At 52.0% G+C, this 54,315-nt stretch carries 64 protein-coding genes, 1 other RNA gene and 1 pseudogene (2 of these 66 cut by a window edge); 41 read left to right on the top strand and 25 right to left on the bottom strand.

The features are described 5' to 3' along the window. The 5 genes from H0S68_RS19100 to smpB all read right to left on the bottom strand — a co-directional run. A protein-coding gene (locus tag H0S68_RS19100; protein WP_410528961.1) for a retron St85 family RNA-directed DNA polymerase crosses the window boundary here: on the bottom strand, positions 1-282 show its 5' end (the start). The gene continues 663 nt to the left of window position 1, outside the view; the window shows 282 of its 945 coding nt (coding positions 1-282); its start codon is at positions 280-282; its stop codon lies beyond the left edge, outside the window. Then, positions 279-1,256: a retron St85 family effector protein gene (locus H0S68_RS19095; protein ID WP_410528960.1), complete on the bottom strand. Its 978-nt coding sequence runs from the start codon at positions 1,254-1,256 to the stop codon at positions 279-281. The genes H0S68_RS19100 and H0S68_RS19095 overlap by 4 nt, the downstream gene beginning before the upstream one ends. Positions 1,257-1,500: 244 nt before the next feature. Then, positions 1,501-2,691, bottom strand: coding sequence for an integrase domain-containing protein (locus H0S68_RS19090; protein ID WP_410528959.1), 1,191 nt, complete (start codon positions 2,689-2,691; stop codon positions 1,501-1,503). A gap of 192 nt (positions 2,692-2,883) precedes the next feature. Next, positions 2,884-3,247: a transfer-messenger RNA gene (gene ssrA, locus H0S68_RS19085) on the bottom strand. A gap of 49 nt (positions 3,248-3,296) precedes the next feature. Next, on the bottom strand, positions 3,297-3,779 hold the full coding sequence (smpB, locus tag H0S68_RS19080) for an SsrA-binding protein SmpB (RefSeq protein WP_020828274.1): 483 nt from the start codon (positions 3,777-3,779) through the stop codon (positions 3,297-3,299). Positions 3,780-3,940: 161 nt separating this feature from the next. Here smpB and H0S68_RS19075 point away from each other — a divergent pair, with 161 nt between their 5' ends. Together H0S68_RS19075 and H0S68_RS19070 are read left to right on the top strand one after the other, a co-directional pair. Further along, entirely contained in the window at positions 3,941-4,375 is a 435-nt protein-coding gene (locus tag H0S68_RS19075; protein WP_020828273.1) for a type II toxin-antitoxin system RatA family toxin, read from the top strand. Then, the gene (locus tag H0S68_RS19070; RefSeq protein WP_020828272.1) at positions 4,368-4,652 is read left to right on the top strand and encodes an RnfH family protein; all 285 of its coding nucleotides are present in this window, start codon (positions 4,368-4,370) and stop codon (positions 4,650-4,652) included. The genes H0S68_RS19075 and H0S68_RS19070 overlap by 8 nt, the downstream gene beginning before the upstream one ends. A gap of 114 nt (positions 4,653-4,766) precedes the next feature. Here the strand turns inward: H0S68_RS19070 and bamE are convergent, their stop codons facing one another. The 3 genes from bamE to nadK all read right to left on the bottom strand — a co-directional run bounded on the left by bamE (position 4,767) and on the right by nadK (position 7,845). Continuing rightward, the gene (bamE, locus tag H0S68_RS19065) at positions 4,767-5,105 is read right to left on the bottom strand and encodes an outer membrane protein assembly factor BamE (RefSeq protein WP_012146393.1); all 339 of its coding nucleotides are present in this window, start codon (positions 5,103-5,105) and stop codon (positions 4,767-4,769) included. Between the two features lie 113 nt (positions 5,106-5,218). Beyond that, positions 5,219-6,880, bottom strand: coding sequence for a DNA repair protein RecN (recN, locus tag H0S68_RS19060; protein WP_410528958.1), 1,662 nt, complete (start codon positions 6,878-6,880; stop codon positions 5,219-5,221). 86 nt (positions 6,881-6,966) lie between these two features. After that, entirely contained in the window at positions 6,967-7,845 is an 879-nt protein-coding gene (nadK, locus tag H0S68_RS19055; protein ID WP_020828270.1) for an NAD(+) kinase, read from the bottom strand. A gap of 124 nt (positions 7,846-7,969) precedes the next feature. Here nadK and grpE point away from each other — a divergent pair, with 124 nt between their 5' ends. Next, entirely contained in the window at positions 7,970-8,542 is a 573-nt protein-coding gene (gene grpE, locus H0S68_RS19050; RefSeq protein WP_020828269.1) for a nucleotide exchange factor GrpE, read from the top strand. A 51-nt stretch (positions 8,543-8,593) separates the two neighbouring features. Here the strand turns inward: grpE and ung are convergent, their stop codons facing one another. After that, positions 8,594-9,277 (bottom strand): uracil-DNA glycosylase, encoded by a 684-nt coding sequence (ung, locus tag H0S68_RS19045; RefSeq protein ID WP_410528957.1) that lies wholly within the window; start codon positions 9,275-9,277, stop codon positions 8,594-8,596. A gap of 346 nt (positions 9,278-9,623) precedes the next feature. On the opposite strand from ung, the gene grcA reads away from it, so the two are divergent. The 3 genes from grcA to H0S68_RS19030 all read left to right on the top strand — a co-directional run bounded on the left by grcA (position 9,624) and on the right by H0S68_RS19030 (position 11,904). Further along, positions 9,624-10,007, top strand: coding sequence for an autonomous glycyl radical cofactor GrcA (gene grcA, locus H0S68_RS19040; RefSeq protein WP_020828267.1), 384 nt, complete (start codon positions 9,624-9,626; stop codon positions 10,005-10,007). Between the two features lie 186 nt (positions 10,008-10,193). Continuing rightward, the gene (locus H0S68_RS19035; protein ID WP_410528956.1) at positions 10,194-11,156 is read left to right on the top strand and encodes a phospholipase; all 963 of its coding nucleotides are present in this window, start codon (positions 10,194-10,196) and stop codon (positions 11,154-11,156) included. Next, positions 11,149-11,904, top strand: coding sequence for an ankyrin repeat domain-containing protein (locus H0S68_RS19030; protein WP_410528955.1), 756 nt, complete (start codon positions 11,149-11,151; stop codon positions 11,902-11,904). The genes H0S68_RS19035 and H0S68_RS19030 overlap by 8 nt, the downstream gene beginning before the upstream one ends. A 58-nt stretch (positions 11,905-11,962) precedes the next feature. On the opposite strand, the gene srmB is transcribed toward H0S68_RS19030, so the two are convergent. Further along, positions 11,963-13,288: an ATP-dependent RNA helicase SrmB gene (gene srmB / locus H0S68_RS19025; protein ID WP_020828264.1), complete on the bottom strand. Its 1,326-nt coding sequence runs from the start codon at positions 13,286-13,288 to the stop codon at positions 11,963-11,965. 99 nt (positions 13,289-13,387) lie between these two features. Here srmB and trmN point away from each other — a divergent pair, with 99 nt between their 5' ends. Then, positions 13,388-14,170 carry a tRNA(1)(Val) (adenine(37)-N(6))-methyltransferase TrmN gene (trmN, locus tag H0S68_RS19020; protein WP_128865106.1) on the top strand — a complete coding sequence of 261 codons (783 nt, stop codon included), beginning with the start codon at positions 13,388-13,390 and terminating at the stop codon, positions 14,168-14,170. A gap of 42 nt (positions 14,171-14,212) precedes the next feature. Here the strand turns inward: trmN and nadB are convergent, their stop codons facing one another. Further along, complete coding sequence (gene nadB / locus H0S68_RS19015; protein ID WP_410528954.1) at positions 14,213-15,814, bottom strand: L-aspartate oxidase; 1,602 nt, start codon at positions 15,812-15,814, stop codon at positions 14,213-14,215. 213 nt (positions 15,815-16,027) lie between these two features. Here nadB and rpoE point away from each other — a divergent pair, with 213 nt between their 5' ends. Genes rpoE through rseC form a run of 4 tightly spaced genes read left to right on the top strand, consistent with a single transcriptional unit; the run spans position 16,028 to position 18,719 of the window. Next, positions 16,028-16,603 carry an RNA polymerase sigma factor RpoE gene (rpoE, locus tag H0S68_RS19010; RefSeq protein WP_012146382.1) on the top strand — a complete coding sequence of 192 codons (576 nt, stop codon included), beginning with the start codon at positions 16,028-16,030 and terminating at the stop codon, positions 16,601-16,603. A gap of 30 nt (positions 16,604-16,633) precedes the next feature. After that, the gene (rseA, locus tag H0S68_RS19005; RefSeq protein ID WP_128865105.1) at positions 16,634-17,287 is read left to right on the top strand and encodes an anti-sigma-E factor RseA; all 654 of its coding nucleotides are present in this window, start codon (positions 16,634-16,636) and stop codon (positions 17,285-17,287) included. Continuing rightward, positions 17,287-18,246 (top strand): sigma-E factor regulatory protein RseB, encoded by a 960-nt coding sequence (gene rseB, locus H0S68_RS19000; protein ID WP_020828260.1) that lies wholly within the window; start codon positions 17,287-17,289, stop codon positions 18,244-18,246. The genes rseA and rseB overlap by 1 nt, the downstream gene beginning before the upstream one ends. Beyond that, positions 18,243-18,719 (top strand): SoxR-reducing system protein RseC, encoded by a 477-nt coding sequence (gene rseC, locus H0S68_RS18995; protein ID WP_046372820.1) that lies wholly within the window; start codon positions 18,243-18,245, stop codon positions 18,717-18,719. Before rseB ends, rseC begins: the two co-directional genes overlap by 4 nt. Here rseC and H0S68_RS18990 read toward each other — a convergent pair. After that, positions 18,716-19,554: pseudogene (locus tag H0S68_RS18990) on the bottom strand (hypothetical protein). The gene rseC and the pseudogene H0S68_RS18990 overlap by 4 nt on opposite strands. A gap of 542 nt (positions 19,555-20,096) precedes the next feature. Between H0S68_RS18990 and lepA the strand changes: the two are divergent. The 7 genes from lepA to acpS all read left to right on the top strand — a co-directional run bounded on the left by lepA (position 20,097) and on the right by acpS (position 26,599). Continuing rightward, positions 20,097-21,896 (top strand): translation elongation factor 4, encoded by a 1,800-nt coding sequence (lepA, locus tag H0S68_RS18985; protein ID WP_020828257.1) that lies wholly within the window; start codon positions 20,097-20,099, stop codon positions 21,894-21,896. 32 nt (positions 21,897-21,928) lie between these two features. Next, entirely contained in the window at positions 21,929-22,906 is a 978-nt protein-coding gene (gene lepB / locus H0S68_RS18980; RefSeq protein WP_128865102.1) for a signal peptidase I, read from the top strand. Between the two features lie 182 nt (positions 22,907-23,088). Then, complete coding sequence (gene rnc / locus H0S68_RS18975) at positions 23,089-23,769, top strand: ribonuclease III (RefSeq protein ID WP_041414862.1); 681 nt, start codon at positions 23,089-23,091, stop codon at positions 23,767-23,769. Beyond that, positions 23,766-24,674, top strand: coding sequence for a GTPase Era (gene era / locus H0S68_RS18970; protein ID WP_020828254.1), 909 nt, complete (start codon positions 23,766-23,768; stop codon positions 24,672-24,674). Before rnc ends, era begins: the two co-directional genes overlap by 4 nt. 8 nt (positions 24,675-24,682) lie before the next feature. Then, the gene (recO, locus tag H0S68_RS18965) at positions 24,683-25,414 is read left to right on the top strand and encodes a DNA repair protein RecO (RefSeq protein ID WP_410528953.1); all 732 of its coding nucleotides are present in this window, start codon (positions 24,683-24,685) and stop codon (positions 25,412-25,414) included. Between the two features lie 73 nt (positions 25,415-25,487). Next, positions 25,488-26,219: a pyridoxine 5'-phosphate synthase gene (pdxJ, locus tag H0S68_RS18960; RefSeq protein WP_046372886.1), complete on the top strand. Its 732-nt coding sequence runs from the start codon at positions 25,488-25,490 to the stop codon at positions 26,217-26,219. Further along, positions 26,219-26,599 (top strand): holo-ACP synthase, encoded by a 381-nt coding sequence (gene acpS, locus H0S68_RS18955; protein WP_020828251.1) that lies wholly within the window; start codon positions 26,219-26,221, stop codon positions 26,597-26,599. The genes pdxJ and acpS overlap by 1 nt, the downstream gene beginning before the upstream one ends. 63 nt (positions 26,600-26,662) lie before the next feature. Here the strand turns inward: acpS and H0S68_RS18950 are convergent, their stop codons facing one another. Continuing rightward, positions 26,663-26,923, bottom strand: a complete 261-nt coding sequence (locus H0S68_RS18950; RefSeq protein ID WP_041414859.1) for a YfhL family 4Fe-4S dicluster ferredoxin — start codon at positions 26,921-26,923, stop codon at positions 26,663-26,665. A gap of 215 nt (positions 26,924-27,138) precedes the next feature. Here H0S68_RS18950 and H0S68_RS18945 point away from each other — a divergent pair, with 215 nt between their 5' ends. Continuing rightward, entirely contained in the window at positions 27,139-28,536 is a 1,398-nt protein-coding gene (locus H0S68_RS18945) for a tyrosine-type recombinase/integrase (RefSeq protein ID WP_410528952.1), read from the top strand. Here the strand turns inward: H0S68_RS18945 and H0S68_RS18940 are convergent. From H0S68_RS18940 to H0S68_RS18885, 12 genes are all read right to left on the bottom strand, one after another. Then, positions 28,533-28,748, bottom strand: a complete 216-nt coding sequence (locus H0S68_RS18940) for a helix-turn-helix domain-containing protein (RefSeq protein ID WP_182825044.1) — start codon at positions 28,746-28,748, stop codon at positions 28,533-28,535. The genes H0S68_RS18945 and H0S68_RS18940 overlap by 4 nt on opposite strands. A 14-nt stretch (positions 28,749-28,762) precedes the next feature. Beyond that, positions 28,763-29,332, bottom strand: coding sequence for a 3'-5' exonuclease (locus H0S68_RS18935; RefSeq protein ID WP_410528951.1), 570 nt, complete (start codon positions 29,330-29,332; stop codon positions 28,763-28,765). Between the two features lie 75 nt (positions 29,333-29,407). Next, entirely contained in the window at positions 29,408-29,941 is a 534-nt protein-coding gene (locus tag H0S68_RS18930; protein WP_182825048.1) for a hypothetical protein, read from the bottom strand. Between the two features lie 170 nt (positions 29,942-30,111). Beyond that, complete coding sequence (locus H0S68_RS18925; protein WP_410528950.1) at positions 30,112-31,008, bottom strand: DNA cytosine methyltransferase; 897 nt, start codon at positions 31,006-31,008, stop codon at positions 30,112-30,114. Positions 31,009-31,031: 23 nt separating this feature from the next. Further along, positions 31,032-31,250: a hypothetical protein gene (locus H0S68_RS18920; RefSeq protein WP_410528949.1), complete on the bottom strand. Its 219-nt coding sequence runs from the start codon at positions 31,248-31,250 to the stop codon at positions 31,032-31,034. After that, positions 31,247-32,065 carry a ParB/RepB/Spo0J family partition protein gene (locus H0S68_RS18915; RefSeq protein WP_182825051.1) on the bottom strand — a complete coding sequence of 273 codons (819 nt, stop codon included), beginning with the start codon at positions 32,063-32,065 and terminating at the stop codon, positions 31,247-31,249. Before H0S68_RS18915 ends, H0S68_RS18920 begins: the two co-directional genes overlap by 4 nt. 93 nt (positions 32,066-32,158) lie before the next feature. After that, positions 32,159-32,968, bottom strand: a complete 810-nt coding sequence (locus H0S68_RS18910; RefSeq protein ID WP_129941331.1) for a DUF2303 family protein — start codon at positions 32,966-32,968, stop codon at positions 32,159-32,161. A gap of 39 nt (positions 32,969-33,007) precedes the next feature. Next, on the bottom strand, positions 33,008-33,370 hold the full coding sequence (locus H0S68_RS18905) for a hypothetical protein (RefSeq protein ID WP_410528948.1): 363 nt from the start codon (positions 33,368-33,370) through the stop codon (positions 33,008-33,010). A 176-nt stretch (positions 33,371-33,546) separates the two neighbouring features. Then, the gene (locus H0S68_RS18900) at positions 33,547-33,675 is read right to left on the bottom strand and encodes a hypothetical protein (protein ID WP_410528947.1); all 129 of its coding nucleotides are present in this window, start codon (positions 33,673-33,675) and stop codon (positions 33,547-33,549) included. Positions 33,676-33,741: 66 nt separating this feature from the next. Beyond that, on the bottom strand, positions 33,742-33,879 hold the full coding sequence (locus H0S68_RS18895) for a hypothetical protein (RefSeq protein WP_410528946.1): 138 nt from the start codon (positions 33,877-33,879) through the stop codon (positions 33,742-33,744). Continuing rightward, positions 33,876-34,187, bottom strand: coding sequence for a hypothetical protein (locus H0S68_RS18890; RefSeq protein ID WP_410528945.1), 312 nt, complete (start codon positions 34,185-34,187; stop codon positions 33,876-33,878). The genes H0S68_RS18895 and H0S68_RS18890 overlap by 4 nt, the downstream gene beginning before the upstream one ends. A gap of 397 nt (positions 34,188-34,584) precedes the next feature. Further along, positions 34,585-35,400, bottom strand: a complete 816-nt coding sequence (locus H0S68_RS18885) for a helix-turn-helix transcriptional regulator (RefSeq protein ID WP_410528944.1) — start codon at positions 35,398-35,400, stop codon at positions 34,585-34,587. A gap of 55 nt (positions 35,401-35,455) precedes the next feature. On the opposite strand from H0S68_RS18885, the gene H0S68_RS18880 reads away from it, so the two are divergent. From H0S68_RS18880 to H0S68_RS18775, 22 genes are all read left to right on the top strand, one after another. After that, positions 35,456-35,689 carry a transcriptional regulator gene (locus tag H0S68_RS18880; RefSeq protein WP_410528943.1) on the top strand — a complete coding sequence of 78 codons (234 nt, stop codon included), beginning with the start codon at positions 35,456-35,458 and terminating at the stop codon, positions 35,687-35,689. A 66-nt stretch (positions 35,690-35,755) separates the two neighbouring features. Beyond that, complete coding sequence (locus tag H0S68_RS18875) at positions 35,756-36,265, top strand: YmfL family putative regulatory protein (protein ID WP_261157317.1); 510 nt, start codon at positions 35,756-35,758, stop codon at positions 36,263-36,265. 496 nt (positions 36,266-36,761) lie between these two features. Next, on the top strand, positions 36,762-38,285 hold the full coding sequence (locus H0S68_RS18870) for a DEAD/DEAH box helicase family protein (protein WP_410529472.1): 1,524 nt from the start codon (positions 36,762-36,764) through the stop codon (positions 38,283-38,285). After that, the gene (locus H0S68_RS18865; RefSeq protein WP_129941338.1) at positions 38,282-39,268 is read left to right on the top strand and encodes a toprim domain-containing protein; all 987 of its coding nucleotides are present in this window, start codon (positions 38,282-38,284) and stop codon (positions 39,266-39,268) included. Before H0S68_RS18870 ends, H0S68_RS18865 begins: the two co-directional genes overlap by 4 nt. Beyond that, positions 39,252-39,830, top strand: coding sequence for a recombination protein NinG (locus H0S68_RS18860; protein WP_410528942.1), 579 nt, complete (start codon positions 39,252-39,254; stop codon positions 39,828-39,830). The genes H0S68_RS18865 and H0S68_RS18860 overlap by 17 nt, the downstream gene beginning before the upstream one ends. After that, positions 39,827-40,495: a hypothetical protein gene (locus H0S68_RS18855; RefSeq protein WP_410528941.1), complete on the top strand. Its 669-nt coding sequence runs from the start codon at positions 39,827-39,829 to the stop codon at positions 40,493-40,495. The genes H0S68_RS18860 and H0S68_RS18855 overlap by 4 nt, the downstream gene beginning before the upstream one ends. A 349-nt stretch (positions 40,496-40,844) precedes the next feature. Beyond that, positions 40,845-41,417: a Panacea domain-containing protein gene (locus H0S68_RS18850; RefSeq protein WP_410528940.1), complete on the top strand. Its 573-nt coding sequence runs from the start codon at positions 40,845-40,847 to the stop codon at positions 41,415-41,417. Positions 41,418-42,081: 664 nt separating this feature from the next. Beyond that, positions 42,082-43,110: a DNA-methyltransferase gene (locus H0S68_RS18845; RefSeq protein ID WP_410528939.1), complete on the top strand. Its 1,029-nt coding sequence runs from the start codon at positions 42,082-42,084 to the stop codon at positions 43,108-43,110. A gap of 74 nt (positions 43,111-43,184) precedes the next feature. Next, the gene (locus H0S68_RS18840) at positions 43,185-43,535 is read left to right on the top strand and encodes a phage holin, lambda family (RefSeq protein ID WP_261157322.1); all 351 of its coding nucleotides are present in this window, start codon (positions 43,185-43,187) and stop codon (positions 43,533-43,535) included. A 3-nt stretch (positions 43,536-43,538) separates the two neighbouring features. Further along, on the top strand, positions 43,539-44,165 hold the full coding sequence (locus H0S68_RS18835; protein WP_261157323.1) for a glycoside hydrolase family 19 protein: 627 nt from the start codon (positions 43,539-43,541) through the stop codon (positions 44,163-44,165). After that, positions 44,162-44,581, top strand: a complete 420-nt coding sequence (locus tag H0S68_RS18830; protein ID WP_261157324.1) for a hypothetical protein — start codon at positions 44,162-44,164, stop codon at positions 44,579-44,581. Before H0S68_RS18835 ends, H0S68_RS18830 begins: the two co-directional genes overlap by 4 nt. Before the next feature lie 488 nt (positions 44,582-45,069). Next, entirely contained in the window at positions 45,070-45,438 is a 369-nt protein-coding gene (locus H0S68_RS18825) for a DUF6694 family lipoprotein (protein WP_410528938.1), read from the top strand. Positions 45,439-45,704: 266 nt separating this feature from the next. Continuing rightward, positions 45,705-46,199, top strand: coding sequence for a DUF1441 family protein (locus tag H0S68_RS18820; RefSeq protein ID WP_410528937.1), 495 nt, complete (start codon positions 45,705-45,707; stop codon positions 46,197-46,199). Next, positions 46,199-48,316: a phage terminase large subunit family protein gene (locus tag H0S68_RS18815; RefSeq protein WP_410528936.1), complete on the top strand. Its 2,118-nt coding sequence runs from the start codon at positions 46,199-46,201 to the stop codon at positions 48,314-48,316. The genes H0S68_RS18820 and H0S68_RS18815 overlap by 1 nt, the downstream gene beginning before the upstream one ends. Then, on the top strand, positions 48,313-48,528 hold the full coding sequence (locus H0S68_RS18810) for a hypothetical protein (RefSeq protein ID WP_410528935.1): 216 nt from the start codon (positions 48,313-48,315) through the stop codon (positions 48,526-48,528). The genes H0S68_RS18815 and H0S68_RS18810 overlap by 4 nt, the downstream gene beginning before the upstream one ends. Before the next feature lie 7 nt (positions 48,529-48,535). Further along, the gene (locus H0S68_RS18805; protein WP_410528934.1) at positions 48,536-50,074 is read left to right on the top strand and encodes a phage portal protein; all 1,539 of its coding nucleotides are present in this window, start codon (positions 48,536-48,538) and stop codon (positions 50,072-50,074) included. Then, positions 50,001-52,067, top strand: a complete 2,067-nt coding sequence (locus H0S68_RS18800; RefSeq protein WP_410528933.1) for a ClpP-like prohead protease/major capsid protein fusion protein — start codon at positions 50,001-50,003, stop codon at positions 52,065-52,067. Before H0S68_RS18805 ends, H0S68_RS18800 begins: the two co-directional genes overlap by 74 nt. A 76-nt stretch (positions 52,068-52,143) precedes the next feature. Next, positions 52,144-52,494: a DUF2190 family protein gene (locus H0S68_RS18795; RefSeq protein WP_410528932.1), complete on the top strand. Its 351-nt coding sequence runs from the start codon at positions 52,144-52,146 to the stop codon at positions 52,492-52,494. A gap of 41 nt (positions 52,495-52,535) precedes the next feature. Then, entirely contained in the window at positions 52,536-52,853 is a 318-nt protein-coding gene (locus H0S68_RS18790) for a head-tail joining protein (protein WP_410528931.1), read from the top strand. 1 nt (position 52,854) lies between these two features. Next, the gene (locus tag H0S68_RS18785; protein ID WP_410528930.1) at positions 52,855-53,520 is read left to right on the top strand and encodes a hypothetical protein; all 666 of its coding nucleotides are present in this window, start codon (positions 52,855-52,857) and stop codon (positions 53,518-53,520) included. A gap of 7 nt (positions 53,521-53,527) precedes the next feature. Next, on the top strand, positions 53,528-54,091 hold the full coding sequence (locus tag H0S68_RS18780; RefSeq protein ID WP_410528929.1) for a hypothetical protein: 564 nt from the start codon (positions 53,528-53,530) through the stop codon (positions 54,089-54,091). Then, positions 54,072-54,315, top strand: partial view of a phage baseplate assembly protein V gene (locus tag H0S68_RS18775; RefSeq protein WP_410528928.1) — the 5' portion only. Its footprint extends 371 nt past the window's final position; only the first 244 of its 615 coding nucleotides appear in the window; its start codon is at positions 54,072-54,074; the stop codon falls past the right edge of the window. The genes H0S68_RS18780 and H0S68_RS18775 overlap by 20 nt, the downstream gene beginning before the upstream one ends.

The following is a 54,315-nucleotide window of genomic DNA, read 5'->3' as shown; positions in this document are numbered from 1 at the left end:
GTATGTGTTTCTCTGATGAGCTGCGGCATTTGTTTTTATACTCTTCCCTGAAACATATGCGTGCGCTGCATGATGTACTTTTAAGTAATCAGAAAGTAGATTGATAGTGTATTTTTGTAGTGATTTTATTTGTTTTGATGGTTGTGCGATAATACGATTACCGTCACCATTTCTTTTTGGTATAGGATACTTTTTATATCGACGAGGGGCTGTATATATGAAGCTTCTCAGGGAGGTTCCATCCATAAAGAAAACCTCTGATAAATGACTGAGTATATTCATTTAATTTTCTCCTCACTGATCATTTTCGTTATTGCTGTTAGAGCTAACTTTCTCTTTCGAGATGACTCATCATCAGAAAGAACAAAGGACTGCACGGCACGAAGCCTCATTGCTTTATATTCTTTTACCCTACCACTCTTGTCTTTACCAAAGAATATTCTTTTCTTGTTTTCTTGAGGGTAATAGAAAGTAATGTTGCTATATTTCTTTTTGCCGATCATAGACATTGATTGCAAAAGATACAATAGTCTTTTAAGCGTTCCCTCATCTAACTCAATATCCAGAGACATTAAAACAAGTTCAATTTCATAGTCTTTAATTGGATAAAAAATATGGATAATGTCATAAATTAGTATGGCTATGTGTGCATGGTTACTATCTATGAAGTTTGTGGTTTTGCTGGCTGTTTTTACTCTATTTTTTATACATTCAATAACCAAAGGTAAATCTGCATATTCCGATACATCGTCTTTCGGCCAAGGGAATATATGAACGGACTCTTTATCCTTTTTCTTTAGGTATGAAAGTGGCCCTAAGAATATGAAGGAATCTTCTGCTTGTACGTGTTCGTCTGGAGCGAATATTAATATTTTTTTTGGATCACTAATGTTAGAAAACATACCAAGCTCAACTAAAGACCCTGGACTTTCTAAACATATAATAATTAGCGTGGAAAGCCTTGCGATATCATCTTCAAAACAGAAAAGATCAGTATATATATTCTCTCTGAAATAATCCTTGAAACTTTCGGCCATCACAAAAGATTTGGAAAGTTCCTCGTCATCGTTAACTTCAAAATATTCTATTATTCGGTCTCTCAAACTTTTCGGGATCAATGACCCGCTGTTAGTCTCACCGCCACAAATAAATATTTTATAAGGAGTTAATGATACTGTGAAGTTGGTCGCAGACAAGGCAATAAACTCATCGATGATCACATTTTCGAAGTTTTCATGACCTTTTATTACGCTCAATTCCAAATCTCCATAAAAAAACAAAGCGAAATCGCTTTGTTTTTATCTTTACCTGAAGGATGCGCAAAAGACTTCTCTAACGCTCCTGATTAAGGATCGTTAGAGAAGTGCTTTTGCGCAACCCTAAGTGTCCTCAATACTGTATGTCTGGCTAATCGCCCGACAAGGTTTACTAACTTATAAACCTACGCGTAAAGATGGGAATTAGACTAGCTTAAGTAAGCTGATATGGCAATGGGCTGTTTTACATAGATTTGACCAGTCCTCCCCACCAAGTCATTAAGTCGATTCGTTGTTCAAGGTAAGTTGAACGATTGTAGGCTCGTCTAACTTCATTTTTTTCACTGTGAGCAAGTGCTGCCTCGATCACATCTGGGTTAAACTCTGCTTCATTCATAGCTGTACTCGCTATGGAGCGTAAACCATGTGCGACTAATTTCCCGCCATAACCTATACGTTTTAACGCAGCGTTCGCTGTCTGGCTGTTCATGGCCTTACGCGGGTCGTTACGGCTTGGGAATACATGTTCACGCCCACCACTTATAGGGTGCATGATTTCGAGTATCTCTAGTGCTTGCTCTGACAGTGGAACGATATGTTCACGCTTAGCCTTCATCCGTTCCGCTGGGATATGCCACTCACGTTTCTCAATATCGATCTCTGCCCATGCGGTTGCGGAGGCTTCAGCAGGGCGTATCAGCGTCAACAACTGCCACTCAAGCAAGCAGCGGGTAGGTATCGATAGATTGCTCATCGAGATTGTACGCATCAGTTTAGGTAGTTCTTCGGGCCGTATGGTCGGCATATGCTGCTTCTTAGGCCGTTCGAATGCGTTACCGATACCAGAAGCTGGATTTGCATCAATCAAGCCAGTGTTGACGGCGTAGATCATGATTTCGTTGATGCGTTGCACTAATCGGCGAACGGTCTCTAATGCACCACGGGCCTTGATAGGTTCCAGCACTTGGATCAGCAAACGCGCTTTGATGTCCTGAACTGGGACATTTTCGATAGATGGCAGTATGTCTTTTTCAAGAGAACGCCAGATGTCTTCAGCATGCTTAACGCTAACACTGGCCTGCTTCAACGCGAACCATTGCTTTGCCACGTTCAGGAAAATGCTTTCTTGGGCTACCTGCTTCTGTTCTGCTTCTACCGCCTCTTTAGTCTGTGGGTCAATGCCTCTCGCCAGTATCGCGAGCTTTTCGGTACGTATTTGCCGGGCATCGGCAAGTGACAGGGCAGGGTAGGCACCGAGGCTAACCATTGTTCGTGAACTGGTGCCGGGGCGGAGGTAGCGGAAACGCCACAATTTCTTGCCGGTGGTTTTGACTAACAGAAACAGTCCGTCACCGTCATGCAGGGTGAGGTCTTTCTCGAGGGCTTTGGCTTTCTGTACTTCGGTATGTGTGAGGGGGCGTGTAGTCCGCGCCATGTAAGGATTCTTCCATAATTGGTATACGTTTATGGCATACATTTTAACGTATACCTAAACGTATACCAATAAATCCCGGATTTAGCTGGATGTTCTCGGACTACTACAGACACAAAAAAGCCCGCAAACCTAGGTGGGATGCGGGCTTTCCGTACTTCTCCGGACTTATCTGGTAATACCCGGATCATCATTTGGTGGAGCTGGGGGGATTTGAACCCCCGTCCGAAATTACTACACCGTCGGCACTACATGCTTAGTCCAATCTTTACATTCGCCGGTCAGCTGCGGATGGACACGCCACTAACAAACTAGCCTGATTGGATTTAACGCTTCAGCCCCAGGCAGGACATCCACGCGATCTCTTTTGGGTTTGACCTCTCTTGATCCCCGTCCTAAGAGCGGAGGCTAGGGAGAGAGGGCTCTTAGCAGGGTATTAAGCTGCTAGGGCGTAGTTTTCGTCGTTTGCGACTATTTTTTTGCGGCTTTTTACGAGGCCAACCGCCCCTCGGCATGCTCCTAGGGCTTCGCAAATCCCGTCGAATCCAGAATCAGCCCCAAGTAACTTTGTGCAGTATACCAGAAGTTTAACCCGTTAAGCCAGAGGCTTATCGGTTGGCGTGCTTCATGATACGGGCTTTCGCCGTCTGCCACTCACGATCTTTGATATCATCGCGCTTATCGTGTTCTTTCTTGCCTTTGGCTACGCCGATTTTGACCTTGACCCAGGCATTTTTCCAATACATGGACAGGGCAACAACGGTATAGCCTTCGCGGTTAACGCGGCCGAACAGCGAGTCCAGCTCGCGCTTGTTCAACAGCAGTTTGCGGGTACGTGTCGGGTCGCAGACCACATGCGATGAAGCCACGCTGAGCGGCGTGATGGTGGCGCCAAAAAGATAGGCTTCACCGTCACGGAAGGTCACGTAGCTATCGCTGAGGTTGGCTTTGCCGGCACGCAACGATTTGACTTCCCACCCTTGCAGGGACAGGCCCGCCTCGATTTCTTCTTCAATGAAGTATTCGAAACGTGCTCGCTTGTTTTGCGCAATGGTGGCTGAACCAGGTTTGTGAGCTTTTTTCTTTGTCATAGTGCGTTCATTATACTGGATGCGTCAGCGAAAGAAATCCTTTACCGCTCAGCACCTGCGCAATTTTTCGCATTTTTGGCTCCTGTCTTGCATAGCAGATTTTTTGTTTGCCGATAGATAAATGGTATGATTTGTATGTTTTGTGTCTCACAGGAAATGATATGCCCCAGATCAGTCGGTCTGCGTTAGTGCCGTTCAGCGCCGAGCAGATGTATCAGTTGGTTAACGATGTTCATTCTTATCCCGATTTTCTGCCAGGTTGTACCGGTAGCCGGGTGATTAACGCGTCCAACAATGAAATGACCGCCGCGGTGGACGTTGCCAAAGCCGGTATCAGCAAAACTTTTACCACGCGCAATACGCTGCTGGATAACCAGAGCATCAATATGCAACTGGTTGACGGCCCGTTCCGCAAGTTGATGGGGGGCTGGCATTTTACGCCGCTCAGCCCGGAAGCCTGTAAGGTTGAGCTGCACCTGGACTTCGAATTTACCAACAAACTGATCGAGTTGGCGTTCGGCAAGGTATTTAAAGAGTTGGCCGGCAATATGGTGCAGGCATTCACCCAGCGGGCGAAAGAGGTTTACAGTGTCTGAGATACGGGTTGAGGTGGTTTATGCCTTGCCGGAGCGTCAGTATCTGCGCAACGTGAAACTGGCAGAGGGCAGCAATGTTGAGCAGGCGATTGTGGCCTCCGGATTGCTGGAACTGCGCAGTGACATTGATTTGCAAAGTAACAAGGTGGGCATTTATAGCCGACCGGCCAAGTTGGGCGATGTGCTCAATGATGGCGACCGGGTGGAAATCTATCGCCCATTGATTGCCGATCCCAAAGAGCTGCGCCGTCAACGGGCAGAGAAGGCAAAAAAATAAGGCGCTGAGTGCGCCTTATTTTTTATCAGAATTTTATCTTCCGAGTTGCAGCCTGTGACTGTCATGAAGAACTTGATTCGTCCCTCACGGGCCGGACGACAGTTCCTGTACTGATTATTTGGTCAGCGCAGGCTTGTTCTGAATATCCGTCAATACGCCCGCGCTGTTAAAGGTCAGCGTCAGAGTTTGCTGGGTGATATTTTCATGACCCGGCTGCTGGCGGAACACATAGAACCACGTCTGAGTACCGAACGGATCCTGCAGCATTGGGGTTCCCAATGTATAAGCGACCTGTTGCTGGGTCATACCTTTTTGGATTTTAGCTACGTCGGTTGACGTCAGGTAGTTCCCTTGGTTGATGTCAGGCCGGTAAACCACCTTCTCAAAAGTAGAACAGCCTGCAGTCAGCATCACAAGAACCACAGCGGCGGCAGTCAGCGTTTTACAGCGCATAGTAATCACATTCCTTTAGGGCATAGGATGCCGATGATAATAGACCTTGCAGCAGTTGGAAACCTTTACAGGGCCCCAATATGACCTCAGGAAAGTAAAAAAGTTGAGCTTTTCTATGCAGCAAGCAGTTCTTTTGCGTTCGCCAGGGTGTTTCGGGTGACTTCACTGCCGCCAAGAAGGCGCGCCAATTCTTGCAAACGAGCACGTTTATCCAACGGTGACATCTGCGTTTCGGTTTCCGTGCCGTCAGTCTGCTTGCTGACAAACAGGTGCTGATGCCCACAACCGGCCACCTGTGGAAGGTGGGTGACGCACATGACTTGGGTAGATTCTCCAAGTTGACGCAACAGGCGCCCAACAATGGCGGCCGTCGGGCCGCTGATGCCGACGTCCACTTCGTCGAAAATCAGCGCCGGGGTTTCCATCTTGCGAGCGGTAATCACCTGGATAGCCAGCGCAATGCGGGACAGTTCGCCACCGGATGCCACTTTCGCCAGCGCTTGCAGCGGTTGACCTGGGTTGGTGGACACACAGAATTCGGTGCGGCTGGCCCCTTCAGCACTCAAATGCTGCGGCTCGAAGCGGACGTCGATATTGAATTTGCCGTGCGGCATGGAGAGGGCCTGCATGCTGTCGGTAATCAACGTGGTCAGCTCTGCAGCATAGTGCTGGCGCTTCTGGTGCAATTGCTCCGCTAACAGCAGCGCTTGCTGATGATGCAGAGTGACAGCCTCGTTAAGGTGTTCATGGTCGTTCTCTTGCTGCGACAGCAACTGCTGCTCATCCAGCATCTGTTGGTGCAGCTGTGGCAGTTCCTCTGGCGCAACGTGATGTTTCCGCGCCAGGTTAATTTGGCGCGACAGACGCTGTTCAAGTTCTTGCAGGCGGTTGGGGTCCAGATCCATGCGATCGGCATAGTGACGCAGTTCGTCGCTGGCCTCACTGATTTGGATCGACGCCTCTTCCAGCATGTCCAGCAGCCCGCTGAGTTTCTCATCCATGCCGGCCAGCTCAACCAGCAGATGTTTGGCGGTGTAAAGCTGGCTTAGCATGTTGTTTTCTTCATCGTCAGCCAGCAATTGCAGGGTCTGCTGGCTGATGGTCAGCAATTGGCCGCTGTTGGCCAGGCGTTTGAACTCCGAATCTATCTGTTCGAACTCACCGGCCACGGGCGCAAACTCGTTCAGCTCTTTCAATTGGTATTGCAGCAGCTGTTGGCGTGCGTCGCGTTCGATGGACTGTTGCTGATGATGGGCCAGTTCGCGACAGCTTTGGTGCCAACGCTGATAAGCCTGTTGCATCTGCGCTAACAGGGCAGGTTCGTCGGCATAGGCGTCGAGCAGTTGCTTCTGGTGATCGGGCTTGAGCAGCAACTGGTGGGCATGCTGACCGTGGATTTGAATCAACAACTGACCGAGTTCGCGCAGTTGCGAAAGCGGCACGGAAGTGCCGTTGATAAAGCCGCGTGAGCGGCCGTCTGCGTTGATGACCCGGCGCAGCAGGCACTCATCGCTGTCGTCCAGGTGGTTCTGTTCGAGCCATTGGCGTGCAGAAGGGGTATCTGCCAGTGAAAAACGGGCGCAGATATCGGCACGGGCGGCCCCCAGCCGGACGACGTTACCGTCGGCGCGGTTGCCGAGGCACAGCCCCAGCGCGTCGATGGCGATAGATTTACCGGCGCCGGTTTCACCGGTAATCGCCGTCATACCCGGTTGAAAATCAATTTCCAACTCACGAACGATAGCAAAATTGCTGATGGTCAATTGCGCCAGCATGGGAACCTTCCTGTGTATAAACACATAACTGTAGTTTCATACAGTATAAACTGGTTTTATATACAGTAAAGGGGCTGGCGATATTTTTAGAACAATTTTTTAGACCAGCCCAGTTTGGTGCTTAACGTGTTGAAATAGCTGTAGTCCTTTGGATGAATAAGATTCAAATGGAAATCACTGCGGCGTATCAATACTTCCTCGCCTTCCTGGATAGGCAGCGCGATCTGGCTGTCGCAGCTGATTTCCAGATCGCTGCCGATCTGCGAAAACTTCAGGCGAATGGTGCTGTTGCCGTTGATCACCAACGGGCGGGCCGAGAGGGTGTGCGGGAACATCGGCACCAGCGCGATGGCTTCCAGCGATGGCGTCAGGATCGGGCCGCCGGCAGAAAGCGAATAGGCAGTCGAACCGGTCGGGGTAGCGATAATCAGACCGTCAGAGCGTTGCGAGAAGGCGAAGCGATCGTCGATATACACTTCGAACTCGATCATGTGCGCCACTTTACCCGGATGCAGTACCACTTCGTTGATAGCAGTACTGATGCGGCACTGCTGGTTCTCTTTGTGCACGATGGTTTCCAGCAGGAAGCGCTGTTCATCGATGTATTCGCCCTCCAGCACGTCGGCCAGTTGTTGCAGTGCGTTGTCGGGGTCAAGATCGGTCAGGAAGCCGAGATTGCCGCGGTTAACGCCGATCACCTTGATGTCGTAGCGGGCCAGAACGCGGGCTGCGCCGAGCATATTGCCGTCGCCGCCGACCACTACCGCCAGGTCGGCCTTTTGGCCAATATCCGCCAGGCTGCCGGTAACCGCATCTTTTAACCCCAAATCCTGAGCGATTTGGCGTTCAATCATCACTGAATAGCCTCGGGCGACTAACCAGTGAAACAACATCTCATGCGTTGCCAGCGCCGAAGGGTGACGCGGGTGGCCAACAATGCCAATACAGGCGAATTTTTTATTCATTGTTGTGATTTTCCTCACCGGGACCAGTTTATGCCCCACATTGTGACCGGTTGACTTGAAACCCCGGTTTTGATCCCCATAATAAGCCAAGTTGCGAGATTAATGCTAAAACGCGGAGATATTCATGAGTAGTAAAGAACAGAAGACGCCAAACGAGCAAGTCTCGGAAGAAATGGAACAGCAGGAAGTCTTGCCGGAAGCGGCTGAGGGCGTCGATCTGCGGGATGAGCGCATTGCTGAGCTGGAAGCTCAACTGGCCGAAGCCCAGCAGCATGAACGCGACAGCCTGCTGCGTGCCAAAGCGGAAATGGAAAACGTCCGCCGCCGCACCGAGCTGGATATCGAAAAAGCACACAAATTTGCGCTGGAGAAGTTCTCCGGTGATCTGCTGCCGGTGCTGGATAACCTGGAGCGCGCGCTGGAACTGGCGGATAAAAACAATCCGGAACTGACGGCGATGATTGAAGGTATCGAGCTGACGCTGAAGTCCCTGCAGGACGTTGTGCGTAAGTACGGGATTGAAATCGTTGGTGATATTAACGTGCCGTTCAACCCGGATGTGCACCAGGCAATGAGCCTGATGGAATCTGCCGATCACCAGCCGAACCACGTCATGATGGTGATGCAGAAAGGCTATACGCTGAATGGTCGCCTGCTGCGCCCGGCGATGGTGGCGGTTTCCAAAGCCAAGGCTTAAGCCGAATTCAATAAGGAAAAGGCACCTGCGGGTGCCTTTTTTGCGTCTGGGTTATGCCTGCGGCAGTCGCGGTAGCCAGTCGATAGGCGCCAGCCTCTGCTGTTCCAACAGTTGGTTGGTTTGCGAGAAGTGGCGACAGCCCAAGAACCCTCGGTGGGCGGAAAGCGGCGATGGATGTGGCGCTTTCAACACGTGGTGGCGGTTGCGATCGATAAAGTTGCCTTTTTTCTGCGCATGCGATCCCCAGAGCAGGAACACGATGCCTTCGCGGTTTTCATTCAGCGCGGCGATCACTCTGTCGGTAAAGGTTTCCCAGCCCAGTTTGGCGTGGGAGTGCGCCTGGCCGCCTTCAACGGTCAATACCGTGTTTAACAACAGCACACCCTGTTCCGCCCAGCTTTGCAGGTAGCCATGGCTGGGGCGCTCAAAGCCCGGGATATCCGTCGCCAGCTCTTTGTACATGTTTACCAGCGAAGGGGGAGCGGGTACGCCAGGGAGCACTGAAAAGGACAGCCCGTGGGCCTGATTCGGGCCGTGATAGGGATCCTGACCGAGGATTACCACCTTCACGTCCGCTAGCTCGGTATAACGAAAGGCGTTGAACACGTCTTTTTGCGGTGGGTAAATGGTCTTACCGGCCTGGCGTTCAGCGGCAACAAAGGCAAGCGTTTCATGAAAATAGGGCTGCTCTTTCTCCTTGCCGATAACATCATGCCAGGTGAGGGAGGTGGACATAAACGCTCTCCTTTGTTTTCGTTAACAATTCACTGGGCATAGCTTACCGTTTAGTGCCACGCAGCGAAACCTGCTTTTCTTTTTCCGCCGCGCTCTTGCATATAAATATTTTTTAAAATTTACAAAAATAATTGCGATGTGCTCTACAGGGAAAATTGACATAAAACATAAACTTGCCCATTCTCGCTCTGTGGGTACCCCGTGAAAATTGACTTTAATCAAAGAATTGCCCCGGCCAGACTGGTATACAGAACAACAAGACAACAATGGTTTTACCAAATGGCCGAAACCAACATTGGGTTTTCTTTCGAAGTAGAATTTTTCGCCCTTGTACGGAGGCAACAAAATGATTACTGGTATTCAAATCACTAAAGCGAACGACCAGGCGCTGGTGAACTCTTTCTGGCTGCTGGACGACGAAACATCAGAAGCCCGCTGCGTTTGCGCTAAAGCCAACTATGCGGAAGATCAGGTGGTACCGGTCAGCGAACTGGGCCAGATCGAGTACCGTGAAGTGCCATTGGAAATGCAATCGACCGTTCGCGTAGAAGGTGGTCAGCACCTGAATGTGAACGTGTTGCGTCGCGAAACTCTGGAAGACGCGGTTAAGCATCCGGAAAAATACCCGCAGCTGACCATCCGCGTGTCCGGCTATGCAGTGCGTTTCAACTCGCTGACGCCAGAACAGCAGCGTGACGTGATTACACGTACTTTTACAGAAAGTCTGTAATTTTACGCACGCTTAATAAGGGAGCTTCGGCTCCCTTTTTTCTTGCTGCAACGGCCAGAAAGTGAATCCGGATCACATTCCTCGCAAAGATAATTCTTCTCATTACAGAACTGCTCCGACCTGCCGATAGCTACATCAGCACCCAATGAGGTGCGGCATTGATAAGTCTATCGACAAGGAGTCGGCATGAGTATGTCTTTGAGTTTTACCTCTGCGGTCAGCCCTGCGGCGATTCAGCCCCCGGCAACGCGTACGCTGCCAGAGCGTTTGGATCCTTCCCAGCCTACTGAACCCTCGGCATCAAAGGCCCCAGCGGCCACGCTTTCCCAGAATAGCCTGAATGCCCAGAACCTGCTGAACACGCTGGTTAGCGATTTGTCGGCAGCAGCGCCGGCGGCGGCGAATCAGGGCGTGACACGCGGTCAGCAGCCACAGAAGGGGGACTATACGCTGGCGTTACTGGCTAAAGACGTTTACAGCACCGGCAGTCAGGGCGTAGAGGGATTCAATCGGTTGAGTGCCGATGCTTTGCTGGGGGTCGGCATTGATCCTGCCAGTCTGCAGGATGCGGCGTCGGGTTTTCAGGCCGGGATCTACAGTGATAATCAGCAGTATGTGTTGGCCTTCGCCGGCACCAATGATATGCGCGACTGGTTGAGCAACGTGCGCCAGGCGACCGGCTATGACGATGTGCAGTACAATCAGGCGGTATCCCTTGCGAAAAGCGCCAAGGCAGCCTTTGGTGATGCGCTGGTGATCGCCGGTCATTCGCTGGGCGGCGGTCTGGCGGCTACGGCAGCGCTGGCAACGGGCACGGTGGCGGTGACTTTTAACGCTGCCGGGGTTTCCGATTATACGCTGAATCGTATGGGGATCGATCCGGCAGCGGCGAAGCAGGATGCACAAGCCGGTGGTATCCGCCGTTACAGCGAGCAATACGACATGCTGACCGGCACGCAGGAATCCACTTCGCTGATCCCGGATGCCATTGGGCATAAAATCATGCTGGCCAATAACGACACCCTGAGCGGCATTGACGACTGGCGCCCGAGCAAGCACCTGGATCGCAGCCTGACTGCTCATGGGATTGATAAGGTGATCGGCTCGATGGCGGAGCAAAAGCCATGGGAGACGAAGGCCAATGCCTGAACGGCGGCGCCTATGGCAGACGTTAATGGTCGCCACGCTGGCGGTAATCGCGATCGCCGGTTTGCTGATGATGGCTAAGGAACAACAGATGAATCAGGAAATTTCTCCGTTTAACGGGCGCAGCAATCTGGCACTGGCTCAGGCAGTGGCGCGTGGTGACACCAACGGGATTGCCGAACAGGCAACTGAGGCGCGCCTGCATGAACAGGGGGACCGTCAGGTCACTTTGCTGCAATGGGCCATACTGTCGCTGCAAACGCAAAGCCTAAGCTCGCTGCTGGCGTTGGGGGCCGATGCGACCACTCCGGGCCTGGATGGCAATAGCGCGCTGCATACCGCCGCTGCGGTGCAGGACCCGCAGTATCTGCGATTGCTGTTGGCACATGGAGTGCCGCTGAACCCGCGCAATGCGGTGACCGGTGCTACGCCGCTGGCAGCGGCAGTCTTGGCGGGGCGGGAGGAGCAAGTACGGCTGCTGTTGGTGTCCGGTGCCGATGTCACCCTTAGCGATCGGCTGGGGGATACGCCTTTGCACCTGGCGGCAAAAATCAATGCGCCGCAGTTGGCGCTGATGCTGTTGCAGGCGGGGGCGGACGCCAAAGCGCGCAATCAGCAAGGCGTGGCCTTCCAGTTCTACTTATCGCAGACGCCGACGGCATTGCAGAATGAAGAAATGCGCGATCGCTATCGTCAACTGAACGCCTGGTTGAAAGCCCATCAACAGGTGGCGCAATACGGACAGCAGTAACGGGGCATAAAAAAACCGCCTGCAGAAAAGGAGGCGGTTTTTATTCACTGCGGCGGTATTACTTCGCGCCGCTGCCCTCAGGCTTGGCCTTTGGCTGGCGGCGTTTGCCTACGTTTTTCGCATCGCGATGACGTACTTTCACCTTGGCTTTTTCTTTATTTTTTTCTTTGTCTGACGCGCGTTTGGCCAGAACCTTCTTCGAAGGCTTGCCGTTGCTCTTTTCGCTTGGCACTTTGGTTGATGGACGCAGTTCATCGATCACGCGTGCTTTCAGCGGCTCGTTCAGATAACGGCCCACTTTGCCCAGCAGCAGGTGGTCGTGTGCTTCAACCAACGAAATTGCGGTGCCCTTGCGCCCGGCACGACCGGTACGGCCGATACGGTGCAGATAGGTATCTGCGGTGCGCGGCATGTCGAAGTTGAACACGTGGGTGATATCCAGGATATCCAGACCTCGCGCAGCAACGTCGGTTGCGACCAGCACGTTCACACGGCCGTCCATCATACGTTTTACCGCTTCGTTGCGCTTGGCCTGCACCATTTCGCCTTCGAGGTAACAGGTGTTGATGCCTGCCTCGCGCAGCCAGCCGGCAAGCTCATGCACACGCTCACGTTTGCGCACGAAGATAACGGATTTCTGCACGTCCGGTTGCTGCAGCAAGTGCACCAACAGAGCGGTTTTATGCTGTACGTCGTCGGCGCGGTAGTACCATTGCAGGATCTTTTTACGTTCGCGGCGTGACGGATCGGCTTCGACCTCTACCGGTTCTTTCAGAATGCGTTCGGCGAATTCGCGGATGGCATCGCCTTCCAGCGTCGCGGAGAACAGCAGGGTCTGGTTACGCCAGCGGGTCTCGGCGGAAATGGTTTCGATGTCCTGCGCGAAGCCCATGTCGAGCATGCGGTCGGCTTCATCGAGGATCAGCGTCTCTACTGCGCGGCAGTCGAAGTTTTCTTCTTTAATATACTGCAGCAGGCGGCCGGTGGTCGCGACCACCACGTCCTGGTTTTCACTGAAGACTTCCGCGTGGTTCATATAGGCGACGCCGCCGGTGATGGTGGCGATATCCAGCGAAGTATGAGCAGCCAGTTCACGAGCCTGATCGGCTACCTGCATCGCCAGCTCGCGCGTCGGAGTCAGGATCAGTACGCGCGGTGGGCCGGACTTCTTACGTGGGAAGTCGAGCAGATGTTGCAATACCGGCAGCAAAAATGCCGCGGTCTTGCCGGTGCCGGTTGGCGCCGAACCCAATACGTCGCGCCCATCCATCGCAGGCGGGATCGCCTCGGCTTGAATGGCGGTTGGGCGTTCGTAGCCTTTATCGCGCAGGGCGTTTATCAGGCGTTCATCGAGTTCGAGTTCGGAAAAATTGGTTACTGTCATGGTCTACCTCTACTTGGGGCGCCGATTATAGACGGGTTGGCCGCGTTCTTCACCTATTTAAGCGGAAAGCATCTCTTTTCCCAAAAATCAGATTGCCTTATGCTACGCCAGTTTTGTCTTCAGGTGGTTATTGTGAGTACTCAATCGAAAGCAAATTTCACCCCGCGTCGCGGTGGTTTTACCTTTAAGCAGTTTTTTGTTGCTCACGATCGCTGTGCAATGAAGGTGGGCACCGATGGCGTGCTGCTCGGCGCATGGGCGCCCTTGGCACAGGCGCAACGCGTGCTGGATATCGGTAGCGGTAGCGGACTGATCGCGCTGATGTTGGCACAGCGTTCAGCCGAGTCCGTGCTGATTGACGCCGTGGAGCTGGACGAGGCTGCCGCCGCGCAGGCGCGTGACAACGTGCAGGAATCGCCTTGGCCTGAGCGTATCCGGGTGCATGCGCAGGACATTCATCATTATGCCCAGCACCATGCCGGCCAATACGACCTGATCGTCAGCAATCCGCCATATTTTGAGCCGGCAGTCGCCTGCCGGGACCAGGCTCGTCACAACGCGCGTTATACTGAAACGCTTACCCACGATGCTTTGTTGGAAAGCGCGGAACGGTTGATTGCCCCACAGGGGAATTTTTGCGTAGTGCTGCCGCATGATATTGGTGAGGCCTTTGAAAGTAATGCACAACGCCGTGGATGGCATACTGCGCAACGGCTGAACGTCAGCGATCGTGCTGATACGCCGTTGCATCGCGTGCTGCTGGCCCTGACCCGTCAACCGACGGAACAAAAAGCGGCGCAAAGCCTGGCGATCAAGCTGGCTGATGGCAGTTACACCGAAGCGTTCCGCCGTTTGATTACCGATTTCTACTTGTTCTATTGAAATGAAAAGGGCGCCACAGTGGGCGCCCTTGCGGTGTCGCTGCTAGGGTTGCAGTATGGTCGGCAGCGCTTCCGGCAGCATATCGGGGTAGTCCAGCGTAAAGTGCAACCCACGACTTTCCTTACGCGCCATGGCGCTGCGTACGATCAATTCCGCCACCTGCACCAGATTTCGCAGCTCCAGCAAATTGTTGGAGATACGGAAGTTGGCGTAGTACTCATCAATTTCCGCCTGCAGCGTATTGATGCGGCGCAGTGCACGCTCCAACCGTTTAGTGGTGCGCACAATACCCACGTAGTCCCACATAAATAGTCGCAACTCATGCCAGTTGTGCTGAATGACCACTCGTTCATCCGCGTCATCCACACGGCTCTCATCCCACTGCGGCAGCTGTTTCGCCAACTTGATAAACGGCAGACGCATCTTGATGTCTTCTGCCGCTGACCAGCCGTAAACCAAGCACTCCAGCAGCGAGTTGGACGCCATGCGGTTGGCGCCATGCAGGCCGCTATAGCTGACTTCGCCAATGGCATACAGCCCATCCAGATCGGTACGGCCATGCTGATCGACCATTACGCCGCCGCAGGTGTAGTGCGCGGCGGGTACGATAGGGATAGGTTGCGTAGTCAGATCGAAACCCAGCGTCAGCAGTTTTTCATGGATCATTGGGAAATGCTGAGTAATGAATTCAGCCGGTTTATGGCTGATATCCAGATACATGCAGTCCGCACCCAGGCGCTTCATTTCGTGGTCGATGGCGCGGGCAACGACATCGCGTGGTGCCAGTTCGCCTCGTGGGTCAAAATCGGGCATAAAGCGGCTGCCGTCCGGGCGCTTCAGATAAGCCCCTTCACCGCGCAAGGCTTCGGTCAGCAGGAAGTTACGTGCCTGCGGGTGGAACAGGCAGGTCGGGTGAAACTGGTTAAATTCGAGGTTGGCGACCCGGCATCCTGCGCGCCAGGCCATGGCGATACCATCTCCGGAAGAGATATCCGGGTTGGTGGTGTATTGATACACCTTGGCTGCACCGCCGGTTGCCAGCACCACCGTTTTGGCACGATAGGTTTCTACCTGCTCCAGTTCGCGGTTCCAGACGTAGGCGCCGACGACTCTGCGGGTGCCCGGCAGGCCGATTTTGTTGGAGGTGATCAGATCGACCGCATTGCGGCGTTCCATCACGCAAATATTGGGGTGGGCGCTTGCTTTCCCTACCAGTGTGGTCTCTACTTCTTTACCTGTAGCATCAGCGGCATGCAGGATACGGCGGTGGCTGTGCCCCCCCTCCCGCGTCAGGTGGTAATGCTCTTCGCCCTGAGCGTTGACTTCGGTGTCGAACAAGACCCCTTGGTCAATCAACCACTGCACGCAGTGGCGGGCATTGCCAGCGATAAACTCAACGGCGTCTCTGTCACACAGGCCGGCTCCGGCAATTAAAGTGTCATCAACGTGTGAGGCAATACTGTCCGTTTCATCGAAAACCGCGGCGATCCCGCCTTGGGCATAGAATGTGGCGCCTTCGTTGAGCGGCCCCTTGCTGAGTACGGTAACCTTGCAATGCTGCGCCAGGCGCAACGCCAGTGACAAGCCCGCAGCACCGCTGCCGACGATCAGTACATCGCTAACATGTTCAGATGATGGTTGCATAACGTATGATGTGTGCAGAAGAAGAGTGAAATTCATGTTAGCCTAATTGTCCGGGCAAAAGCCACGGATGGGTGACATCAACATAAAAAACAATGGCAATACGGAACTTCGCGTTCTGTATGAACTCCAAGCGAGTGCTTGCTCAGGAAAATAATGTATGGCTGGCAGTACAATTTTACGCGTGGAGACGGATTTGGGGAGAGTTTACCTCGGATGAGCGAGCAGTTAACGGATCAAGTTCTGGTTGAGCGGGTCCAAAAGGGCGATCAGAAATCGTTTAACTTACTGGTAATTCGTTACCAGCATAAAGTTGCGAGTCTGGTTTCCCGGTATGTACCGCAGGGCGATGTGCCGGATGTGGTGCAGGAGTCGTTTATTAAAGCCTATCGCGCACTGGAATCATTCCGTGGGGATAGCGCTTTCTATACCTGGTTGTATCGAATTGCCGTGAACACGGCAAAGAATTATTTGGTTGCTCAGGGCCGTCGTCCGCCATCCAGCGATGTGGATGCCAACGACGCCGAAAATTACGAAAGTGCGGGTGCACTGAAAGAAATTTCGAACCCTGAGAACTTAATGTTGTCAGAAGAGCTGAGACAGATAGTTTTCCGTACCATTGAGTCTCTCCCTGAGGATCTTCGCATGGCGATTACCCTGCGGGAGCTGGATGGTCTAAGCTACGAAGAGATAGCGGCCATCATGGATTGCCCGGTCGGAACCGTACGTTCGCGTATTTTCCGCGCCAGGGAGGCTATCGATAATAAAGTTCAACCGCTGATTCAACGTTAGCAATGGCGGACACAGGAAGGGTACTTAGGCATGCAGAAAGAAAAGCTTTCCGCTCTGATGGATGGAGAATCGCTCGACAGCGAGCTACTGAGTTCATTGTCTAAAGACAGGGCGCTTCAACAAAGCTGGCAGAGCTATCACCTGATACGTGACACACTACGGGGTGATATCGGGCAAGTCATGCATTTCGATATCGCAGATCGTGTTGCTGCTGCACTTGAGAAAGAACCCGCACGTCTGGTTCCTTCTGCCGTGCCGGAGTCTCAGCCGCAACCGCACACCTGGCAAAAAATGCCGTTCTGGGACAAAGTTCGTCCTTGGGCCAGCCAGATCACACAGATTGGCATGGCGGCCTGCGTGTCGCTCGCGGTGATTGTCGGCGTTCAGCAGTACAACCAGCCGGCTGAGCAATCGGCTGCCGCTGAATCACCAGCGTTCACTACCCTGCCAATCATGGGGCAGGCGTCACCGGTTAGCCTCGGCGTGCCGGCAGACAGTTTCTCTACCGGCAGCGGACAACAGCAGCAGGTGCAGGAACAGCGCAAACGCATTAACGCTATGCTGCAAGATTATGAGTTGCAACGTCGTTTGCATTCTGATCAGCTGCAGCTTGAGCAAAGCACACCACAACAGGCTGCCGTTCAGGTTCCCGGAACTCAGTCTTTAGGAATGCAACAGCAGTAATGAAGCAAATTTGGTTCTCCGTCTGTCTATTGACGGGCAGCCTGCTCTACTCAAGCATCGCCCCGGCGCAGCCCACTGCGTCCGGGGCGTTGTTGCAACAGATGAGCAGTGCCAGCCGTTCGCTCAATTATGAACTCGCCTATATCAGCATCAGCAAGCAGGGGATTGAATCGCTGCGTTATCGTCATGCGGTGATCGATCAATTGCCGCTCGGTCAATTGCTGCATATGGATGGTCCACGTCGTGAAGTGTTACAGCGCGGCGGCGGGATCAGCTATTTCGAACCCGGTTTGGAACCCTTTACGCTGTCCGGCGATCATATCGTCGATGCGTTGCCGGCGATTGTTTATGCCGATTTCAGCCGCCTGGCGAAATATTACGATTTCATCTCCGTTGGCAGCACCCGTATTTCCGATCGTCCCTGCGAAGTGATTCGCGTGGTTGCGCGTGATGGCTCACGCTATAGCTATATAGTCTGGATGGACGAAGATACCAAGCTGCCACTGCGGGTGGATCTGATCGATCGCGACGGTGAAACGCTGGAGCAATATCGGGTGATTTCGTTCGTGGTCGGGCCGCAAGTGCAGGGCGTGATGGAAGGGCTGATCAAAGCTAACCTGCCACCATTGCTGTCGCTGCCTGCGGTAGATAAAATCAAGCTGAGCTGGAGCACGGGCTGGTTACCGGCTGGGGTGGACGAGGTGGCGCGTAATCGCCGTAAACTGCCGAATGTGACAGAGCCGGTAGAGTCACGGCTTTACAGCGATGGTTTATTCAGCTTCTCGGTCAATATCAGCCCTGCGGGTAGCGGTGCGGGCCAGCAGTATTATCGTCAGGGTCGACGCACGATTCAAACCGAAGTGCGTAACGGCAATGAAATTACCATTGTTGGCGAATTGCCGCCGGCAACGGCCAAACGTATTGCAGACAGTATTTCCTTCAAGGTATCACCACAATGATGAAAGAGTGGGCCACGGTCGTCTCGTGGCAACAGGGCGTGGCGCTGTTGCGTTGTGAACCTAAAGCCGGATGCGGCAGCTGCACTGCTCGCTCTGGATGCGGTGCGCGCGCGTTAAACGAATTGGTGCCGGAAACCGAACACCAACTGCAGGTACGCATTGAGCAGCCGCTCGAGCCGGGTCAACGCGTCGAAGTAGGCATTGCAGAAGGCAGCTTGCTGCGTTCTGCGATGCTGGTTTATCTGACGCCGCTGGTGGGAATGATGCTGGGTGGCAGCCTGTTGCAATACTGGCTGGGTACTGACGCTTCTGCCGCGCTCGGTGCATTGCTTGGCGGTGGCCTGGCTTTTATTCTGGCGCGTGGTCTGGCTCATCGTCTCGGCGAGCAAGCCAATTACCAACCTGTCGTTTTGCAAATTGGTTTACCGCCTGGGGCCATGCGCCTGCAGACGGAAAACGAACCTCTGCGTTAAAACTTCGGCCGCGTCACCGCCGGTTATGGTAGGCGGGGATGCGGCTGTAGATCATATGCTCTAACAGTGCGACAAACAGGTCTGCGCTGAGCAGCGAAAAATACCCTATCGTAAACAACGCATTCCCCTGGTTATCCAGCAGTCGAATGGTGCCACGTCGTGGATTATTCTCGAGTTCACGGATCTGTTCAATCGGGATTGATCCTTGTGCCGTGATAACCGCAGTTGCGCTCAACTGTAGCGTTTGAACCTGTTTTCCTTGTCGGTTTCCGGGCAATAAATGATTCAGCCAGCGAGCTCCGCAGCTGAGATAGTGAAACGACAGCACTTCCCCCTGATACAACGCATTCAGCGCCAGCGGCCCACGTTGCTGGATCTGCTGATTAATAATGGTATCCGCCAGCCGCCAGGAGTGAGACAGGTTGCTGAACACCGGGTACCAGGGGTGTTCAGCCGAGGCACGAAATGCCATTACGTCGAATAGCCCGCCAAACAGGCGCCCGCCGCGAAAACGATAAATATCCCCAATTTTTTCAAAGGGGATAAAGCGTTCTTTGTGACTATGTTGGTTTATCACCCTAACGCCATGTTCGTACAGACGGTAAGTCACCGCTGGCCGCAGATAGTGGCGTAGCGCCAGAAGAATACAGCCGAGTACAATAGTGGCTGCGCCGGTTTGCAGTAGGGTCAGTATTGCATTTTCATCCATATTGCTCAGCAGCGGCAGCAACAGCAGCGCCGCACCAATGGTTAACAGCAGCGCCGCTGCCGTCAGAATGCCCCAATTGACCTTAGAAAAATCGTGCCGGCTCAGCATTTGCCCTTTATCGATCATTTTGCACCTTCCAATCAATACGTAGAGATATGCTGGTGAACCCCGGTGGGCATGCCGATGTAGTGCCCTGAATTATGTTTTGTCACGGTGTTCACCTTCATTTCTATAGAAGCTACCGGGAGGCGTATATGGGGTTTTTCCTAAAGCCGAAGGGGGAGACTGCAATTCTAAGATATTGATCCAGATATTATTTAATCAATAACTCGGAGAGGGTTTATTGCGTTATTGGCGGTTATGTATTACTGCCGGATCCCGCCGATGGCGGAGAAAGAAATGCGGAGGGCAACGGCTGTTGCAACTCGGTGTTGTGAGCACGCTGAGTTTTGTTAACATCGGCTTTCATAACCCGGGGCGCTCTGTAACATTAAAGTGCACATAATAGAATGCCTTCACTGCACCGATCGCTAGGTTTTCAGTGTTGTAACATGTAGAATGCAGCGATTCAGGCGCAAGACGGCCGAACCCATTCACTGTCGCTTTAGGTCCATGCGGGTTTCTATAGGCGAGTAATTCAGAAATACCAAGGCAGAAAAACTTTTATAATGAAGCATATACGAAATTTCTCCATTATTGCCCACATTGACCACGGTAAGTCGACGCTGTCCGACCGCATCATTCAAATTTGCGGTGGCTTGACCGAACGTGAAATGGCCGCGCAGGTGCTCGATTCTATGGATCTGGAGCGCGAGCGCGGTATTACCATCAAAGCGCAGAGCGTCACGCTAGATTATAAGGCGCAGGACGGTCAAACCTATCAGCTCAACTTTATCGACACCCCAGGGCACGTTGACTTCTCTTACGAAGTTTCGCGCTCACTGGCCGCCTGTGAGGGCGCGCTGCTGGTGGTCGATGCCGGGCAGGGCGTAGAAGCTCAGACTCTGGCTAACTGTTACACCGCGCTGGATATGGATCTGGAAGTGGTGCCGGTACTGAACAAAATTGACTTGCCGGCTGCCGATCCTGACCGCGCCGCGCAGGAAATTGAAGATATCGTAGGCATCGACGCGACCGACGCGGTGCGTTGTTCCGCCAAAACCGGTGTTGGCGTGCCGGAAGTGCTCGAACGTCTGGTGCGCGATATCCCGGGGCCGCAAGGCGATCCGGATGCGCCACTGCAGGCCCTGATCATCGACTCCTGGTTCGATAACTACCTGGGCGTAGTTTCCCTGGTGCGCGTTAAAAACGGCACCATGCGCAAGGGCGACAAGATTAAAGTCATGAGCACCGGCCAAACCTACAACGCCGATCGTCTGGGTATCTTCACGCCGAAGCGTGTCGATCGCGACGTGTTGAACTGTGGCGAAGTAGGCTGGTTGGTCTGTGCAATCAAAGACATCCTCGGTGCGCCGGTGGGTGATACCCTGACGTTGGCGCGCCAGCCGGCGGACAAGGCCTTGCCGGGCTTCAAAAAAGTGAAGCCGCAGGTTTATGCAGGCCTGTTCCCGATCAGCTCCGACGACTATGAGTCCTTCCGCGATGCGTTGGGCAAGCTGAGCCTGAATGACGCCTCCCTGTTCTATGAGCCAGAGAGCTCCACCGCGCTGGGCTTCGGCTTCCGTTGTGGCTTCCTCGGCCTGCTGCACATGGAGATCATCCAGGAACGTCTGGAGCGTGAATACGATCTGGAGCTGATCACCACCGCACCGACGGTAGTGTATGAAGTGGAAACTACCAGCAAAGAGACGATTTACGTTGATAGCCCGTCCAAGCTGCCGCCTCTGAACAATATCGAAGAGTTGCGTGAGCCGATCGCCGAGTGTCACATGCTGATGCCGCAGGAATTCCTGGGTAACGTCATCACGCTGTGTATCGAAAAACGCGGCGTGCAAACCAACATGGTTTATCACGGCAATCAGGTTGCGCTGACTTACGAAATCCCGATGGCGGAAGTGGTACTCGACTTCTTCGACCGCCTGAAGTCTACGTCACGCGGTTATGCGTCGCTGGATTACAACTTCAAGCGCTTCCAGACCTCTGACATGGTGCGTGTCGACGTGCTGATCAACAACGAGCGTGTGGATGCGCTGGCGCTGATTACCCACCGCGACAATGCGCAATACCGTGGCCGCGAGCTGGTGGAGAAGATGAAAGAGCTGATCCCTCGTCAGCAGTTCGACATCGCCATTCAGGCGGCGATCGGCACCCATATCATCGCGCGCTCCACGGTGAAGCAGCTGCGTAAAAACGTTCTGGCAAAATGCTACGGCGGCGACGTTAGCCGTAAGAAGAAGCTGTTGCAGAAACAGAAAGACGGTAAGAAACGTATGAAGCAGGTCGGTAACGTAGAGTTGCCGCAAGAAGCGTTCCTGGCCATTCTGCACGTTGGCAAAGACAGTAAGTAAGAGCGATTAGTTCGCGTAATTAGGGAGTTTGCATGGCGAATATGTTTGCCCTGATCCTGGCGCTGGCAACGTTGGTCACCGGGATCATTTGGGCCTTTGAGCGCTTTAAATGGGCGCCTGCCCGCCGCGCCAAAATTGCGGCGGTGAATGCGCAGACTGCGGGTGCCGTGGACGACAAAACGCTGGCGAAAGTGGCGAAGCAGCCGGGTTGGATTGAAACCGGCGCGTCGGTGTTCCCGGTGTTGCTGCTGGTCTTTGTGGTGCGTTCGTTTATTTACGAACCTTTCCAGATCCCGTCCGGTTCGATGATGCCGACGTTGTTGATTGGCGATTTTATTCTGGTGGAGAAATATGCCTACGGCATTAAAGATCCTATTACCCAGACCACGCTAATTGAAACCGGCCATCCGAAACGCGGTGATATTGCGGTATTTAAATATCCGTTGGATCCTAAATTGGATTATATCAAGCGCGTAGTCGGCCTGCCGGGCGACCGTGTAAGTTACGATCCGGTCAATAAGCGCGTAACCGTTCAGCCATCCTGTAATAGCGGTCAGTCATGCGATACCGCGTTAGCGGTGACTTACAACGATGCGCAGCCAAGCGACTTTGTTCAATTGTTCAGCCGCAGCGGTATGGGCGAAGCCAGCAATGGCTTTTACCAGATCCCGCTGAGCGACAACGTGCCGCAGGGCGGTATCCGTCTGCGTGAACGCCAGGAGACGCTGGGCTCGGTTTCTCACCATATTCTGACCGTGCCGGGCACGCAGGATCAGGTGGGCGCTTACTACCAGCAGCCGGGTAAACAGTTGGCGGAATGGGTTGTGCCGGCGGGTCATTACTTCATGATGGGTGATAACCGCGACAACAGCGCCGACAGCCGTTACTGGGGCTTCGTACCGGAGAAAAATCTGGTGGGTAAAGCCACGGCTATCTGGATGAGTTTTGAAAAGCAGGAAGGCGAATGGCCTACCGGCGTAAGATTTAGCCGCATCGGTGGAATTCATTAATCAGGCGTCTATAAACGCAGCATTATATTTCCACTCGTTGTAGAATACCGGCTCGAGCGATAAAAAGTTGGCTCCCTGTTGGGAGCCACTGCAAACGAAACAGCTTTGGATTGGCTTTCGGCGAAGCAGGCCTGTTCCGTATGCTGCAAGTTTTTGACGCATTCTTGATCTATTGGTAACTCATGAACCCCATCGTAATAAATAGGCTACAGCGGAAGCTGGGCTACACTTTTCAACAGCAGGAGCTCTTGCTGCAAGCGTTAACTCACCGTAGCGCCAGCAGTAAACACAATGAACGTCTTGAGTTTCTGGGTGACTCTATTCTTAGTTTTGTCATCGCCAATGCGCTCTATCATCGTTTTCCTCGCGTAGACGAGGGCGATATGAGCCGCATGCGTGCCACGCTGGTGCGTGGCAATACGCTGGCGGAGATGGGGCGCGAGTTCGATCTGGGCGAGTGTCTTCGCCTCGGGCCGGGTGAGTTGAAAAGTGGTGGATTCCGCCGCGAATCAATCCTGGCGGATACGGTGGAAGCTTTAATTGGCGGCGTGTTCCTGGATAGCGATATTCAAACTGTTGAACGACTGATTTTGGACTGGTATCGCAGCCGGTTGGACGAAATCAGCCCCGGTGATAAGCAGAAAGACCCCAAAACCCGTTTACAGGAGTTTTTGCAAGGTCGTCATCTGCCATTACCTTCTTATCTGGTGGTGCAGGTTCGCGGTGAGGCGCACGATCAGGAGTTTACTATCCACTGTCAGGTGAGTGGTTTGAGCGAACCCGTGATGGGTACCGGCTCAAGCCGTCGTAAAGCCGAGCAGGCGGCAGCGGAACAAGCGCTGAAAAATCTGGAGCTTGAATGAGCGAAGTAAAACAATACTGTGGTTTTATTGCGATAGTCGGTCGTCCCAACGTGGGCAAATCCACGTTGCTGAACCAACTGCTGGGGCAAAAAGTCTCCATCACCTCGCGTAAACCGCAGACGACCCGTCACCGCATTATGGGTATCGACACCGATGGCGCCTATCAGGCCATTTACGTCGATACCCCGGGTCTGCACATCGAAGAAAAGCGCGCCATCAACCGTTTGATGAACCGCGCCGCCAGCAGCTCAATCGGCGACGTCGAGCTGGTGATCTTCGTAGTTGAAGGCACTAACTGGACCGCCGACGATGAAATGGTGGTCAACAAACTGCGCAGCCTGAAATGCCCGGTTGTGCTGGCGATCAACAAGGTCGACAACGTCACCGACAAGTCCAAGCTGTTGCCGCACATTGCGTTCCTCAGTCAACAGATGAACTTCCTCGATGTGGTGCCAATCTCTGCGGAGAAAGGCATGAATGTCGATACCATCGCCGCTATCGCGCGCAAGGTATTGCCGGAAGCGGAACACCACTTCCCGGACGATTACATCACCGACCGTTCCCAGCGCTTTATGGCGTCGGAAATCATCCGTGAAAAGCTGATGCGTTTCCTGGGTGAAGAGTTGCCTTACTCGGTGACGGTTGAGATCGAACAGTTTGTGCCGAACGAGCGCGGTGGTTACAACGTGCACGGTCTGATCCTGGTTGAGCGCGAAGGCCAGAAGAAAATGGTCATCGGCAACAAAGGTGCGAAGATCAAAACCATCGGTATCGAAGCCCGTCAGGACATGGAACAGATGTTTGAAACCAAAGTGCATCTGGAACTGTGGGTGAAAGTGAAATCGGGCTGGGCGGACGACGAACGTGCGTTGCGTAGCCTGGGCTATACCGACGATCTGAAATAACCTCTCCAATGGACGGCTGGGAGCGCGCTTTCGTCCTGCATGGACGACCGTACAGTGAAACCAGCCTGATGCTGGATATGTTTACGGAAGGTCATGGACGGGTGCGCTTGCTGGCAAAAGGCGCGCGCAGCCGTCGTTCTAATCTGAAGGGTTGTCTGCAGCCCTTTACCCCTCTGTTAGTCCGCTGGGGCGGTCGTGGCGAAGTCAAAACGCTGCGTAACGCCGAAGCGGTGTCCCTAGGTTTACCTCTCAGCGGCATTATGCTGTACAGCGGCCTCTACGTGAATGAGCTGCTGTCACGGGTGCTTGAGCAGGAAGCCAATTACTCGGTATTGTTCTTCGACTATCTGCAATGTTTGCAGGCGCTGGCGGCAGAAGACGTTTCGCCGGAGCAGGCACTGCGCCAGTTCGAATTGGCCTTGCTGAATCACCTGGGTTACGGCTTGGACTTCCTGCACTGCGCCGGCAGTGGTCTGCCGGTCGATGATGGCATGACCTACCGCTACCGTGAGGAAAAAGGCTTTATCGCCAGTCTGGTGGTGGATCACTACAGCTTTACCGGCCGCGAATTACGCGCGCTGGCGGAGCGTCAGTTCCCTGATGTGCAAACCTTGCGTGCCGCCAAGCGTTTTACCCGCATGGCGCTAAAACCCTACCTGGGCGGTAAGCCGCTCAAGAGCCGCGAGCTGTTCCGTCAGTTTGTCCGTAAACAGCCGGATACGCCGGTCGACGACGCCTGACCTTTTCTCCTTTTGCGCTACTGCACCCGCGTGTAAACTACGGCCACTGAAAATCGTTTTTTAGAGGGTTGTCATGGCTGATTTGCTGCTGGGCGTCAATATCGATCACATCGCCACGTTACGTAACGCGCGCGGAACCCAATATCCGGATCCGGTTCAGGCGGCATTTATTGCCGAGCAAGCAGGGGCTGACGGGATCACGGTGCACCTGCGCGAAGACCGTCGTCATATCACCGATCGCGATGTTCGCATTTTGCGCCAGACCATCCAGACGCGCATGAATCTGGAAATGGCCGTGACCGATGAAATGGTGGATATCGCCGTTGAGCTGAAACCGCACTTTTGCTGTCTGGTACCGGAAAAACGCGAAGAAGTGACGACCGAAGGTGGGCTGGACGTTGCCGGGCAGCAGGAAAAAATGGCCATCGCCGTTGAACGCTTGGCGCAGGCCGGTATTCTGGTTTCGCTGTTTATCGATCCCGATCATCGCCAAATTGATGCAGCGGTCGCGGTGGGCGCCCCTTACATTGAAATTCATACCGGCGCTTATGCGGAAGCTGAAGGCGAACTGGCGGTCAAAGCCGAGCTGCATCGTATCGCCGTTGCCGCCACCTACGCCGCAGAGAAAGGTCTGAAGGTCAACGCTGGCCACGGCCTGACTTACCATAACGTTCAGCCGATCGCGGCCCTGCCGGAAATGCATGAGCTGAATATCGGTCATGCGATTATCGGCCAGGCGGTCATGTGCGGCCTGCCGGCGGCGGTGACGGATATGAAACTGCTGATGCGTGAAGCGCGCCGCTAATGGCCGTGCTGGGGCTGGGCACCGATATCGTTGAAATGGCGCGTATCGAAGCGGTTGTCGAGCGCAGCGGCGATCGCCTGGCGCGTCGCGTACTGAGCGATGCCGAATGGGAAGTGTATCAGCAGCATCAGCAGCCGGTGCGCTTTCTTGCCAAGCGTTTTGCGGTGAAAGAAGCTGCCGCCAAGGCCTTCGGCACCGGGATACGAAACGGATTGGCGTTTAATCAGTTTGAAGTGTTCAACGACGGTCTCGGCAAGCCGAATATCCGCTTGCATGCTCGCGCCGCCGAGCTGGCGCAGCAAATGGGGGTCACCTCCATTCACGTTTCGCTGGCAGATGAACGCCGTTATGCTTGCGCGACGGTGATTATCGAAGGGTAAGCCGGCGATCGGCCATGAAAAAAAGGGCGCCTGTTGGCGCCCTTGTCGATCTGAATTTCTGTGTCACAGCCGATCGGCATGATGCAGCACCACAAATTTGTCCCACAGCTGTTCGTTGGTTTCGCGGTGCTCTGGATTGACGATAATGGTGTTGTCGATCGGGCACACCTGCTGGCAGGTTGGGATATCGTAATGACCGACGCATTCGGTACAGCGATCGGTATCGATCTGGTAGATATCATCGCCCATCGAAATGGCCTGATTTGGGCATTCCGGTTCGCACATGTCGCAGTTGATGCACCGCTTTGTAATTAGTAAAGCCATATCAATCACTTACGCTTTTATTCTATTTAAATCATGCAGTTATCTGCATTTCCTATTGCGCACGATTCCGCACTATGTGTATATTTATACAGTATTTCAAACATTGAAAAACCATGTTCAGCAACACAGAATGGCAACACATGCCCTTTTTAGCCTCCAGATATAACCTCATGTGTGAGCTTCAAGCTGGTGGCCTCTGATACAAGGAAATATCAATGCCGCGCACTGTAACACAGATGCAGGATAACCCCAATAATGATGAGTTCTTAGCCGCATCTGCGCGTTGGGAGGACTGCAAACCACCATACGCAAGCTCACACATAAGAATCTGTGTTACTGCTGCCAAAATCATTTTAGCGCACGTAGGGCAGGCTCGGCGCTCGAAGTACGAAAAGGACAACTATCTCCGTATAGATTTCAGTAAAGCAGGAAAGGTTACGTTCTATGCTGAGTTCCCTAAAAAGATGGGTTTGAAGGGTAAAAAGTTAGGGGAGTGGCCAGAATTAGCTATTCAGATTGCCAGGGAAAAGGCGAAGGATATTGCGGATAATGGCTTGAAGGCTGAGTCAGTTCAGATGGCCATCAAAGAATATGAAGGGGATTTACAGGCGAAGGTTGAGCGTCAAAAGCTGGGGCAGGATAGTTATAAAACTTACTGCACCAGGACAAAGCAGATTGCCGCCGCATTTGGTGAGCGTGAAGTTTTCAGCGATATAACGTACAACAGGCTGCTTGAGGTTCTCGACCTCTGGATTGAAACAAAGTCCAATAACCAAGCTCTGGAGTTATCAGCAGAACTACGACGCTTCTGGAAATTTGGTGCGCCGCGATACTGCAATGGACGTAATGTAGCCGCAAGTTTGCCAAGCGATTATATATCTTCACGGGTACAGAAACCGACGCCGACCCGTCTTTACACCGATATTGAGTCGATCGCCGGTCTATGGTTGAACATAGCTGCCGCCAGCTCAGTGCATCAAAAAAATGCCATGAGGTATATGATCCTTACGGGAGTTCGCCCGATCAATGTCGGAAATTTGCGATGGAGTTTTGTTAACGAAGAGGCGGGAGAGATTGTCTATCCTGCTGGTGTGATTGGTATGAGAGGGGCGATGAAAACGCAGAAGGAATTCCGACTCCCAATCACGCCTGGTATCAGGCAAATTTTGGATGAGCAGAAGAAATGGAGGGATTCTGTAGAAGGGTGCAATAAAGAGTATGTTTTCCTTCAGCCGCGTGACCCGGAAAAACCATTCGCCAAACGTTCTCTGGACAAGCTTATCAAAACATACAGCCCAGAGAACGCCGTGAAGGGTGTTAGACACGATGGCACTGTGAAGGGAAAGGAAGGTGCATTCAATACAATGTGCCGTAAATTCCTCAAGAGCAATATCATTGCTGCGATGCGTAACAAGGGACATTCTCGCAGTGACTCGAAAGAAATTAGCATTCTTTGCATGCATCACTCTGACAAGGAATCAGACCCGATGGGGGAATTCTATGATTTCTCGGATGAGATTTTAAACGAAGAAATGGCATTAAAGCGGCTGGCCTTTGAAGCCCATGAGACTAGCATACTCGCTCAGGTCGCGTTGTTAAGAAAGAAACGTTAATAAGCGCTTCTGCATTTAGCAATAAAAGCCAAAACATTTTTGCGCTCATATCGGACTACTTTATGTGTAAACCGAATGGGCGCTAAAATCTGCCGGTGACGGTGATTATTGTTCCAATCCCTCAAAGTTTTAGTAGTAACCCCTCCAATAAGTTTGCATACCTCTTCTGGGGTTAGCAAATCCAGCTCTGAACCTTCTTTATTATTATTCATGAACCCCCCTTGATTTAATCTTGCTGGTGGCCTGAAAATAGGCGCTGATAAATTGCGGAAACATACTTCGCCTGGTGGATAGCATCGGCTAAGGCGTTGTGACGCTCGCCGTCAAACGGCATATCACGCTTAGGATCAAAGCCAACCTCGCGGCCAAGCTCGACGATAGTGCGCACGTCTCTGTCGTTGTACCATTCCCACGGTAACGGAACGCATTCACGCTGGTAAGACTCACGCAGGATAATGTTATCGAATACAACGCCGTTCCCCCATACGCGCAGGCTACGAGGATTGGCGGCATTGGCCCGGATAAACTTATTCAGGTCATACAACGCAGACAGCAACGACGGCGCACCTTCAACGCAGATCGCCGCGCGGGCTTCGCTGCTTTGCTTCATCCACCAAATAATCGTATCGGCGTCAGGTGTCGCCTTATTGGCCATAGCGCTTTGCAGGTCAACAGCGGTATAGAACGATTCCCCCAGTTCGCCGTTGCGCGGTGAAAAGAGTACGGCTCCGATGGCCACAATAGGAGCGCAGGGCTTCTTACCCATAGTTTCAAGGTCAAGCATTAAATGGTTCATCAACTTTTCTCCAGGCATAAAAAAACCCACTTAGCAGCGGGCTTTATAAGAAATTTTAAGGAAAATCTCAGAGAGTTAATGAATTTTTAACTCTTTTTTAGCTTCTGAGACTAGGTCAGTAAGTAACTTTTTTGTAAGCTCGAAATCCCTTTCAGATGCTTCTAAACTGCTAAGAGCATCGTCGTAACAGTCATCCATTATTCTTTTTCTGGCACTTACGAAGTTATCTAAAATGATTTTGACATTTGCAGTTAATGTGAAATCAGCTAATTGTGCTATTCTTTCAAGCTCTTGAAGGTCAAGCCAGTATGCGGCTAACAACTTCTCCTCAATTTCTTTAGGATGCGGCTTAAATCTTGATTCTAAACCTTCCATTTTTTCATATTCGCAATCCAGGAGGTACTCATTAGCCATTTTGATTCGATACGCAATATTGATGATCTCGGTGAAAGTTTGCAGACGCTTCTCCCACCATTTTTCCTTGTAGAACTTATTTAGAGCAAATTTGGCAGAAAAATATGCAGCGAATGCTGCTACAACTAGCGGGACGATGATTTTGGATATAAAATTCATAATTTCCAACGAAGACTGTATCGACGTAGCGCTCAATTTTTACTCCTTGGACTCTATTCCTCGCAATACGCACAATTATATCGTTATTTCCTAATCTATTTAAGCTTGTTCTCAATTTTTTGCATTCCTACCCTCCGGGGCCTCTGCAAGTATTCCGTTGAGGGTTGTACTTGAACTGCCGACACGGAATGAAGGTTTGCGTGAACTTAACCATATTGAGACCCTCTGCGTTGCCTCATGTAGCGAATCATTTCTGCCCCAATCCAGACGCCCACGGGAATACTCACCCCGTTGCCAATCTGCTTGTACGCTGCGGTATCTGACACGGGAAATCTGAACCAGTCAGGTACACCCTGCAGGCGACCATATTCACGCACTGAATACGGGCGAACTCCGTCAGGGAAGCGTTTATCGACAACAAGTCGAGTGCTCTTATCCTTCGCATAATGTGCCACACACGTTGGGGCGATATCTCCGCGTGCCGGGTCACTGATAATCGGTAAATCCCGGTATGAGCCACTGAGTCTCGCCTTGATGGCCTTTGGCAAAGTCACCTGTGGGTCTTCTTCCAAAACAGCACTCAAGGACAGCGGCTTGAACTTCTCAGGGGGCCTGATGGAAAACGCACGCCGGGTGCCGATAATGATTAATCGGTTTCGGCGCTGTGGTAGCCACGTTTCGGACTGGATAGGACAAAACACCTGGATGAAGTAATCAGGCATGCGGGTCATCGCTTCCATCACAACCGGGAAGGCTCGCATTCCAGGCACGTTCTCGATCACGTAGAATTCAGGCTGTGCCAGCGCGAAATGGCGTAGCGCATGCAGAAACAAGTCATCACCGGTTCGCACCCCGTGAATGTCGCCAATGGTGCTGTACTTGGTGCATGGGTAGGTGAAGACCATCCCATCACTGGCACCCTGTTCGAATACGAGCTCTTGACTGATATCGCACTGCTTAACGTGATCACCAAGGTTGTGGCGATAGGTTTTGCAGGCGTCAGCATCCAGCTCGAAAGCTTGTTTAACTGTAATGCCTGCATTCATCAGTCCTACATCCATAAGGCCAGCGCCGCAGAAATAAGAATTCACGGTTACGGTCATTTGACGTTTTCCAATAAGGTAAATTAATTACCGATTACTGAGTTGTAATCATTGTGGGTAAGCAACTGCCAATTCTGGCCGTCATCTTTTGAAAGTAACCGCCAACGCTTATTAACCCGGAAGGTGAAGTATTTTTTACCGTGGGTTTTTCTGGGGAATATTTGACAGGCGCTGAACTGGTTTAATATTTCCAGCGCCTTGGCGGTTATCCACGAAGGCGCGTTGTTCAAATTGACGCTCATTGCTGGTGGGCTTCATTGCGATAATCACTGATTATCTGCATCACCTCGTCTTTGCTGCCTTTGGAAAGCATAAGCATGTCGCTATCACCATTAACAATGGGAACGGCGTCAAAGAGCAACTCCAGCATCCGGCGGGCTTTTTTGGCGCTGAATTGTGGTTGGGCGATGCTCTTAGTGACTTTCGTCTTACCAGCGTCCTCTGCCTTTTTCATTAATCTAGCGGCTTCTTTGTCAGCATAAACGCCGTGCTCGCGGTTGATGCTGATTGCCAGGGCGTAATTCATTGAACCGGTGCGAACCAGGCTTTTAACGTATGGGGTGCATTCCTGCAATTGAAGGTGCTGGAGAATGTCAGACTCAGACCGCTTAACTTTTTTGGCGATCTCTGCGTTGGTCCAGCCCTGGTTCACAAGCCGCTGATAAGCCGCTCCACGCTCAATTGGAGAGAGTGGTTTACCTTGAGAACTAGTAATCATTAGGGCGATTTTATCGGCTTCTGAGCCTGCAAAATCCTTGCATTCAATACGCACAAGATTGTGGCCAGCTTCTCTTGCAAGCAACGCACCGCTATACCGGTGGTGCCCATCAATAACTTTTACGCCTCGCTCAGTAACCTCAACAACTAATGGCGGAATATACTCATTTTCAGCCATCCACGCGTCCCTAAACCCCTCAATATTTTCTTGAGAAAGTTCACGAACGTTAAAACCCTCCTCTATATAAATTTCATCCAGAGGTACTAAAAATGTTTTCCTTGTCGCAATATCCGAGCCAATGCTTTCTCTTGCTGAATAACGCTGACTTAAAGTTGCCATAATTTATCTATCCATTCTGAGGGGTGAAAATGCTTCACTATGCGCCACACACGGCGGCGCATAAGGCTTCACTTTATTGGGATTTAATCAGGCTTAAATGCGGCCTTCGAAAAGAGGCACGTCCGGCAGTTGGTTTTGCAGGTCGACTAGAATTTCGTTGTACGCATGCTCAATGATTTTTTTCGGGTCGATCAGCTCATACCAGAGAGCCAGCTTCCCTTCGCGGAGACGGTAGCGAATGCGAGCATCAATCTGATATGGCGTGCCGTTATGGAATGGTGAAATGGCCAGAGCGATTCTTTCCGGCAGTTGCGTGTTGCCACTGCCAGTTTTTTCGTTACTGAAAGCCATTTGATATGTGCCATCATTCAGACGAGTGACCGCTTTAAATTCAGATGTGCGTGTTTCCTGGAAGGCCAGTACCATTTCTAAAAGTGCGTTGCCTGATGTGAGGTTTGAATCAGAGGCTGGCGCAATACAGTTAATATACTGCTCAATAAATTCTGCAAACGTCACCTGATCCATTTTTTCAGCGTCAAATTTATTAAACGCTTTCCACTCATCGGACAGAGGGCAGTCATATGTAACGACGTGCGTATTTTTGAACGGTGTTTTGCCATCCAAGTGATAGTCAAGCACCGCGCGGAAGCGAGTGTTTTCAGTGTCGGCGAAAATAACACTGCGCTCATCTTTGAAGCGGACTACATAGCCAATTAACGATGAGGGTGAGATAACAGCAACGTGTTGCTTAACCTGTTCTTCATCAACGATGAAGTCTTTCAGTGATTCAACCCGGTAATCACGCGGTACAATTGCGTAGGGAATGTCAGTTTTAATTAAGCTATTTGTTACTGCCAGTTCGGCAATATGCTTAACGGATTCATTATTGTTGGTAATGTCCATTTAATATCCTTTCCAGTTATGGATGGTTGGGGGGGGGGGTTAGCTGTTCTGCGCTAATTTAATAGGCGCAGTGGCAGGCTTGGTATCAATCACTTTCAAATCCATCTGCACTTGCGATGGATCATCACGCATTAAGTCGCCGTCTGCGGTTGAGAACATAATGGTGTCAGCCCGATCAAGTTCAGGAATGGATTTCTTGATGTTGGGCGTGATCTTCATTGTGTTTTCGTCGCGGGTGTTCAACATCTGGCAATTAAGCGTCAGAGTAATAGCGCCTTTCTTGCCAGTTTCGCGGACTTGTTTAATTACCTCGGTGAGCGCTTCGGTAAGTTCGGCATCGAGTGCGCCACGGTTGATATAAGCCAGTTGTTGGCTAAATGGGGTGCTTTTATTTTCTGACATGATATTTCTCCTCGTCACATACAGAGAAGAACTCAGGCCGGGTGACGCCCTCCATGGTTAATGGATGCCTAAGTTCTTTTCTCTATGAAAAAGGGCGACCAGCCTATGAACATTATCTTCACTCCTCATGGGTTGAAGTTCGGTCTGGCCGCCAAAGACTACACACAGCAAAGCTATTAGAGCGGGTGGCCTTTCTGGCAGAGGATTTTGCGCAGACGGGCAAAGAAGGTGAGGCGAACGGCCTGCACGGATGGGGCAGTGCGCATACCGTCTACAACGATTGTGTTAACATTCAGATTGATCATGTTGAATCTCCGTTCTACTGGTCATGCCCCGGCAAAGATTGGCGTCTGCAGCCGGGGCTATTTAATTCAGAAGTACCAGCGCACCAGGCGATTCAGGTAGCTGGAAACGTCGCTATGGCCGAACTTGCGAATTGCCGCACATCGAATAGCACGCATCTCCCGTCGCGCCCTGCGGCGGCAGCGCTTGGTTAAGATGATTTTCATGAGTCCTCATCATCCATCCAGTTTTCGTCGCCTTCCCAGTTCAGCGCTTTGTTGATGGCTTCTATTGCCTTAGCTTTTGTTGCTTTGCCAAGGCGTATGCTGTTGCTACCTCTGATAATTTCTTGCAGGACTTCCAGCAGGGCGGGCGCTGCTGCTAATAACGTGCCGTGAATGGCATCAGTGCAGCCGGAGAAGTCAGACTCGGCTCGGAAGCCGCAAATAACCTCATCATTCCTGTCTAACAGGCGACCGGTTTTAGCGTCGTATCGCCACGGGCCTGCACTACCTTGGAATTCGGTGTCGCTCATCGTGTTACTCCTCAGTGGTCTTATGCCTACCGCCCCGTATTGGCAGCGGCAGGGTAAATCCACTCTTTCCTTAAAGAACGAAACAGGTCGGTCCCTCTCGGGGTCTGTGGGTGATTACGTCGCTCACCTGATGCGTGTTCCTGTTGGCTTCCTGCCATTCCCGTAACGTTTGTGGCGGTGGTTTGCTGGTGGCGTTGCGGTGTTGATGGGAGTTAATTTATCTCAAAGATAAATAATGGTAAATACCAAAATGATAAATAAATAGTGGGCTAGAAGGGATTTTAGATTAACTTTTTGATATTCAATGATAAATCAATTTATCAATTTTGACGTGGACGAAAAAAAACCAGCTAAAAGCTGGCATTTTTGATGTGGAGGATGGGGGTAGGGGAACGCTTTAGCCTAAACGGGAATATTCCATAAGCCATTTTCCAACGATAAAACCCTCTATGCGGAACTGATCTTCATTGCTACGATCAATTTCCCATTTTTCATAAGAGGTGTTGTCGCTGATAACTACCAGCTTATCTTTGACCATCTGTAGTCTCTTGATATGAGATGCTGCGCCGTACGTAAACGCATAAATCCCATCACTTTTGAAAGAATGGACCGTAACATCAATAACTACCAGTTCACCTGGCGATATAGTCCCTTTCATACTGTCACCTGATGCAGTTGATATCTTCAATGACTCTGCAGGCCTGCCGCCAAACATCCTCTTTGCGTATTCAGGATCAATCTCAATGGACTGAACTATATCAGGATAATCATTATTCATATGGCCGCCCCCACAACTATGTTCCGAATCCAACAGCTCTATCCTGTATGGATGATCAGTATAATTGTTTCCGACAGTATTTAAGCTGTAATTATTAGTCGGGGAGGGTACCTGCCCTGATTCTTTGTTGTGTGGTGCCTCTGTAACATCATGCGGCACGTCAAGCCACCCATGACGTAATGACAAACTCTTCTCTATTCTACGCGCAACGATATCACCGACATTGCGTGCCGGTGTTCTGCTTGTTAGCTGGCTTAGCTGTGCTGGTGGCAATCCTGCCATCTCTGCAAACTCGGCCTTCGTTTTACCTGCCTGAACGTAGCTGTCCATCAGGTCGCGCAAGTTATTGCGGCGTATGTCTTTAGTTTCCATTCCTAGATGTTCCCATCTATTAGCAAAATGATAAATATGCGCAATGATAAATTCGTCTTGCATAAAATTTATCACAAAGATAAACTCACTTTATCTTTAACCACGAAGGTAAATTTTAATGAGCAACGATTTACTCCGCTGGAGGCAGTCAGCTTCAAAAGCCGACTGGAAAAGTCTTGCTCAGCTCTCTCGAACCTCTACCGGGTACCTGGACCAGATCGCTTATAGCAATCGACGTGCCTCTCCCGATATGGCCGAGAGAATTGAGAAGGCTACCCGTAAGTTTTCAGGCATTGAGCCTGTTTCAAAAGAAGTTTTGGTGTTTGCAGTTCTGAAAGAGAAAGCCGCCTAACACCTGATGTATCGAAGTATGGCCTAAAGGTCTGCACGATGTAACCACAGCCCGAGGAATACAACTGTGTCACAGCAAAAAGCGCCGGATTGGCAGGCAGAGAAACAGCCTGAATGGGTGATCAGTGCCGCCCGTAAAATCATCACTGGTCTGCCTGGCGGTTATGCAGAGGCAGCTAACTGGCTTGGAGTTACTGAGGACGCGCTGTTTAACCGTCTTCGCCCAAACAGCAATCAAATTTTTCCGATTGGCTGGTTCATGGTGTTGCAGCGTGCTGGTGGAAATACGCACTTTGCCGACGCCGTATCCCGTCAATCGCACAGCGTGAACGTACCTCTGCCGAAAGTAGAGGATATCGATCGCGACGATATCAACAGCAAGCTGATGGAAGCTATCGAATACATCGGCAAGCACTCCGAATTAGTCCGCAAATTCACTGAAGACGGCGAGATTGACGACGTTGAACGTCAGGCGTTGGACGAGAACACTCACCGCCTGATGGCAACGTTCCAGGAGCACGTCATCTTGCTTTACAGCGTGTTCTGCCCCGCAGAGGAACCTAAACCCGTGAGGTAAGCGTATGCAGTCTGCAGCGTTTGTTCGAACCGTCATGCCCACGGTGTTTTGCCGTGAGGATGCCGTATGGATTCAAGAACAGCTTGGCATGTTACCGCCTGCGCAACGCGGAAAGATTGCGCTCGCATACGCGGAGGCTTACCAGGCTGCATTTGACCTCGCAGAGGTTTCATACCAGCAAGACAACGCGGGCCGCAGGGCAGCGAATACACGGCTCAGAACCTACGTCGAACGGTATTCACGGGCAGGCCAGGGATTAACAACAGCGCCACCGCTGGTGGGGCAGAACGGGAAAGCGGCATGAAAATTTTTAGCGGTTTTTTTTTTAAACGGGGGAGAGGGGAAGGGTAAGAGGGGGGAAAGGGGGGTGATCGGGTTGGGGTGTGGGGGCAGGAACAGGCTTTACCAGAGGGAAGATCTTTAAGGGATCGAGTTGTTAAAAAGCGCCAAACGGAAATTTAGACGGCTAGACGATAAAACGAGGAATGAAACGATGATGCTTACCATCCAGCCACGCGAAAAACAGATTGTTGCACTGAATATGCTGCGCTCGGCATGGAAGCAACACGACTCATTCATGATGTATGCGCCGGTAGGGTTCGGCAAAACGGCAATCGCTGCGCTTATAGCCAGCGGGTTCATCAGTCGCAACATGCGCATAATGTTTGTGGCCCCGTATACCGTCCTGCTTGACCAAACAGCTAACCGCTTCATTGAGTACGGCTTGCCTGCTGAAGAGATTGGCTATATCTGGCGTGACCACCCGGCCTATGACCCGGGCCGCCTTATTCAAATTGCCTCTGCCGATACGCTTATCCGTCGTGACTTCCCGGAAAACATCGATCTGCTGATCATTGATGAAGCCCACCTGAAGCGCAAAAAGATTCTGGAAATCATCGACCACCTGACGAGAAACACCGACGTGAAGGTTATCGGCCTGTCCGGTACACCGTTCTCCGCCTGGCTTGGGACGTATTACCAGAAGCTGATCAAACCGACCACGATGAAAGAGCTGATCGCAATTGGCGCACTCAGCAAATACGAATTTTACGCACCATCACACCCTGACATGAGCGATGTGAAAACGTCGGTACAAGCAGGTTATGGCAGGGACTACAACGAAACGCAATCCGGCGAGGTCATGAGTGACCCGACGTTGGTGGGCGATATCGTCAAGAACTGGCTGGAGAATGGCGAAGACCGCCCGACGATCTGTTTCTGCGTCAACGTGGCCCACGCCAATTACGTGACCGTTGAATTCAGCCGGGCGGGTGTAATGGTTGAGGTTATGACGGCATCAACACCCCATGAAGAACGCCAACTGACGATCAGCCGCTTTGAACAGGGCATCACTAAGATCATCATCAACGTTGGGGTGCTGGTGGCTGGCTTTGACAGTGACGTCCGCTGCATCATTTTTGCCCGCCCGACTAAATCAGAAATACGCTGGATTCAGATTCTTGGCCGTGGTCTGCGCCCTGCGCCAGGGAAAGATCACTGCATCATCTTCGACCATACCGGCACCGTCCATCAGATGGGCTATCCCGACGATATCGAATATGACTACCTGCCTGCCACGTCTGACGGGATGGAGGATGCCCCGGCCCGTGTGGTCAGAACCGAACTGCCGGAACGCCTGCCGAAAGAATGTACCCAATGTCATTACGTGAAACCGGTCGGTATATACATCTGCCCGAAATGTGGTTTCAAGCCGATCGCTGGTGAAGACATCGACACTGACAAAACACGCGGGCTCAAGAAAGTTAAGCAAGCCAAGGAAGTAGTCACCACGGCAGTTAAGCAAGCCTGGTGGAGTCAAATCCTCTATTACCAACGCACCCGAAGCGCACAGGGTAAACCTGTTAGCGATGGCTGGTGCTCGCACGTCTACCGAAAAAAATTCGACACATGGCCCAACGGGCTGCACAGAACGCCAATGGCTATCACGCCGGTGGTGAGCAACTTCATCAAATCAACACAGATTGCCTACGCAAAATCTAAGCAGGGGAAAGCCGCATGAATACCAAACAGGCAGCTATAGGTCACTGGTCAAAAATATTCGATTTCTACGGCTTACCACCGATTACCGGCAAAAAACATTTTAAGGGGGAATGCCCGCTGTGTGGGCGTAAGGGGAAGTTCCGTTGTGACGATAAGAACGGGACCGGCTCCTACATTTGTTCATGCGGCGCAGGTGACGGTTGGGCATTGTTAACCGGCGCTACCGGGAAGGACTTCAAAACGCTGGCGTCAGAGGTCGATAAGCTGGTGGGGCGCACATATTCACCGGAAGAGAGTTATCAGGCTGGTGGCCCTTCTTCTGGTATAGCCTCCCAACGGCAACGCGTCAGCTGCAAGTTTGCAGGGTTAACAGGTTTACGCGGCACTGGCGCTGACCGCTATCTAAAACAGCGAGGTATCACCAGCCTGCCGATCGAGAACGTGCGTTATTGCGATCGTCAACGCGCTGCCGGTGGTGAATACCAGTCTATCTATGCATTGGCAACGGACGACAAGGGCGAACTGTGCTACTTGCACCGCACCCTGTTGGACGGCGACCAGAAAGCCACCGTTGCTGGCGCACCGAAGAAAATGATGCGACTGCAAGAGGACAGCTACCTTGAACACGCCACCTCTGTTGCCATTCGTATGTTTCCGCCGTCTGCAACGTTGGGTATCGCAGAAGGTATAGAGACCGCGCTTTCCTGCCACCAAATAACCCAGTGCAACACCTGGGCGACGCTGAACGCCACTTTCATGAAGAAGTTCCGCGTACCCCGTGGCGTACAGCGTCTGATCATCTTCGCTGATGCTGACGCATCTGCTACGGGCCACGCCGCCGCCTTTGAATGCGCTCGTGCCAATCTCTTGGCAAAAAACGATCTCCAACAAGTCTCAGTCCGCTGGCCTAAATCTGGCGACTTCAACGATCTGCTGCTTAACGGCTCAGAGGTCTACGAGTGGATATTCCACCGTGAGGGAAAAAATGAAAAAGCCAACTAAGCCCAAGCAGTACAAGGACAAGGTCTGTGCTCAGTGTGGAACGACATTTACGCCGGAGAAGTACTTGCAGAAAGTTTGCGGCCCGCTCTGCGCGATGCACTACCAGCGTGACGCACGCAAACGCCAGGAGGAAAGGGTACGTAAGGACAAGCTGAAGATTCGCAAGCTGGCGGTTAAGCCTCTGCGTTATTTCATCAACCTGGCCCAGACGGAATTCAACGCGTATATCCGCGAACGTGACGCAGATGAACCATGTATCAGCTGCGGTCGCCACCATGAAGGCCAATACCATGCCGGGCATTACCGCACCGTAGGGAGCAATCCTGAGCTGCGCTTTGATGAAGATAACTGCCATAAGCAGTGCTCGGTCTGTAACAACTTCAAGTCCGCGAATCTGAGTGAATACCGCCCTAATCTGATAGCCAAAATAGGCCAGGCACGTTTTGACCGGTTGATGGGGCCACCACCCAAGGTAAGCAAGTTAGGCCGAAGTGACTATGAAGGCATCCGCGACACATATAAAGCTAAGCGCAAAGCATTGAAGCAGGAGAAGGCAGCATGACCCCGAATCAGAGACGACAAATAAAACACAACGCATGGACAACTGTTGCCGGTGTTTCTCGCAAGAAGTACCTGGGCAAGTTCCAGCGACTGACCCGTCTACAAACATTGTGGATCACCTCCTTACTAAACGCCTGGGGTGATATGTACGGCGGCAATACTGATGGGAAGTTGAAGTGCAGCGGCGGCAACGGCGTATGGGGGCAAATCATGCCTGAACAGTGGGACGATGAAAGTGCGGCCCGTATCGTGAAAGTAATGGCGGACTTGCGCACACTCGGCTATCGCGGTGAAGAACAATTAAAGAAGGCAACCACCATCCTCTGGCCTCAACGCTCTCTGGAATCAATGCTGGTGGCTGCTGATGTAGGGGAGGAATGCGACTTCATGGAAAAAGCGGTACTGGCGTCTATGAAACATGACAACCCGGTCTATGTGATTGGCAAGCTGTTCTATACGGGCCGCAACAATACCGTGTCAGTACTTGGGCGCTATATGCAAAATCATTACGCCCCATGGCTGACACGCGACCAGGTGGATGACAGGGTGCGTTGGTGCATTGAAATATTCAATTCTTCGGTGTTCTTCGCCGTTCGTGCAGCTATCTGCATTGAAAATGAAGAAAATTGCAAAAATAACTTGAAAATAGCCAAAGAAACTGCATAATACAGGTATGCTTTCGCGAAGCTGTACCATCAAGCGATGCAACAGAATGACCCGCCTTTGAGCGGGTTTTTTTACGCAAATTTGTTGCGCACGAAAGTTACTTTCTTACCTGCATTCCACACAATAACGCACGATCATGCACCGAACATGTCGACTATGTGCATTACCTTAATGGTAATGTGCTTGAACGTGCAGATATCTCCGCTTAAACGTAATGTAAATGCTCTGAACTAGACGCTAAAATGAACAAGTTAACCTTGCCTAATTATCGCCCGGGCTATTACAATACGTATTAGGTAACTAGACCAACATATGAAGTTACCTTGTCAAATTGGAAGTGGAGGTAAGTATGTTTTGCGAAAAGAAAGTAGCCCAAATGGCTGCCTACCTGTTGCTGAAGAGCGACGGGCGCATGGCTTATCTCAAGCTAATGAAGCTTCTTTATCTGTCTGACCGTCAATCGCTTGTAAAATATGGTGATATGATGAGTGGCGATAAAATGTACTCCATGCAATTTGGCCCTATCTTGTCCGAGACCTTAGATTTGATTCGAAGAACAAATCGAAAGGGAGGAGAGGACTGGAATAGTTATTTAGATAAGAAAGGCATCGATGTTGTCCTGCAGGAACGGCCTGCGAATTTTGACTGGTTTGACGAGCTTGGTGAGTTAAGCCGTGCCGACATTAAAATTATGGATAGCGTCTACGAGTCTTATGGTCATTATGACCGGTTTGACTTGGCTAACTTGACGCATTTGCAAGAGGTCTGTCCTGAGTGGCGTGACCCTGGTAAGTCAAGACTTCCCATCTACGCGAGAGATATACTTCTGTCTTCAGGAAAAAGTGTTGAAGAGGCTGAAAACATATTGAGAAATATGAGAGAATCAGATCTTCTTAAGGAACTCAGCGCCCAACTGACATGACAGATGATTATCAGCCTTACCGAAAGGGTACGGTCTTAGCGATTTCAGGTCCTTGTGAACATCTTCATGTTGTTTGCAACGACCCTGTCCACTATCCAATCAATGATAGTCAAAGTGTCCTGGTCGTGAATGTTTCAAGCGTGAAATTTGGCGTTCCACACGATGATACTTGTATTCTTAATGTTGGCGATCACTCCTTCATAAAACACGAAAGCTATATTGTCTATAAAGCAGCCACAATTTGGCGATTAGATAATATTACGCGGAAGATAAATGATGGGGCGTTGCGGACGTACAGAGAAGATGTTAACGACCCTATATTTCAAAGAATACTCGATGGGTTCGATATTTCTGACCATGTGTCAATGGATAATCATCGGTTCTGGAAGAAATATTGTAGATAGAATAAAGCACCGGACGACCCGCCATTAAGCGGGTTTTTTTATGGAAAAATTAAAGCGAAGCGCCATCCGAAATTAACCAGGTGCCCCATCTGAGGGGGTGAGTCGGTATCTGGTAGATGGGGCTTCGCCTTAATGTTTGTGAAGTGGGCGGCGGAAGGGTGAGGTAACACCCTGTCCACCAGTTGCTCATGTCAATGGTCACAAGCGAACCTTTGCCCGTGCTGCGAACAGCAGGACGAGCCTATCAAACAAGGGCGCTTATGATATCCAGCACAAGTCTTGTCAACGCTGACACACTCGAATACATCAAAACCCTGCCTAATGACTGCATCGACCTGATCGCTACTGACCCGCCGTATTTCCGGGTGAAGTCTTGCGACTGGGATAACCAATGGAAGACCGAGGCTGAATATTTAGCCTGGCTGGATTCATTGCTGGTGGAGTTCTGGCGGGTGCTTAAGCCGAACGGCAGTCTTTATATGTTCTGCGGTAGCCGCTTGGCCTCTGATACTGAGCTGCTGGTTCGCCAACGGTTCGACGTACTGAGCCACATCGTATGGGCTAAACCTTCGGGCGCATGGAAACGACAGCATAAAGAAGGGCTACGCGCATTCTTCCCTGCTACCGAGCGGATCATTTTCGCCGGTCACTATGCTGGGCCCCTACAGCCCAAGATTGACGGCTACGCGGTGAAATGCACCGAGCTTAAGCAAAACGTATTCAAGCCTCTGCTCGACTACTTCAAATCTGCCAGGCAGTCTCTTGGTGTCACTACGAAGGACATCAACGCGGCGACCGGTAAGCAGATGGCCAGCCATTGGTTTAGTGAGAGCCAGTGGCAGCTACCGAGTGAAGAGCAGTATCACAAGCTTCAGGCACTATTTGACCGCATCGCTACTGAAAAGCATCAGGCTGGTGGGTTGAATCGTCCCCATCATGAGCTGGTGAAGGAATACAAAACCCTCAACCGTGAATATCTGGACCTGTGCCAGGAATATAAATCATTGCGGCGCACCTTCACGGTATCTGCTGCGGTGCCTTACACCGACGTTTGGACTTATCCGCCGGTAGCCTTCTATGTCGGTAAGCATCCATGCGAAAAGCCTGCTGAAATGATGGAGCACATCATCAGTGCCAGCAGTCGCCCAGGTGATGTCGTGGCTGACTTCTTCATGGGTTCCGGCTCAACGATTAAGGCGGCTATCAAGCTGGGCCGCATTGGGCTGGGGGTTGAGTTGGAACCAGACAGATTCGAACAAACACAGCGGGAAATCTTCCCGAGTAACTAAGTCGCCCTGGCGTTTGCCGGGGCTTTTTGTTTCTACCACCCGACGATCGGGCACAGCCCCGGCAGGGGGAGGATATGAGAATGCCAAACAATCCGCATGGCTGGACGGAATTCAGTGAAATGTTTGCGAGCTGGTGGCGCGGTGATGTGCCGATTGGCGGCGTGATTATGGCTGTAGTGATGGCTGTGCTGCGGATGGCTTACTCCGGCAGTGGTTGGAAAGAAACCATTTTTGAAGGGCTGATGTGCGGTGCGTTGGCTCTGACAACTTACTCAGCACTGGATTACTTCGACGTCCCGAAAGCCTTAACGGTGGGCATCGGTGGCTTCATTGGGTTTGTCGGCGTGAAAAAACTCAGCGCGTTCCTTTCTGGATATGTTGGCAACCGTTTTGGTGGCGGCAACGATTCAAAACCACAGGCATAAAAAATGACTCAAAACGAATTTCAAAAGGCGGCAGGCATCAGCGCCGGGTTAGCTGCGCGTTGGTATCCGCACCTTATCGCAACGTTTGCGGAGTTTGGCATTAATAAGCCGGTCGAACAGGCGATGTTTATCGCTCAGGTTGGGCACGAGTCGGATGGTTTCAGAGCATCGGTTGAATCGTTCAACTACAGCGTCGATGGTCTGATGCGTACCTTTGGCCCACTATCCACCGCCAAACGTTTGAGCCATCAACAATGTACTGCACTGGGACGGACGATTCAGCAGTCAGCAAAACAACAAGCTATCGCCAACTTGGTTTACGGCGGCAGGATGGGAAACAGATCGGCATCTGACGGCTGGAAATATCGCGGGCGTGGCCCAATGCAAACGACTGGGCTGAATAACTACCGTGCTTGCGGTGCTGTCCTGAAGCTTGATTTGGTGGCGACTCCGGAACTACTGGAAGAAGACGTAAACGGCATGCGTTCTGCTGGCTGGTTCTGGAAGGCGAATAATTGTGGTCGGTATGCTGACGACGTTGTGCAATGCACCTTTGTTATCAACCGAGGTAAGAACGGGCTGAAAGAACGCAAAGAACTCTTTGAGCAAGCCTGCAAGGTGCTCTTGTGAACGTGCGCTGGTGGTGGGAGTTAATCATTAAGTCATGGCCTCTGCTGGTGGTGTTAACCGTTGGTGTTTTGATGTTCAGAGCTCATTCGTTAAGTAATGCCTTGGAGCTATCTCGTAAGGCTAATAGTGATCTTGTGGGGCAGTTGAGCACCAAAGATAAAGCAATCTTAGCGCTGCAAGATAACGCTACCGCTGAGCGTGCTCTAACTGATGCACAACTGGCTAAAGAACGGCAACTAAAAGGAAAGCTGGATGCAGAAAACAAAGCGTTACGCGAGATTCTGGACGCGAGCGACTGTAGCCATCAGCCTTTGCCTGGTGCTGCTCTCGACATCCTGCGCGGACAGGCAGGTACCACAGGCCACGCAAATGATTTACGTCCTACCGCCAGCGGTGCTGCTGCAGCAGTGCGATGATTCACCATTTACCGGCGCAACGTTCGGTGATGCAGTGACAGCATTACGCACTAAGCAAAGCGAAATGAAAGTGTGTGCTTCCCGCATGGAAGAGCTAATTAAATGGGCGCAGAGCGCTGGGAGTAAGCCATGAGTTATCAGCGTTGCACGTTCTGTGGCTCTCAGTTGCACACCTTAGCCAACTGCCCCAAGACCCACGGAGGTTCAGCGAGGCGTGCAAATCTTCATTGTGGTTACTGCGGTGGCTCGGGGCATATATCAAGTGCTTGTCCACACAATGCCAGCAGTGCGCGTCGCAGAAACCTGAATGATGATTTCTATCTTGACTAGGAGTCATCATGCCACCAAGAACGCCAAAGGCATGCCGTGCGGTGGCTCGACCGGATGCGGACTGTGGTATTTACTGAGTGCCACCGATAATGCACAGGGCTATTTATCATCAGGCAATGACGGTAACATTACGCAATATCTAATAAGCAGGAGGCGTAATGAAACGTTATTTGTTGCCGATGGTGGTTGTGCTAGCTCTCGCTGGCTGTGACCAGGCACCTAAGATTGATGGGACTTCTATTGAGTCTACAAAATATTCTCTTGAAAAAGTCAATGAGCCCCTCACGCCTGAAAAGCGGAAAGAACTTGATACTGCCCTTAACGCTATCGGCAAGTACTCCGATATAGAGACCTATGACCTTCACAAGGGAAGAGACTTAGATGCTGCAAACCGAATGCTTTTGGCGATATTAAATAATAAAACAGCCGACGAAATCATTGCGGAAGCTGAAAAGTTGAAGCCTAAGACCGAAGCCAGAAAGAAAAAGCTGGAAGACGAAGCAAAGGCGATGTCCGCCGAGAAATAATTTTCCCTGAAGCCCTCCATCTGGTGGGCTTTTTTGTGATGTCAATCAATATCGCTCCCTCCTTCGAAATCAATCACCTATCAAATGAGAATGAATCTCATTTTCGCGGGTCCCTTTGGCGATTATGTTCACCGAGGGGGCGGCTACACGCGGGGATCGGCTAGTTTTTCGCATTTTATTGACATCATCATCATCTGTTCACGTGATTGTTTTCGCTTGAAATTAATTTTTCAGGATGTCGAATCGTATGAAAAGTGTTCACCATCATGGATAAAGAATTGGAGAACGTCAGGCTGAACCTGAATCAGCTTGCGGCGATCACTGGAGCACATCGACAAACCATCGCGGCCAGGTTGAAAAACGTCGAGCTGGCCCCCGGCAGCAATGCCAAATTGAAACTTTACACACTAGCTGATGTGTTGGCCGAACTGGTTAAGTCAGCACCTGTAGCGGATGTGGATCAAATGCTTCCGCCCGATCGTAAAGCATGGTTTCAGTCTGAACGTGAGCGGCTCAAGTTTGAGCAAGAGACCAGCGAATTAATTCCGGCAGCAGAGGTCACTCGTGAGTTTTCATCTATGGCAAAAGCCATGGTGCAGGTGCTGGAAACGTTACCGGATATTCTGGAGCGCGATTGCGCGTTGTCACCATCAGCCGTTTCTCGGGTGCAGTCCATTATCGATGACCTGCGTGATCAAATCGCGCTGAGGGTTATGCAGGCGGATACAGAGATCGAGGAGGAAATGCCCGAGGAGGATTAATGGTCGCACAGGCATCAGCCGCAGAAACCCGGCGGAATATGGCAGGCATTATTCAGGCCCCACGCCGAATGCCGGTTGCCGAAGCTGTTGAAAAATATATGCGTGTGCCGATGGGGGCGGGAAACTCTGTCAAGTGGGACCCGACCGTAGCGCCTTACGTTATCGAGCCTATGAACTGCCTGGCGTCGCGTGAATACGATGCCGTGGTATTCGTCGGTCCGGCGCGTACAGGTAAAACGATCGGCCTGATAGATGGCTGGATTGTTTACAACATTGTGTGTGACCCCTCGGATATGCTGGTGGTGCAGATCTCTGAAGAGAAGGCACGGGAGCACTCCAAGAAGCGCCTGGCTCGAACGTTCCGCGTTAGCCCTGATGTCGCTGAGCGTCTTAGCCCGCGCCGCAATGATAACAACGTACATGACCGTACATTTCTGGCAGGGAACTATCTCAAACTTGGCTGGCCATCAGTCAACATCATGTCGTCCTCCGACTATAAGTGCACTGCACTGACTGATTACGACCGTATGCCAGAGGATATCGACGGTGAGGGCGACGGTTTTACATTGGCATCTAAACGAACCACAACGTTTATGAGTGCCGGTATGACACTGGTCGAGAGTTCTCCGGGCCGAGATATTATCGATTCAAAATGGCGTCGCCGTTCTGAACATGAGGCCCCGCCAACAACAGGCATTCTCTCGCTATTCAACCGTGGCGACCGCCGCAAATGGTATTGGAAGTGTCCGCACTGTGGTGAGCATTTTCAGCCGGTCATGGAGGTGATGACGGGTTATCGCGAAATTCCTGATCCCGTTAAGGCCAGCGAGTCAGTGCACATGTGCTGTCCTCACTGTAGCGGCGCGATAACGTCTGATATGAAGCGTGTTTTGAACCAGTCCGGCGTTTGGTTGCGTGAGGGTGAGGCCATCGACGCGGAGGGCAATCGAACAGGTGAGGCGCGGCGCTCGCGGATTGCGTCTTTCTGGATGGAGGGACCCGCAGCGGCCTATCAGACATGGCAACAACTCGTTTATAAATTGCTGACCGCTGAGCAGGACTATGAAGCAACGGGAGCAGAGGAAACGCTCAAGGCGGTAATCAATACCGACTGGGGTCGCCCTTATTTACCGCGTTCGGCGTCAGAGCAGCGGCGCAGTGATGAGTTGCTGGCACGTGTTGAGGATTACGGTAAACGCCTGGTGCCGCCAAAAGTCAGATTCCTGATTGCGTCTGTGGATGTGCAGGGCGGTAAGAATCGCCGGTTTGTGGTTCAGATCGTGGGTTACGGCGAAAACGGCGAACGCTGGCTGGTGGATCGCTACAACATCAAGCAATCGATGCGGTTCGATCCTGAAACCGGCGAAGCGTTACCTATTCACCCTGGTGCCTATCCCGAAGACTGGGAGCTGCTGGTGACTGACGTCCTTAACAAAACGTACCGGCTTCAGGCCAATCAGGATAAGCGAATGCCGATCCTTGCCATGGCCGTCGATAGCGGCGGTGAAGATGGCGTGACGGATAACGCTTATAAATTCTGGCGTCAGTGCCGCCGTGATGGCGTGCATAAACGGGTGTATCTCATTAAAGGGGATAGCAACCGGCGTCAGAAAACCATTACCAAAACCCACCCAGACAATACGGATCGAAGTGACCGGCGTGCGGCTGCACGCGGTGATGTTCCCGTTTATCTGTTGCAAACCGACACGTTGAAAGATCAACTCAGTAACTCCCTGAGCCGTGAGGCTGTGGGTGCTGGGTATATCCATTTCCCTAATTGGTTGGGTGATTGGTTTTTTGACGAACTGACTTATGAAGAACGGGGTACGGATGGCAAATGGCGCAAGCCGGGCAAAGGCAACAACGAAGCGTTTGACCTGTTTTGCTATGCGCATGCCGTCGTGACGTTGCGGCGCTACGAGCGTATCAAGTGGGATGAGCCGCCAGCATGGGCGGAACCACAAGATACGAATCCCAATATTTTCAACGAGAACTCATCAAGGGAGGTCGTGTTGACCAAGAAGAAAACTAAGGCGGAGCCGAAGCCGGTCGCGACTCAACGAGACTCAAGCGGCTGGGTTAATGGCGGCAGTTCTGGTGGCGGTGGTTGGCTATGACAAAACAGGAACTCAGTGAAATGGTGGTGCGTGTCAGGGGGTTTTATACCGACTCTCTGGACGGTAAATCAGTTTCTTTTACCGGTGTTAATGGCCGAACCATCACCAACCATGATCCGGTTGCGATGCGTAACGAGCTGGAATATTGGGAAAAAAGATTACGCAACGCTTCGGGTCGTGGCGGCGGCTATAAACTCGCTAACTTCGTGTAGGTAACCCATGGGAATTTTTGAAAAGACACTCGGCGTTGTATCGCCAGGGTGGGCCTTGTCTCGTGCCAAAAACCGCTATCAGCTACAAGCCTATGAGGCTGCGAACACGTCGCGACTCCATAAAGGCAAGCGCGAAGGGCGCTCTGCGAATACGGCTGTCTTTTCTGCTGGCGTCTCACTTCGCGAGCAGGCCCGTTGGCTTGATGAAAACCACGACATCGTGATTGGCATTCTTGACAAGCTGGAAGAGCGTGTTGTGGGTGCTCAGGGTATTCAGATTGAACCTCAGCCTTTGCATATGGATGGAACACTGCATGAAGAGTGTGCCGAGCTACTAGCCAAGCATTGGTCTGAATGGTCTGTCCGGCCAGAGGTCACCGGCATGTTTACTCGTGCAGAGGTCGAGCGGTTGATCTTGCGGTCTGCCCTGCGTGATGGCGAGGTATTCACTCAGTTGGTTCGTGGCCCGGTATCGGGTTTGCAACATGCAACAAACATTCAGTTGTCGCTTGAATGTCTTGAGGCCGATTTTGTGCCGATGAACATCAACAGTATCTCGGGGGGCAACGTTCAGCAGGGCATTGAGTTAAATGCGTGGGGCAGGCCAATCGCCTTCAATGTTTACAAGGCACACCCGGCAAGTTCTTTGCGGATGTCAACGGCGACCAAGAGGGTGCCGGCAGAGAACATGCTTCATCTGGCGATGCGCAAACGGCTTCATCAGTTACGCGGCATCAGTCTGTTGCATGGTGTGATCACCCGACTCGCCGACATCAAGGACTATGAAGAGTCGGAACGCGTTGCCGCACGTATCGCCGCCGCGCTGAGCTTTTACATTAAGCGTGGTGACGGTTCTTCTGGTGAAGAAGGGGAGTATTCAGATCCGGGTGCGCCGAGAAATTTCGATATCGCGCCTGGGATGATTTTTGACGAACTTCGCCCCGGAGAAGACCTGGGCATGGTGGAGTCGAACAGGCCAAACGTTCATTTGCCTGATTATCGAAATGGCCAATTACGTGCCGTTGCCGGTGGTACGCGTAGCGGATATTCCAGTATTTCACGCGATTTCGACGGCAGTTATTCCAGCCAGCGTCAGGAGCTGGTGGAAGGGTTTGAAGGCTACAACGTGTTGCAAAACTGGTTTGTGGGGCAACACAGCCGCCCGGTTTATCGCGCCTGGATCGACATGCTTCGCCTGTCAAAAATCCGCCTTCCTGATGATGTCGATATGTCCTCTCTGTATAACGCGCTCTACCTGGGGCCGGTCATGCCGTGGATTGACCCGGTTAAAGAGGCTGAGTCGTGGAAAACCATTGTCCGGGGTGGGGCCGGTACTGAGGCGGAGTGGATACGCGCCCGTGGAAAATCCCCGCAGGAAATCAAGCGCCAGCGTGTGCGCGAGACTGAATTTAACCGCGAAAACGGTCTGGTGCTGGACTCTGATGCAGCCAATGACTCAGGAGCTAAAGCGAATGAAGAAAAAATTAAACCCGCTGTTGATGAGCCCGAAAGCAAGTCTCAGCGGGCTCGACGCCGTAAACGGTGAAAGCTGGTATGAAATCCGCGCAGCAGCCGCAACGCCGGGCCGCGTGGAGATTTATCTTTACGAAGAAATCGGCCGGTGGGGCATTTCAGCGCAGTCATTCATCAATGATTGTCGTGATGCCGGTGTTTTTGAGGCGACCAATGTGGAGCTGCATATTCACAGCCCTGGCGGCGATGTTATGCACGGGTTCGCCATTTACAACACCATGCAGCGGCTGACAGGGAAGGTTGATATCTACATCGATGGCCTGGCCGCCAGTATGGCCTCGGTGATTGCCTGCCTGCCAAACGCAACGGTTCACATGCCGTCTAACGCCTGGATGATGATCCACAAACCCTGGGGCGGTATGGCGGGCGATTCTGATGAAATGCGGGATTACGCCGACTTCCTCGATCGCAATGAAAGCATGATGCTGACGGCGTACATGCAGAAAACCGGGTTATCCCGTGAAGAAATTGGTGCCTTGTTGAAGGCTGAAACCTGGATGGACGGTGCCGAAGCGGTAGCCAAAGGCTTCGCGGATGTGCTGGAAGAACCTCTTGATGCTGCCGCATCGCTCAATCAAAACAAACTGAAGGATTACCCCAATATGCCACAAGCAGCTAACACCCTCTTTGGTGCCCGTGCGCAGGCCCCTACACCCGCCGCGCAAGTTCCAGCGCCAGCAGCCCCTGCAACGCCTGCCGCCCAACATCAACAAATCGACGTTGCTGCACTGGCAGTACAACTGCAGCAAACATTACAGGCCAACAACACCGCCCGCGTCACTGCCGTGAATGCAGTGTTTGAAGGCTTCCCGCAACTGGCTGCGCTGCGCACTGAATGCGTCAACGACATGAGTTGTGAGGCCAGTGTGGCGAAAGATCGCCTGTTGGCAAAACTGGCCGAAGGCACCACGCCGAGCGCCGGTACCAGCATGGCTCACATCTTTGCTGGTAACGGTAATTTAGTCGGCGATTCAGTCCGCGCCTCAGTCATGAACCGTGCCGGGCATGCCCAGGCAGAGAAAGACAACCCGTATCAGGGACTGACTTTGCGTGAGTTGGCGCGTGCATCGCTGGTGGATCGTGGTATCGGCGTATCAGGTATGGCCGCGACCGGCGTGGTTGGGTTGGCCTTCACGCACTCCAGTTCGGACTTTGGCAATATCCTGATGGATGTTGCGCACAAGTCGGCGCTGTTAGGCTGGGAAGAGGCAAATGAAACCTTTGACCGCTGGACGCGCAAAGGCACGCTGACCGATTTCAAAACTGCGCATCGTGTCGGTTTGGGAGCGCTGGACAAACTGCGTGAAGTTAAGCCAGGTGCAGAATACAAATACATTACGGTTGGCGACAAAGGTGAGGCGATTGCCCTGGCGACCTATGGTGAGTTGTTCAGTATCGATCGCCAAACCATTATCAACGACGACATGGACATGCTGACCCGCATTCCTCAGATGATGGGGGGCGCTGCACGCTACACCGTGGGTGAGTTGGTTTGGGCCGTGCTGACCAGCAACCCGGCAATGAGTGACGGAAAAGCGCTTTTCAGTGCTGACCACAAAAACCTGGTTAAACAGCCACTGACTATTGACGGTCTGGATAAGGCGCGTCAGGCCATGCTGCTGCAAACTAACGATAAGCGCAAACTCAACATTCGTCCGGCCTTCATGCTGACGCCGGTGGCGCTAGAGTCAAAAGCCAACCAGTTGATTAAGTCCGTCAGCGTACCGGGGGCGGATGCCAACAGCGGGATCAGCAACCCTATCCAAAACTTTGTGGAGGTCATTGCGGATGCGCGTCTGGATGACAATAGCGCGGAGGCGTGGTACCTGACTGCCGCACAGGGCAAAGACACCATTGAGGTTGCCTATCTTGATGGCATCGATGCACCTTATTTGGAACAACAGCAGGGCTTCACCGTCGATGGTGCCGCCTTCAAGGTGCGCATTGATGCCGGTGTAGCCCCACTGGATTATCGCGGCTTGGTGAAGTCCACCGGCAAAGCCTGATAACGCGTCAGCATGGCAGTTTATTTACCCAGCGGGTGGCAATAGCCATCCGTTTTACTTTCTGGAGAAAATGATTATGGCAACGAATTTACAGCAGGATGGCACCACGCTGGACTGGAAAAATACCACTGCAACCTTGATCGCGTCAGGTCAACCGGTGGCTGCAGGTGCGCTGGTTGGCATCGCGCATAATGACATCCCGGCGAGTTTGTGGGGTGTTCTGCATATGGTCGGTGTCTTTGTGGTGCCGAAATTGGCAGATGAAACTTGGAAAGCGGGATCAAAGTTATATCTGGACCCCACTGGGGCACTGACCGCCAAGGCTGACGATGGCGCTACCACTCCGGTCGCCCATCCTTTTGCCGGTAGCGCCTGGAGTGATGGTGAGGCGGGTCAGGAGTCTGCACCGGTACGGTTGGGTTACTGATGTCCCGGTTCACTGAAAGACTCCGCCGGGCGGATCAGAAGGTGGACCGCTATTTTGCCGAAGCGTCCCCGGTGAAATTGTTCATCGGTGGCGTTGTTCGGCCTGTGGTGGCGATTTTCGAAAGCCCGGATGCGCCCGTGAGCATTCCCGGCGGTGGCGAAATCAACGATACCGCCCCGGCGCTCAGCGCTTATACCGCCGACATTGTTGGTCTGTCAAAGCGTGACCGTGTGGTGGTGGGCGAAGAGGTTTATTGGGTAACGCATATTGGGGCTAACGAAGCGGGGCGGACCCGTATTACGTTGGCAAACGGCGAGCCTGGAGAACCTGCACCGGTGATTAACGGGTGGAGTAAATGATATGGCCAGAGCGGGCAGGATACAGCGTAATTTACCGATCGACATCGATACTGATGTCTTGCGGGATATCGCGATTGCGGCAGGGGCAAACCATAAGCAATACATGATGGCCTATTCGCGGGCGCTCCAACGCACAGCCGTCACAGTACGCAAACGGGCAATGGCGGACTTAAAAAGTGGTCTGGCTCCTCGCAGTATGGCGATGGTCCGCAAGCGCCTTTTGTCTTTTCGTTTATCGCGAGGGGCTGCGCTGGATGAAGGTAAATTGTGGTTTGGTCTTAACGCTATCAAAGTGAAAGATCTGAAAGGGCGCATTCGTGGCCGCATCCTTCCCCATCATGACAAACGCGACCCGAAAACGGGCCGTTTTTCCCCCTCCAGGCGAAAGCGCGGAGATGCCGGTTTTGAGCCGCAGGGCAAGTTGCTTGCCGGGAAAACGTTTGAGAATGGCGAAGTGTCGCGCAGCAAACGTGAAGGTCGGCGAACGGTGGTCATTCGCGACCCGGCAACGCGGCGAACAAAAGAGGCGGAGATCGACATTTACGAGCCGATGCTGAACTACATCGAAGACAACGCGTTTGACGATGTGGCCGCAATATTCTTTCAGCATTTCCAAACCGACATTAAAGGCAGGATCAAGGCTCGGATCAACGTAAACAGTAGGTGAGGATAATATGCCAACTCCTATATCTATGGCGGGATACCACGACGCGGTGGTTCGTGCACTGCGTTCTATTGCCTGGGTTCGTGAAGCGGATAGCTACCCTGAATCGGATACCAAACTGACACTGAAAACCCCCGCCGTATTTTTAGCTATTCATGGCTGGGAACGTGCCGACGGCAGCAATGGTCAGTTGAACGTCTCGCTTGATTGTGAATTGTTCATTGTGGTGAATAAGGCGGCGACCGTCGATATCGAAAAGCCCTCTATTTATGCGGCGACAGCCGCAGCAGACATTAGCCAATGGGTGGATGGGAAAACCTTCGACATGGATGGGCTCTCACCGGCGGAATTGCTGTCTTCTTCTGTTGACGCCTTCGATCCGGCGATGGATGACTATATCGTCCGATCGGTGAAATACAGCCAGGGCGCAGCGATGGGTGCCGATCCCTTTGCCTCAACTGGGGTACCGCTAAAAGCGGTATATCTTGGTCTTGCCCCTGATATTGGCACTGCTCACGTTAATGATTATCACCTGATCTATAAGGCCAAAGACGATGGAACAGGTACTAAGTGAATTACAACAACGCCTCAGTAATCTGATCCGCCGTGGCGTTATCCAGGCCATACAGCCGGGAAAAATCCCCAAGTGCCGTGTTGCGCTTGGCAATATCGTCACGACCTGGTTACCGGTGTGCCAGGGCTTTTCTGGCGCAAATCGTACTGACTCCAATCCGTTTGCGGTGGGCGATCCGGTCACGGTGATCAGTGAGGCGGGCGATCTGAATAATGGTCGGGTGT

This window comes from Serratia sp. AXJ-M (assembly GCF_046531865.1).
Lineage (GTDB): Bacteria > Pseudomonadota > Gammaproteobacteria > Enterobacterales > Enterobacteriaceae > Serratia > Serratia liquefaciens.
Note: the sequence above shows the minus strand (reverse complement) of the source record. Positions and strands in the feature narration are given on the sequence as shown.

What these genes read in the sequence shown, in the direction of transcription:
- H0S68_RS18780 (WP_410528929.1), top strand. Translation starts at nt 53,528, where the DNA reads ATGCCAACTCCTATATCTATGGCGGGATACCACGACGCGGTGGTTCGT.
- H0S68_RS18885 (WP_410528944.1), bottom strand. Translation starts at nt 35,400, where the DNA reads ATGCAAGACGAATTTATCATTGCGCATATTTATCATTTTGCTAATAGA.
- H0S68_RS18920 (WP_410528949.1), bottom strand. Translation starts at nt 31,250, where the DNA reads ATGAGCGTCAATTTGAACAACGCGCCTTCGTGGATAACCGCCAAGGCG.
- H0S68_RS18905 (WP_410528948.1), bottom strand. Translation starts at nt 33,370, where the DNA reads ATGTCAGAAAATAAAAGCACCCCATTTAGCCAACAACTGGCTTATATC.
- H0S68_RS18835 (WP_261157323.1), top strand. Translation starts at nt 43,539, where the DNA reads ATGACTCAAAACGAATTTCAAAAGGCGGCAGGCATCAGCGCCGGGTTA.
- rseA (WP_128865105.1), top strand. Translation starts at nt 16,634, where the DNA reads ATGCAGAAAGAAAAGCTTTCCGCTCTGATGGATGGAGAATCGCTCGAC.
- H0S68_RS18800 (WP_410528933.1), top strand. Translation starts at nt 50,001, where the DNA reads ATGAAGAAAAAATTAAACCCGCTGTTGATGAGCCCGAAAGCAAGTCTC.
- H0S68_RS18795 (WP_410528932.1), top strand. Translation starts at nt 52,144, where the DNA reads ATGGCAACGAATTTACAGCAGGATGGCACCACGCTGGACTGGAAAAAT.
- H0S68_RS18935 (WP_410528951.1), bottom strand. Translation starts at nt 29,332, where the DNA reads ATGAACCATTTAATGCTTGACCTTGAAACTATGGGTAAGAAGCCCTGC.
- H0S68_RS18890 (WP_410528945.1), bottom strand. Translation starts at nt 34,187, where the DNA reads ATGAGCGACACCGAATTCCAAGGTAGTGCAGGCCCGTGGCGATACGAC.
- trmN (WP_128865106.1), top strand. Translation starts at nt 13,388, where the DNA reads ATGCTACGCCAGTTTTGTCTTCAGGTGGTTATTGTGAGTACTCAATCG.
- H0S68_RS18805 (WP_410528934.1), top strand. Translation starts at nt 48,536, where the DNA reads ATGGGAATTTTTGAAAAGACACTCGGCGTTGTATCGCCAGGGTGGGCC.
- H0S68_RS18900 (WP_410528947.1), bottom strand. Translation starts at nt 33,675, where the DNA reads ATGATCAATCTGAATGTTAACACAATCGTTGTAGACGGTATGCGCACT.
- rseC (WP_046372820.1), top strand. Translation starts at nt 18,243, where the DNA reads ATGATGAAAGAGTGGGCCACGGTCGTCTCGTGGCAACAGGGCGTGGCG.
- H0S68_RS19035 (WP_410528956.1), top strand. Translation starts at nt 10,194, where the DNA reads ATGAGTATGTCTTTGAGTTTTACCTCTGCGGTCAGCCCTGCGGCGATT.
- H0S68_RS18825 (WP_410528938.1), top strand. Translation starts at nt 45,070, where the DNA reads ATGAAACGTTATTTGTTGCCGATGGTGGTTGTGCTAGCTCTCGCTGGC.
- lepB (WP_128865102.1), top strand. Translation starts at nt 21,929, where the DNA reads ATGGCGAATATGTTTGCCCTGATCCTGGCGCTGGCAACGTTGGTCACC.
- H0S68_RS18880 (WP_410528943.1), top strand. Translation starts at nt 35,456, where the DNA reads ATGAGCAACGATTTACTCCGCTGGAGGCAGTCAGCTTCAAAAGCCGAC.
- H0S68_RS19030 (WP_410528955.1), top strand. Translation starts at nt 11,149, where the DNA reads ATGCCTGAACGGCGGCGCCTATGGCAGACGTTAATGGTCGCCACGCTG.
- bamE (WP_012146393.1), bottom strand. Translation starts at nt 5,105, where the DNA reads ATGCGCTGTAAAACGCTGACTGCCGCCGCTGTGGTTCTTGTGATGCTG.
- H0S68_RS18895 (WP_410528946.1), bottom strand. Translation starts at nt 33,879, where the DNA reads ATGAAAATCATCTTAACCAAGCGCTGCCGCCGCAGGGCGCGACGGGAG.
- pdxJ (WP_046372886.1), top strand. Translation starts at nt 25,488, where the DNA reads ATGGCTGATTTGCTGCTGGGCGTCAATATCGATCACATCGCCACGTTA.
- H0S68_RS18785 (WP_410528930.1), top strand. Translation starts at nt 52,855, where the DNA reads ATGGCCAGAGCGGGCAGGATACAGCGTAATTTACCGATCGACATCGAT.
- grcA (WP_020828267.1), top strand. Translation starts at nt 9,624, where the DNA reads ATGATTACTGGTATTCAAATCACTAAAGCGAACGACCAGGCGCTGGTG.
- rnc (WP_041414862.1), top strand. Translation starts at nt 23,089, where the DNA reads ATGAACCCCATCGTAATAAATAGGCTACAGCGGAAGCTGGGCTACACT.
- H0S68_RS18860 (WP_410528942.1), top strand. Translation starts at nt 39,252, where the DNA reads ATGAAAAAGCCAACTAAGCCCAAGCAGTACAAGGACAAGGTCTGTGCT.
- recO (WP_410528953.1), top strand. Translation starts at nt 24,683, where the DNA reads ATGGACGGCTGGGAGCGCGCTTTCGTCCTGCATGGACGACCGTACAGT.
- rpoE (WP_012146382.1), top strand. Translation starts at nt 16,028, where the DNA reads ATGAGCGAGCAGTTAACGGATCAAGTTCTGGTTGAGCGGGTCCAAAAG.
- H0S68_RS18850 (WP_410528940.1), top strand. Translation starts at nt 40,845, where the DNA reads ATGTTTTGCGAAAAGAAAGTAGCCCAAATGGCTGCCTACCTGTTGCTG.
- nadK (WP_020828270.1), bottom strand. Translation starts at nt 7,845, where the DNA reads ATGAATAAAAAATTCGCCTGTATTGGCATTGTTGGCCACCCGCGTCAC.
- H0S68_RS18940 (WP_182825044.1), bottom strand. Translation starts at nt 28,748, where the DNA reads ATGAATAATAATAAAGAAGGTTCAGAGCTGGATTTGCTAACCCCAGAA.
- grpE (WP_020828269.1), top strand. Translation starts at nt 7,970, where the DNA reads ATGAGTAGTAAAGAACAGAAGACGCCAAACGAGCAAGTCTCGGAAGAA.
- H0S68_RS19075 (WP_020828273.1), top strand. Translation starts at nt 3,941, where the DNA reads ATGCCCCAGATCAGTCGGTCTGCGTTAGTGCCGTTCAGCGCCGAGCAG.
- H0S68_RS18910 (WP_129941331.1), bottom strand. Translation starts at nt 32,968, where the DNA reads ATGGACATTACCAACAATAATGAATCCGTTAAGCATATTGCCGAACTG.
- rseB (WP_020828260.1), top strand. Translation starts at nt 17,287, where the DNA reads ATGAAGCAAATTTGGTTCTCCGTCTGTCTATTGACGGGCAGCCTGCTC.
- lepA (WP_020828257.1), top strand. Translation starts at nt 20,097, where the DNA reads ATGAAGCATATACGAAATTTCTCCATTATTGCCCACATTGACCACGGT.
- ung (WP_410528957.1), bottom strand. Translation starts at nt 9,277, where the DNA reads ATGTCCACCTCCCTCACCTGGCATGATGTTATCGGCAAGGAGAAAGAG.
- H0S68_RS18810 (WP_410528935.1), top strand. Translation starts at nt 48,313, where the DNA reads ATGACAAAACAGGAACTCAGTGAAATGGTGGTGCGTGTCAGGGGGTTT.
- H0S68_RS18865 (WP_129941338.1), top strand. Translation starts at nt 38,282, where the DNA reads ATGAATACCAAACAGGCAGCTATAGGTCACTGGTCAAAAATATTCGAT.
- H0S68_RS18925 (WP_410528950.1), bottom strand. Translation starts at nt 31,008, where the DNA reads ATGACCGTAACCGTGAATTCTTATTTCTGCGGCGCTGGCCTTATGGAT.
- smpB (WP_020828274.1), bottom strand. Translation starts at nt 3,779, where the DNA reads ATGACAAAGAAAAAAGCTCACAAACCTGGTTCAGCCACCATTGCGCAA.
- recN (WP_410528958.1), bottom strand. Translation starts at nt 6,880, where the DNA reads ATGCTGGCGCAATTGACCATCAGCAATTTTGCTATCGTTCGTGAGTTG.
- srmB (WP_020828264.1), bottom strand. Translation starts at nt 13,288, where the DNA reads ATGACAGTAACCAATTTTTCCGAACTCGAACTCGATGAACGCCTGATA.
- H0S68_RS18815 (WP_410528936.1), top strand. Translation starts at nt 46,199, where the DNA reads ATGGTCGCACAGGCATCAGCCGCAGAAACCCGGCGGAATATGGCAGGC.
- H0S68_RS18840 (WP_261157322.1), top strand. Translation starts at nt 43,185, where the DNA reads ATGAGAATGCCAAACAATCCGCATGGCTGGACGGAATTCAGTGAAATG.
- H0S68_RS18820 (WP_410528937.1), top strand. Translation starts at nt 45,705, where the DNA reads ATGGATAAAGAATTGGAGAACGTCAGGCTGAACCTGAATCAGCTTGCG.
- H0S68_RS18870 (WP_410529472.1), top strand. Translation starts at nt 36,762, where the DNA reads ATGCTTACCATCCAGCCACGCGAAAAACAGATTGTTGCACTGAATATG.
- H0S68_RS18915 (WP_182825051.1), bottom strand. Translation starts at nt 32,065, where the DNA reads ATGGCAACTTTAAGTCAGCGTTATTCAGCAAGAGAAAGCATTGGCTCG.
- H0S68_RS18945 (WP_410528952.1), top strand. Translation starts at nt 27,139, where the DNA reads ATGCCGCGCACTGTAACACAGATGCAGGATAACCCCAATAATGATGAG.
- H0S68_RS18950 (WP_041414859.1), bottom strand. Translation starts at nt 26,923, where the DNA reads ATGGCTTTACTAATTACAAAGCGGTGCATCAACTGCGACATGTGCGAA.
- acpS (WP_020828251.1), top strand. Translation starts at nt 26,219, where the DNA reads ATGGCCGTGCTGGGGCTGGGCACCGATATCGTTGAAATGGCGCGTATC.
- H0S68_RS19090 (WP_410528959.1), bottom strand. Translation starts at nt 2,691, where the DNA reads ATGGCGCGGACTACACGCCCCCTCACACATACCGAAGTACAGAAAGCC.
- era (WP_020828254.1), top strand. Translation starts at nt 23,766, where the DNA reads ATGAGCGAAGTAAAACAATACTGTGGTTTTATTGCGATAGTCGGTCGT.
- nadB (WP_410528954.1), bottom strand. Translation starts at nt 15,814, where the DNA reads ATGCAACCATCATCTGAACATGTTAGCGATGTACTGATCGTCGGCAGC.
- H0S68_RS18855 (WP_410528941.1), top strand. Translation starts at nt 39,827, where the DNA reads ATGACCCCGAATCAGAGACGACAAATAAAACACAACGCATGGACAACT.
- H0S68_RS18845 (WP_410528939.1), top strand. Translation starts at nt 42,082, where the DNA reads ATGATATCCAGCACAAGTCTTGTCAACGCTGACACACTCGAATACATC.